Source organism: Streptomyces sp. NPDC051822 (assembly GCF_044452745.1).
In the GTDB taxonomy this organism is placed as follows: Bacteria; Actinomycetota; Actinomycetes; order Streptomycetales; family Streptomycetaceae; genus Streptomyces.
The window spans coordinates 164960-221347 of the sequence record NZ_JBITBZ010000012.1 but is presented as its reverse complement, the minus strand read 5'-3'; the positions used below and the strand labels follow the sequence as shown (position 1 = coordinate 221347).

Genomic DNA, 56388 nt, shown 5'->3' with positions numbered 1-56388 from the left:
CGTGCGGCGCCCCGGGGACACCCTGACCACCATCGTCGACGACACCGACCCCGGGAAGGGGTGACCTCGTGGCATCCAGCAGGTACGAGGCGGAACACGAGCAGTTCCGGATGACGTGCCGGGAGTTCCTCCACCGCGAGGTCGTGCCGCACCACGCCCGGTGGGAGCGGGACGGCATCGTCGACCGCGAGGTGTGGCGCAAGGCCGGGCGGGCCGGGCTCCTCGGCATCGGCGTCGACCCCGCGTACGGCGGGGGCGGCGAGCCCGACTACCGTTTCCCCGCGGTCTTCTCGCAGGAGATCATGTGGGCCCGCGCGACGGCGCCGGGGTTCGTGGCGCACAACGACGTCATCGCCACCTATCTCGCCGACCGCACCACCGAGGAGCAGCGCAAGCGCTGGCTGCCGGGGCTCTGTTCGGGTGAGCTGATCGCGGCGATCGCGATGAGCGAGCCCGACGCCGGCTCCAATGTGGCCGACATCCGCACCACGGCGGTCCGCGACGGTGACTCCTACGTCCTCGACGGGCAGAAGACGTTCATCACCAACGGCGAGAACGCGGACGTCGTGGTGGTCGCCGCCAAGACCGCCCCCGAGCGCGGCGCGCAGGGCATCAGCCTGCTCGTGGTGGAGCGCGGCGCGCCCGGGTTCACCCGTGGGCGGCGCATGGAGAAGCTGGGCTGGCACGCCAGCGACACCTGCGAGCTGTTCTTCGACGGCTGCCGGGTGCCGGCCGAGAACCTGATCGGCAGGGAGAACGCCGGGCTCGCGTACATGATGGCCGGGCTGCCCCGCGAGCGGCTGAGCATCGCCACCGTGGCGGTGGGCGCGATCGAGCGGATGCTCGCGGACACCCTGGAGTACGCCAAGACCCGCGAGGCGTTCGGTCAGGCCATCGGCACGTTCCAGCACAACCGTTTCCAGCTGGCCACGATGGACACGGAGCTGACGGTCGCCCGGGTGTTCCTCGACCACTGCGTCGCCGAACTCAACGCGGGACGGCTCTCGGTGACGGACGCGGCGAAGGTGAAGTGGTGGACGACGGAGCTCCAGGTCGACATCGCCCACCGCTGCCTCCAGATCCACGGCGGCTTCGGCTACCTGAAGGAGAGCGCGATCTCCCGGGAGTGGGCCAACAGCCGGGTGCAGACGATCTACGGCGGGACGACGGAGGTGATGAAGGAACTGATCGGGCGGTCCCTCGGACTCTAGGACCAGTCGCCGCCGGGACACGGTGTTGCCAAATCGGCACCTCTGGTTGCGACTTCGGGACGTACTCGGTCTAATGACGGCGTGGAGCAGTCCTCGACCATCACCCAGGCCCTGTCCGCGGTCGGTCCCCGGCTCAAGCGGGTGCGCACCGCGCGCGGTGTCACGCTCGCCGCCCTTTCGGAGGCCACCGGCATCTCCAAGAGCACGCTGTCCCGCCTGGAGGCGGGGCAGCGCCGTCCCAGTCTCGAACTGCTGCTGCCCATCGCCCAGGCCCACCAGGTCCCGCTCGACGAGCTGGTCGGCGCCCCGGAGGTGGGCGATCCGCGCGTCCGGCTCAAGCCGCACGCGGTGAACGGCAACACCGTCCTGCCGCTGACCCGCCAGCCCGGTCCGCTGCAGAGCTACAAGATGGTCCTGCCGGCGAGCCGCGACACCCCGGAGCTGTGCACCCACGAGGGGTACGAGTGGCTGTACGTGCTCTCCGGGAGGCTGCGTCTCGTCCTGGCCGACCACGACATCGTCCTCGACCCCGGCGAGGTCGCCGAGTTCGAGACGCGTCTGCCGCACTGGTTCGGCAGCGCCGGGGACGGCCCTGTCGAGGTCCTGAGCCTCTTCGGCCGGCAGGGCGAGCGGATGCACGTGCGCGCCCGGCCGACACGCCGGGCGCCCGCCTCCGACACGTGAGCCGGGGGCGGGCGCGCGCTGCGGCGGTGGCGCGGTCGCTCAGGACGCGGCGACGGGAGCCGCCGCCGGCCGGCCGGCGGCGGCCCGGTGGGCGGCGAGGTCGCGTTCGATCTCCTCGTCCACCAGGTCGTGGTTGAGGGCGAAGGCGGCCGCGGCTCCCATGCCGGCCGCCGTGACGGCCTGGGCGCGCGGGTCGATCACGTTGCCGACGGCCCACAGGCCGGGGCGGCTGGTGCGGCCCGCCCGGTCGGTGACGAGCCAGCCCTGTTCGTCCTTCTCGCAGCCGAGTCCGGCGAAGGCCCCGTCGTTCGGGGTCATCCGCGGGAAGAGGAACACTCCGGCGCACTCCAGCGACCGTCCGTCGGCGAGCTCCACCGTGTGGAGCCGGCCGTCCTTGGCGAGCAGGGCGGACACCGACCCCTCGGCCACCTCGACGCCCCGCGCGTCCATGCGCTCCCGCTCCTCGTCGGTGAGCGGCCGGTCGTGCGGGACGTAGGTGACACGGCTCGACCACTGGCGCAGCAGCAGGGCCTGTCCCGGCGAGGCGGGGTGGACCCCGAGGACGACGATCGGCTGGTCGCGGACCTCGTAGCCGTGGCAGTACGGGCAGAAGTGCACGTCCTGTCCCCACATCGCCCGCACGCCCGGGATGTCGGGCAGTTCGTCGTGCAGCCCCGTGGCGAGCACGACGTGCCGGGCGTCAAGGGTCGCGCCTCCGTCCAGGCGCACCACGTACCCGCCGGTCTCCGCGGGCTCCACCTGGTCCACCCGGCCGTCGATCCGGACCGCGCCGTAGCGCGCGATCTCCGCGCGGCCGACCTCGAGGACGGTGAGCGGGGGGACACCGTCACGGGAGAGGAAGCTGTGCATGTGGGCCGAGGGAGCGTTGCGGGGCTCCCCGGCGTCGACGACGGCTACGGTGCGGCGGGCCCGGGCGAGCACGAGCGCGGCGTTCAGCCCGCCCGCCCCGCCGCCTATCACGATGACGTCGTACGCACCCCGGGAGTCCGTGGTGTCCGTGGTGTCCGTGGTGTTCGTGGTGTTGTTGGCGCCGGTCATGGCGATCACCTCCGCCGTCAGGGTGCGGGGCGGGGCACACCCGGGCAATCTTTGTTGCCGTTTCCGGGACACGGCCGGTGGGAGGCCCGCCAGGGCCGTCCGGCGGGGATACCGTCGGCGCCATGGTCGGTGTCGGTGATCGTCAGGGGTGGCTCCGGTGTCTGCTCGCCGGGGCCGTGTTCGTCGTCGGGATGACCGGCACCACGCTGCCGACCCCGCTCTACCCGCTCTACCAGGAGGAGTTCGGGTTCTCCGAGCTGACGGTGACCGTCGTGTACGCCGTGTACGCCTTCGGGGTCATCGGGGTGCTGCTCCTCGCGGGCGACGCGTCGGACACGGTCGGCAGACGTCCGGCGCTGCTGTGGGGCCTCGGGTTCGCGGCGGCGAGCGCCGTCTGCTTCCTGTGCGCCGACGGCCTCGGCTGGCTGTACGCGGGCCGGCTCCTCTCGGGGTTCTCGGCCGGCCTGTTCACGGGCGCCGCCACCGCGTACGTCATGGACCTCGCCCCGCCGGGCGGGGAGTCCCGGGCGACGCTCGTGGCGACGGCCGCCAACATGGGCGGGCTCGGGTGCGGCCCGCTGCTCGCCGGTCTGCTCGCGGAGTACGCCCCCGAGCCGCTGCTGCTGCCCTTCGCCGTCCACCTCGTCCTGACGGCCCTGGCGGCCGTCGTCCTCCTGCGGCTGCCGGAGACCGTCGGGGAGCGCCGGCCGCTGACCGCCGTACGGCCGCAGCGGCCCGCGCTGCCCGCCGAGGTCCGCCCGGTGTTCGTGCCGGCGGCGATCGCGTCCTTCGTGGGCTTCGCCCTGTTCGGGGTGTTCACCTCGATCAGCCCCGCCTTCCTCGCCCGGTTCCTGCACGTGGACAACCATGCCGTGACCGGTCTGGTCGTCGCGCTCGCCTTCTTCGCGTCGACCGCGGGACAGCTCGCCGTCGGCAAGGTGGGAGTGGCGCGGTCGCTGCCGCTGGGCTGCGCCGTGCTCTTCGCCGGTCTCGCCCTCCTGGCGGGGGCGCTCGCCACCGACCTGCTCGTCCTCGTCGTGCTGTCCGCGGTGGTCGGCGGAGCGGGGCAGGGGCTCGCGTTCCGCGCGGCGCTGTCGGCCGTCGCCGGGGCGACACCGGTGGACCGGCGTGCGGCGGTGATCTCGACGCTGTTCGTGGTCGCCTACACGGGGATCTCGGTCCCGGTGATCGGCGTCGGCCTGCTGAGCGATCCGCTCGGTCTGGAACGGGCGGGCCTGGTGTTCACCGGCGTCATGCTCGTCCTGGTCGCCTCGGCCGGGATCTACCTGCTCCGACGGCCGGTGCGCGCCGGGGCCGCTCAGGGGCGGGCCCGGTCCTGAGCGGGCTCGCTACGGCTGGGGCGGCCGGGGCTCCCGCACCGGGTGCTTGCTCATGATCGAGACCCGGTTGAACGCGTTGATCGTGACCGCGACCCAGATCACCGCGGAGATCTCGTCGTCGTCGAGGACCTCGCGGGCGGCTTCGTAGGCCTTCTCCTGCGGGAGGGCGTTCGCGGGGTGGGTGGTGGCTTCGGCCAGGTCGAGGGCGGCGCGCTCGCGCGGCGTGAAGAGTTCGGTGTCGCGCCAGGCGGCGAGGACGCCCAGGCGCCGGGTGGTCTCGCCGGCGCGGAGCGCCGCCCTGGTGTGCACGTCGAGGCAGGAGGCGCAGCCGTTGAGCTGGGAGACGCGGAGGTTGACGAGTTCGACGAGGAGGCGGTCGAGGCCCGCCTCGGCGGCGGTGGCGCGGACCGCTTCGGCCGTCTGGACCAGGGCGTGATAGGGCTTGGGGCTCTGCTTGTCGACGTAGACCCGCCGGGTCCCGTGGTCCGCCGCTCGCTCGCTCACCGTGCGCTCCTTCACCGGCCGCCGTGGGGCGGCTCGTTCGCGGCCCGTCCGCGTGACAGGCGCCGTCCTCATGATGCATGATTGTTGAAGGTAAAACTACCTTGTTCGAAGGGGTCGGTCATGAACGGTGCCGGGGTCGAGGTCCTGTCCGCACGGGACGTACCACTGGGAGGGCCGCGGGCCATGACCGTGCGGCGCACCCTCCCGCAGCGCGCCCGCACCCTGATCGGGGCGTGGTGCTTCATCGACCACTACGGCCCCGACGAGGTGGCGACGACCGGCGGCATGGACGTGGCGCCCCACCCGCACATCGGCCTCCAGACCGTGAGCTGGCTGTTCGAGGGAGAGATCGAGCACCGCGACAGCCTGGGCAGCCACGCGTTCGTCCGGCCCGGCGAACTCAACCTCATGACGAGCGGTCACGGCATCAGCCACTCCGAGGTGTCCACCGGCCGGACCACGCGCCTGCACGGTGTACAGCTGTGGGTGGCGCTCCCCGAGGAACACCGGAACACCGGCCGCGACTTCCAGCACCACGCCCCGGGGACCGTCCGCGTCGACGGAGCGGACATCAGGGTGTTCCTGGGGTCACTGGCCGGCGAGACCTCGCCGGTGCGGACCTTCACGCCCCTCCTCGGCGCGGAACTCCTCATCGACGCGGGGGCGAGCGTCACCCTGTCCGTGGACCCGGCGTTCGAGCACGGTGTGCTCGTCGACGAGGGCGACGTACGCGTCGGGGAGACACCCCTCAAGCCGGCCGAGCTGGCCTACCTCGCCCCCGGCGGCGACGGCCTGACGCTCACGAACGCCTCGGAACGCCCCGCCCGCACGGTGCTGTTGGGCGGTCCCCCGTTCCTGGAGGAGATCGTCATGTGGTGGAACTTCATCGGCCGCAGCCACGAGGACATCGTCGAGGCCCGCGCGGCGTGGGAGGAGGCGTCCGACCGTTTCGGGACCGTCGACGGCTACCCCGGCGACCGTCTTCCCGCGCCCGCGCTGCCGAACGCCAGGATCACTCCCCGCGTGAACCGCGTGAACCCCGCCCACCGCTGAGTCACCGTGGCGAGCTCGACCTCTCGGGTGCGACCAGGGTCGGGTCCCGGTCGGTCCGCGGGCCGGCCAGGGGCAGGTGGTAGAGGGCGAAGGCCCTGCGGATGACGGGCTGGGCGACGTTGCGGACGCGGACGCCGGCGGCCGTCATCCCGTGCTCCGTGCCCAGATGGGCGTGGCCGTGCACGGCGAGGTCGGCGCCGGACTCGTCGATGGCCTCCGCGAGGAGGTAGCTCCCCAGGAAGGGGTAGATCTCCACCGGTTCGCCGGCCAGCGTGTCGGGCACGGGCGCGAAATGGGTGAGGGCGATCCGGGCCCCGCAGCCGTCGGCGGACAGCTCGGTCAGGGCCCGGCGCAGTCCGTCGGCGCCCCGGCGCGTGGTGCGCACGAAGTCCTTCATCTCGCGTTCGCCGAACTCCCCGGCGCTGCGGCCCGCGAACCCGCCGCAGAATCCCTTCGTCCCCGCGATGCCCACCTTCTCGCCCGCCACCGGCAGGACCACGCTCTCACCCTCCAGGACGGTGACCCCGGCGTCGGTGAGGACCCGGGCGACGTCCGTCTCCCGCTCGGAGTGGTAGTCGTGGTTGCCGAGCACGGCGACCACGGGGACGCCCAGATCGCGTACCTCGTCCGCGACGACCTCCGCCTCCTCGACCGTGCCGTGGCGGGTGAGGTCGCCGGCGAGGAGGAGGACGTCCGCGGTCTCGTGCAGGGTCTCGAAGGAGGGACGCAGCAGGCCCCGGCAGTCCGGGCCCAGATGGATGTCGCCCACCGCGGCCACCCGGGCCACGGCTCCGTTCTGCCGTCCGGGGGAGGTCACAGCAGCTCCTCGGCCCGGTCCGGCGGATCCGCGCAGACGACCTGGAGGTCGGCGCGGACCGGGAGGTCGACCAGCTCCGCCTCGGCGATCCGGAGGATCTCGTCGCGGCGGTCGGCCGTCGGGACGGTGCCGGTCAGGAGGACGACCGCGCCGCGCACCTCGATCCGCACCCCGAGTTCGGCCACCTCCTCGCGCGCGAGCCGGTCCCTCAGCCGGGCGATCCGGTACTCGCTCTCTCCGCTGTTCATCGCGTACCTCCGTCCTGTGCCGCCGTGCCGTACCGCGGCGCCGAGCCGTGCCGAGCGGCGCCCCCGACCTGTCCTACGGCGCCGCCGACCTGTCCCACCGCATCGGCGGCTACCCGCGCGGCGCGAAAAGATCCGTCCGCCCGGCGGCGTTCAGCTCTCCAGCGGGCTGGTCGCCGGGCCCTGGAGCACCGAGCCGTCGGCTGCGAAGCGCGAGCCGTGGCAGGGGCACTCCCACGTCTGCTCGGCGTCGTTGAAGCCCAGTTCGCACCCCATGTGAGTGCAGCGCCGGCCCGTCCGCAGACCGGCCACGAAGTGGCGCGCCACGCCTGCCTGGTGCCCGGCGACTCCGGGGACCTCGCGGGCGGGCAGCCTCCGGCGCGGGTCGACGAGTTCCGTCCAGGCCGGACGCGGCGCGCCCGTGAGGTGCGCGGTGAGCAGCCGGGCCGCGGCGACGCCGTTGCTGAGCCCCCAGCCGCCGAAGCCGGTGGCGACGTAGACGTGCTCGGTGTCGGGGTGCTCGTGGCCGATGCAGGGGAGTCCGTCGGCGGTGTGGACGTCCTGCGCCGCCCAGCGCTGGACGGCCGGCGCCTCGGCGAAGCCCGGAAGGCGGTCGCGTGCCCATGCCTCCAGGCGCTCGTACCGCTCGCGTACGCCCCCGCTCCCCGGCTCGAACGCCTCGCCGGCGACGATCAGCAGCCGCCTGTCCCCGTCCAGCGGGGCGCTGCGTACGGACCGGGTGCCCTGCTCGGGCGTCAGGTACATCCCGTACGGGATGTGGCGCTCCTCGACGGGGGCGGCGACGACCAGCTCGCGGCGGAGCGAGAGCCGCATCAGGAGGGTGGTGTGGCAGCGGAGCGGGAAGTGAGTGGCGAGGACGACGTCGACGGCGTGGACGGTGTGCCCGCCCTCCACCGTGAGTCGGCAGTCCGTGGCCTCGTGCACTTCGGTGACGCGGGTGCCCTCGTGGAGGCGGCCGCCGTGCGCGACGAGGTCGTCGACGACGCCGAGCAGGAACCGGCGCGGATGGAACTGCAGTTGGTCCTCCACCCGGACGGCCGCGGCGACGGGGTAGGGCAGCCCCGTCTCGGTGACGGCGGTGGCCGGCAGCCCGGCCGCCGCGGCGGCCGCCGCCTCCGCCCTGACCTTGGCCGCGCCCTCCTCGTCGAGCGCGTACGTGTAGGCGGGCCGGTGTTCGATCTCCGCGTCGACGCCCAGCTCCGCGCAGAGCCGCGTCACGTCGCCGAGGGCGCTCTGCTGGGCGTCGGCGTACAGGGTCGCCGCCCCGGGGCCCTGGCGGTGGCGGAGGCGTTCGTAACAGAGGCCGTGCAGGGACGTCAGCTTGCCGGTGGTGTGTCCGGTGACCCCGCCGGCGATCCGGCCGGCTTCGAGCACCGTCACCTCGCGGCCGGCGCGGGCCAGCTCGCGTGCGGTGCAGAGCCCGGCGATCCCGGCGCCCACCACGACGACGTCGGCGCGTAGGTCACGGTCCAGCGGCGGGTAGGCGCTGCCGGGTGGTGCGGACTCCATCCAGTACGAGCTGTCCGGGCGCATGATCGCTCCTCTCGGCGGTCGGGTGCTCCGGCGACTACCCGGAGGCGCCGCTTCGCAGTCGCCCGCGTCCGGAGGTTCCCGTACTCCCCCAGACACCCCTAGGCCTGTCCGGCGGATCAGGGCCGGGTCCGCCGGACAGGCCCTAGTCCCCGGGTCCCGCCGAGAACGGGCCGGTGTCGAGTCCGTCGAGGAGGCCGGCCACGTCGTCGTACACGGCTTCGGCGCCCGCCTCCGTCAGGTCCGCCGCGGGGACTCCTCCGCAGAGCAGGGCGACGGTGGCGAGGCCGGCGCGGCGCGCGGCCTTCATGTCCCAGACGCTGTCACCGACGAAGACGGCCCGGTCGGGGGCCACGTCCACCAGGGAGAGCGCGTGCTCGATCGGGTCCGGGGCGGGCTTGCCCTCCTCGACGTCGTCGGAGGTGGCGGTGGCCGTGATCGCGTCGTCTGCGTCCACGGCCGCGCGGAGCGCCTCCAGCTCCCGGTCCTTCGCGGAGGTCACCAGGACGACCTTCCAGCCGCGCCGCGCGAGGGCCCGCAGCAGGTCCGCCGCGCCGTCGAAGGCCCGGAGCCGTTCGAACCAGGTGCCGTACAGGGCGTCGTGGGCGCCGCTGAGGCGGTCGTCCCCCGACCGGTCGCGGTCGGGCCCGAGCAGGTGCTCCAGGAGATCCTCGCCCGGCAGACCGATCGCGTGGTGGATGGCGCGGGTGGGCACGGTGTGCCCGCCCTGCCGCAGGGCCTCCCACCAGGCGACGACGTGCAGGGGGTTGGAGTCGACCAGGGTTCCGTCGACGTCGAAGAGCGCGGCACGGTCCATGTCCGGGACTCCCCTCCGGGGTGCGTGTCGGTGGTCCGGGGGACGCCGACTGTTCGTCAGTGGGCGGCGGCGCCGAACTCGGCGTGCTGGGTGCGCAGGGCGAAGTCGGTTTCGTCCCCGGGCGGTCCGCCGAGGAAGAGCCTGCGCGCCTCGGCGCGTGCCTCCCTCACCAGGGCGTGGAACTCATCGTCGGTGAGCTCGCGCCGCTCTCTCGCGTGCCGCTGCCCCACCGTGCGGCCCTCGGCGTCGGCGCTCATCTCCGGGCCTCCTCTTCCGTGCCGTGCCGCGGTTCTCTCTCCTGCCGCGGCTCCCCGTCTCTCTCGTGACGGGCTCTCTCTCATGACGCGCCTACCCGCTTCGGCGCCGGACAAGGGCGGCGGCGGTCCCGCGTTCCCGCCCGGTCCTGGGTGGGTGCCGGGCGGGAGGGCATGCCGGGGCAGGTCACGGGTAGTCGTGTGCCCGACAGTGAGGGGTTTGAGATGAAGAGCCTGACGACGGATGCCGGGGAGCGGCCGGTGGCGGTGGACCGGAGGACGGACGGCCCGTACGTCCCCCGGGTGTACCGCCTGCCCGGGGTGTACGCGCCCCAGACGGACACCGGCCTGCTGGCGGCCACCGTGCGGCGCGAGGAGCTCCGGCCGGGTGCGCGCTCGCTCGACCTGTGCACCGGTACCGGTGTCCTGGCGGTCGTCGCCGCCCGACGCGGCGCGCGGGCCACCGCCGTCGACATCTCGCGTACGGCGACCACCGCCGCGCGGTTCAACGCCCTGGTGCACCGCTGCCGGATCCGGGTGCTGCGCGGCGACCTGGACGCGCCGGTGCCGGACGAGCGCTTCGACCTGGTCACGGTCAACCCGCCGTACGTGCCGAGCGAGGACGAGGCGGCGCCGGTCCGTGGCGCGCGCAGGAGCTGGGACGCCGGGACCGACGGCCGGCTGCTGCTCGACCGGGTCTGTGCCCGCGCTCCCCGGCTGCTGACGTCCTCCGGCGTCCTGCTGCTCGTCCAGTCGTCGCTCGCGGGTGTCGACGCCACCCTGGAGGCCCTCGGCCGGCGCGGCCTCACGGCCCGGGTGGTCGAGCGTCGTACCCACGCGTTCGGGCCCGTGATGTCCGCGCGAGCGGGCTGGTTCGCGGCCCGGGGGCTGACCGCTCCCGGCACGCGCGTGGAGGAGCTGGTGGTCATCCGCGCGTTCCGGCCGTGATTGGGAAGCGCTGCTCCGGGCAGTCGCGCGATGTCAACGCAGTCGTCTCCGATCGGTGGTGTGTCATGTCTGCTTCTCCGCGCGGGAACGCCCCGCACGCGAGGACACGGGTCGCCGCTCCTCCGGAGCCGCGGGACGCGGGCCGGGACGCCGGCGCGAGCCCGGAAGGCGCCGGGTCCCGCACGTGGCCCCCTCGGGTGCAGCCCCTCCTCGAAGGGCCGCTGCTCGTGGAGGGGCCCGCGGACATCGTGATGCCCGACGGGTCGGTGCTCCGCTGCGAGCGTCCCGTGATGGCCCTGTGCACCTGCCGGCGGACCCTGCGGGCACCCTTCTGCGACACGAGCCACCGTCCCCGTCTGCGGCGCGCGCCCGGCGCCCCCGCGCCACGGCGTCGGGGCCGCGCGCCGGACGACACGGCCGACGAGGCGGGTGCGGACGACGCGGCCGGGGAGGGGACGACGGACGACGGTACGACCGAGGAGGCCCGCGCATCATGAGCGTCCTGCACGCCCTCACGACGACCACGGCCCCTCCGCTGCCCGAGGCACGCGGCGACGTCTCGAACGCCGTACGGAGGCGTCTGCTCGGCGGCGGCGTGGGAGAGCTGCCCCGGGAGGCGGAGATCGCGCGCTGCTCCCCGTACGGCGAGGATCTGCAGCTGGCCCTCCACCTCTGTTACGCGCCGCACTACCAGGGCTTCGAAGGGGTTCCCGACAGTCTCGAATGGGACGCGGGGCTGCTCGGGGTGCGGGCCCTCCTGGAGCACCGGTTCGAGAGCGCGCTGCGGCACGACTGCCGCGACCGGTCAAACGTCGACGAGGCACTCGCCGCCCTCCTGACCGAGCCTGCCGGTGGCACCGGCGTCACCCGGTTCCTGCTCTCCGACGGGAAGATGTGGCACCTGCGCGAGCACGCGGCGCTGCGGTCGGTGTCGCAGCTGCGGGAGGCCGACCCGTACCAGTGGGTGGTGCCCCGGCTGCGCGGCCGCGCCAAGGCCGCGATGGTGGCGATCTCCTACGACGAGTACGGCTGCGGGCGGCCCGAGCGCATGCACTCCCGGCTCTACGCGGACCTGATGGCCGATCTGGATCTCGACCCGGCGTACGGGCGTTTCGTGGACGTGGCCGGGGCCGAGACCCTGGCGGTCTCGAACCTGATGTCGCTGTTCGGACTGCACCGGAGGCTGCGCGGGGCGCTCGTGGGGCACGTCGCCGTCGTGGAGATCACCTCGTCGCCCGCCTCTTCCCGGCTCGCCGCCGCGCTGCGCAGGTCCGGGGCAGGCCCGGCCGCGGAGCGGTACTACGAAGAGCACGTGGAGGCGGACGCCGTCCACGAGCAGGTGGTACGCCGCGACGTCGTGAGCGGTCTCCTGGAGGACGAGCCGGACCTCGCGCCCGAGGTCTCCTTCGGCATCGCCGCGACCTGCCTCCTCGACGACCGTTTCGGCGACCATCTGATGGACGCCTGGTCGAGGGGCGAGAGCGCGCTGCGGACGCCCTCCGACGGGGACGGCTCCCTCCTGTAACCCGGTGCCGGTCCTCCGCCGGCCCGCCCGCCCACCGGGAAGACCGGGTTCCGTACCAGAATGGGGTGGTACGGACGGGGGTCCGGGGCCCGGAGGAGGACGACGGCGCATGGCGGTGGACGAGCTCGACACCAGGATTCTGCGGCTGCTCATCGAGCAGCCGCGGACGAGCGTGCGGGAGTACGCGCGGATCCTGGGGGTGGCGCGGGGCACCGTGCAGGCCAGGATCGACCGCCTGGAGCGGGACGGGGTGATCACCGCGACCGGCCCGGTGCTCTCCCCCGCCGCCCTGGGGCACCCGGTGCTCGCGTTCGTGCACATCGAGGTGACGCAGGGGCATCTGAACGAGGTCGGCGACGCGCTCGCCGCCGTGCCGGAGATCGTGGAGGCCTTCTCCATCACCGGGGGCGGCGATCTGCTGACCCGGGTGGTGGCCCGCGACGCCGAGCACCTGGAGGACGTCATCCAGCGGCTGATCCAGCTGCCCGGGGTCGTCCGCACCCGCACCGAGATCGCGCTGCGGGAACGGGTGGCGCACCGGCTGCTGCCCCTGGTCGAGGCGATGGGACGGCGCCGGGGCCCCGCCTGAGCTCTTTGTCACTTCCTCCAACGGGGCTGGCAGATGCGATGAGATGCGCCGGGTTACATTGCAGATGAGAGCCCGGACGGCCTAGCGTGACGCACATGCAGTCCTACACCATCGGACAGGCGGCGCGCCTGCTCGGCGTCAGCTCCGACACCGTGCGCCGCTGGGCCGACGCGGGCCGGGTCGCGACCCATCGCGACGACGGCGGCCGGCGTCTCATCGACGGCCACGACCTGGCCGCCTTCTCCGTCGAGATCGCACAGAGCACCGCGGGCGACGAGGACGTGCCGTACACCTCGGCACGCAACGCCTTCGCCGGCATCGTCACGGCGGTGAAGCTCGGCGACGTCGCCGCGCAGGTGGAGATCCAGGCCGGTCCGCACCGGCTCGTGTCGCTCCTCACCCGCGAGGCCGTGGAGGAGCTGGGTCTTGAGGTCGGCATGCGGGCCACCGCCCGCGTGAAGTCGACCAGCGTGCACATCGACCGGACCTGACCCCAGCGGACCGGTTCCCCACCCGTCCGGGCGGCCCCGCCGCCCCGCGCCCGAGGAGCCCCACCCCCATGCCTCTCTTCCGCACCCGCACGGGCCGCCGGGCCCTGGCCGCCGCCGCGACGGCCGGTCTGCTGCTGCCGCTCACCGCCTGCGGCGGCGACGGCGCACCGCAGGACGGCGCCGCGCGGTCCACCGGTGCGTCCGGAGTGCCCGCCGCCCGTCTGACGGTGCTCGCGGCCGCGTCCCTGACCGATGTGTTCGAGTCCGCCGGCGCCGCGTACGAGAAGTCCCACCCCGGCACGGAGATCGTCTTCTCCTTCGCCGGCTCGCAGGAACTCGTCGCCCAGATCGCCCAGGGTTCGCCCGCCGACGTCCTCGTCACCGCCGACGCCAAGAGCATGGACAAGGTCCGCGCCGACACCGGCGCCCCCACCGTCATCGCCAGGAACCGGCTCGTCATCGCCACCGGCGAGGGCAACCCGCACAGGATCGACGGCCTGGAGGACCTCGCGGACACCGGACTCAAGGTCGTCCTCGCCGCCCCCGAGGTACCCGCCGGCAAGTACAGCAGAAAGATCCTGGACGCCCAGGAGATCACGGTGAGGCCGGTCTCCCAGGAGCCGAACGTCCGCGCCGTGCTCAGCAAGGTCGAGCTGGGCGAGGCCGACGCGGGACTCGTCTACCGGACGGACGCCGAGAGCGCGAAGGACAAGGTCGACGCCGTCGACATCCCCGACGCGCAGAACGCCGTCGCCTCCTACCCCGCCGCCACGGTCAAGGACTCCGAGAACGCCGAGGCGGCCGCCGCCTTCGTCGCCTGGCTCTCCTCGCCGGAGGCACGGAAGATCCTCCTGGACGCGGGCTTCCAGCAGCCGTAGCCCGGTCGAGGAAGGCCCCGCTTCTCTCCGCACCTTCGACCCCTGGAACGAACGATGAAACGCCCCCACGGTCGGCCCACCGGGCGAGGGACCCGCACCCCGCTCCTCCTCGCCGTGCCCGCGCTGCTCGCCGTGGCGTTCCTGCTGCTGCCGCTCGCCGGGGTCCTGGCCCGCACCGAGTGGGGGGCGTTCGGCGCGCACCTGACGAGCCCCGGCACCGTCGAGGCCCTCGAACTGTCCCTGGTCGTCTCCTTCTGGGCGCTCGGCCTCTCGCTGCTGCTCGGCGTGCCGCTGGCCTGGCTGCTCGCCCGGGTGCCGTTCCGCGGGAAGGCGATCGTCCGTTCCCTCGTCCTGCTGCCCATGGTGCTGCCGCCGACGGTCGGCGGCGTGGCACTGCTGCTCGCCTTCGGACGCCGCGGTCTGATCGGCCCCTGGCTGGAGAACACCTTCGGCGTGACGCTGCCGTTCCACACCTCCGGCGCGGTGGTCGCCGCGACCTTCGTGTCCATGCCGTTCCTGGTCATCAGCCTGGAGGGGGCGCTCGCCGGTCTGCGCCCCCGGTACGAGGAGACGGCGGCCTCCCTCGGCGCCTCGCCGGTCCGGGTGTTCTTCACCGTCACCCTGCCGATGGTGGCTCCGGGGCTGCTCGCCGGCGCGGCGCTGACCTGGGCGCGGGCCCTGGGCGAGTTCGGTGCCACCATCACGTTCGCCGGGAACCTGCCCGGCACCACCCAGACCCTGCCGCTCCAGGTGTACCTGCTGCTCCAGGAGGAACCGGAGGCCGCCACCTCCGTCTCGCTGCTGCTGCTCGCCGTCGCCATGGCCGTACTCCTCGCCCTGCGCGGCCGCTGGACCGGCACGCCGTCCCCCCGCCGTACGCCACTCGCGTCGGATGCCCTGGGCCCCGGCGGAGCCGCCGATCCGGCGATTGGGCCGGTGCCGCCGTTCGGCGGGGCGGCGGCGGACCGCGAGGAAGAACCCCGGGCGCCGGGTGACGACGACGGCCCCGACGCAGGCGGGCGCTGGGCGCTGCACGCCGACGTCGACGGCTTCACCCGGCTGACCCTGGACGCCGCGCCCGGCACCACCATCGCCGTCGTCGGCCCCAACGGCGCGGGCAAGACGACCCTGCTCCGCGCCCTCCTCGGCCTCACCCCCCGGGCCCACGCCGCCCTCCGGCTCGGCGACGCCGACGTCACCGGCCTGCCGCCACACCGCCGGCAGGTGGCGTGGGTTCCGCAGGACGGCGCCCTGTTCCCCCATCTGACCGCACTCGCCAACACCGCGTACGGGCTGCGGGCGCACGGAGTGCCGCGGGCGCGGGCGCGGCGCGAGGCCCTGCGCTGGCTCGACCGTCTCGGCGTCGGTCACCTCGCCGACCGGCGCCCCGCCCAGCTCTCCGGCGGCCAGGCCCAGCGGGTCGCCCTGGCCCGCGCGCTGGCCGCCCGGCCCCGGCTGCTGCTCCTCGACGAGCCGCTCGCCGCCCTCGACCAGACCACCCGTGCCCATGTCCGGCACACCCTGCGCAGCCACCTCTCCGGCTTCGGCGGCGTCTGTCTGATCGTCACCCACGACCCGGTCGAAGCCGTGTCCCTGGCCGACCGCGTCCTCGTCCTCCAGGACGGCCGGGCGCTCCAGGACGCGCCCCCGGCCGAGGTCACCCGGCATCCCCGCTCACCGTGGGTCGCCCGCATGCTCGGCAGCAACGCCTGGCCCGGCACGGCCACCCCTGACGGCCTCGACCTGGACGGGGGAGGCGCCCTCATCACCGCCGAGCAGCCGCCCGCCGGGACCCCGGCCCTCGCGATCATCGCGCCCGAGGCGGTGGCCGTGCACCGCGAACGGCCCGGCGGCAGCCCCCGTAACGTCTGGCCCGGGACCGTACGCGAGATCACCGCGAGCGGCAGCCGGCTCCGGATCCTCGTCACCTCGGACCTGGCCCCGCCGCTCGTCGCCGAGATCACCCCGCAGGCCGCCGCCGAACTGGGCCTCGTGGACGGGGCGGCGGTCTGGACGGGGGTCAAGGCGACCGAGGTGACCGTCGTACCCCTGTGAACCCCGTGGCCGACGGGCCTCTCTTCGTCAGCGGGTGGTACGGGCGAGCAGCATGGCCACGTCGTCCTGGGCCGCTCCCGCGAGGAGCCGTCCCAGGACCTCGTCGCACAGCGTGTCCAGCGGGCGGTCGAGGGGCCGCAGGGCCTGGGCGAGCTGCCGCATCCCCTCGTCGAGGTCGCGGTCGCGGGCCTCGATGAGGCCGTCGGTGTAGAGGACGAGCAGCCCGCCCGCGGGCAGCGCGACCTCCTCCGTGCCGAAGTCGTGGGCGCCGGTGCCCAGCGGGGTGCCGGGCGGCCCGTCGAGGAAGGTGATGGTGCCGTCGGGGGTGGCCACGGCCGGCGGGGGGTGGCCGGCGCGGGCGATGACCCAGCCGCCGGTGGCCGGGTCGTGGACGGCGTACACACAGGTCGCCATCGTGTCCTCGCCGAGGTCCGCCACGACGGCGTCGAGGGAGCTGAGCATCGCCGCCGGCGGGATGTCGTGGCGGGCCAGGGTCCGTACCGCCGTGCGCAGCTGGCCCATGACGGCCGCCGCGTGGATGCCGTGCCCCATCACGTCGCCGATGACGAGCCCGGTCCTGCCGCCGGGCAGGGCGATGACGTCGAACCAGTCGCCGCCGACGTCATGGGCGCTGGCCGGCAGGTAGCGGCCGGTGAGTTCGAGCCCGGTGACGGCGGGCAGCGCGCTGTTGGTCAGGCTGCGCTGGAGGGTGAGGGCGGCCTCCCGCTGGGTCGTGTAGAGACGGGCGTTGTCGATGTTGAGGGCGGCGCGGGCCACGACCTCGTCGATGAGGACGCAGTCCTGCGCGTCGAAGGGCTCGCGGGTCCGCAGCCGGGTCACCGCGACCGCGCCGAGCACCTGGCCGCGGGCGACCAGGGGGACGAGCCGCGCCGAACCGATGCGGGTGGAGAAGTAGGTGCGGAGCGCCTCGGTGCGCGGACCGGTGAAGAGCGCCTGGACGTCGGAGGTGTAGAGGTTGAAGGGCCTGCCCCGGGAGACGACCTGCTCGTACACGGAGTCGAGCGGGATCTGGAAGGTCTGCCCGGGGGTGAGCACCGACGTGGGCGCGGTGGGGTCGGGGAAGCGGGCCGCGAGCCGGCGCAGCACTCCGCGCGTGGAGGCCGCCGGGTCGTCCGGTTCGAGGACGGACTCCAGCATCTGCACGTCCGCCGAGTCCGCGAGCTGGGGCACGAGGAAACGTACCGCCTCCTCTGCCGTCTGCTTGAGGTCCAGGGTGGTGCCGATCTTGGCACCGGCCTCGGCGAGCAGGGCGAAGCGGTGCCGGGCCCGCTCGACCTCGCTGTGCGCCTCCTGGCTCTCGGTGATGTCGACGAGGGAGGCGATCAGTCCCAGGGACTTCCGGTCGGCGCGGTCGACGAGGGGTGCGTACGAGCAGGACCAGATGCGGTCGCGATCGGGGTCCGCGGGGGTGCGGCCGACCCGGCGGGCGTCGACGACGGCGGTCCCGCTCTCCAGGACCTGGCGCATCAGCGATTCGAGCGAGGTGGCGTTCACGCCGGGCACGACCTCGGTGAGGCGGCGGCCCACGTGCTCGGCCGCCGGTACGCCGTTCATCCGGGCCAGGGTGTCGTTGACGCGCAGGAACCGCAGGTCGGGGCCGAGCAGGGCGAGACCGATCGGCGACTGGGTGAAGAGGCTCTCCATCGCCGCCAGGTTCTCCCGCATGCGCAGGACCTCGGAGGTCTCCACGGCGATGAGCATCGCCCCCGGCCGGCCCTGCGGATCGGCGGCCGGCACGATCCACATCTCCATCGCGACCATGTGGCCGTCCCGGTGGCGGACGGGCAGCGTGCCGACCATGGTCTCGCCGTTCTGGACGCGGTGGGTGAGCCGGTCGGCGAGTTCGCGGTTGGCGTCGGGGACGAGCAGCGGGGTGGCGAGCCGTCCGAGCACGTGCTCGGGGCGGTGGCCGAGCAGGTCCTGGGCGGCGAGCGACCACTCGACGATGCGGCCCTCGGCGTCCTCACGCCACAGGGCGATCGGAAGCAGCTCGCGGAGCACGCCCGCGTCCCCGACGGCCGCCCGGGGCGGCTGCGGAACCCTGCTCGACGACTGGTGAGTCTCCAACGCATCGACCTACGCATCGGCCCGGCCCCGGGGGGCATTCCCTATCGCATCACCCTAACCGAGTACCTGGGGGCGGGCCCTTCGCGGTACGGCCGTTCGATGAGCGCGGGGCGAGGGGTCCGGGGGGCGGTTCGGTTCCGTGGAGGGGATCGGTCCGGCTCCACGGATGGGGGCGGTTCCGTAGTTCTACGGACGGGGGGCGGTTCCGTAGTTCTACGGATGTGCGGGCGGCGCGGAACTGCGACAGTCGGTCCGACCTCTGCGCTCGCCCCCGCCCCCATGTCCGCCGTGGCCGCTGTGGCCACCGCCGTCACCGCCCCGCGCCCCCACTCCCCGGAGCACCCCGCATGAGCAGCCGCTCCCCCGACGAGATCCGTACCGGTGCGCGCGCGTACGGCCCCGAGGCCGGCGGTCGCCCCGAACCGGCGGATCCGCACGAGCTGCTCCACCGGGCCCGTCGGCTCACCTCGCACCGGCACCCCCGGGCCGGCAGTGCCTGGGAGCGGGCCGCGGCGGCCCTGGTACGCGCCGGCGGGACGCTCACCCCCGGCGACCACGCCGATGCCCTGGACTCGACCGCCCTCGACTGCCGGGGCGCTGCGCGGCCGGCCGCGCAGCCGCTCTTCTTCCGCGCCGCCGACCTGCACGAGCGGGCCGGGCGGCGCGGCAAGGCGCTGGTCTCGCGGGCGCGGGCGGTCCTCGCCGGTCCGGAGCCCGGCGCGACGGCGCTCGCCCGGCTCACGGAACTGTGCGAACGGGCCGGACTCCTCCACTCTCTGGGGCAGGCCGGCGCCGCGGAGACCGCGACGGTCCGCCTGCTGCGCGGCCGGGCCCGCGCCGACCTCCTGCACACCGCGCCCGACCCGGCGGCCGAGGCCGGGGCACTGCGCGAGGAGCTCACCCGTCTGATCGCCTTCACCGGACGGCACCCGGCGGACGGCGCCATGCCCGGCGTACGCGCCGACACCCGTGCGCTGCTCGGCCGGATCACCGCACCCGACGACCCGGCCGCCGCGCTGACCCATCTGCGGGCCGCGGCGGAGGAGCACCGTGCCGGGGGACGCCCCTGGCAGGCCGCGGAGCACGAGTTGGTGCTCGCCGCTCTGTTGCGGGCCACCGGCGCCCCCGAGGAGGCCGCCGCGCTGCTCAGGGCCGCCCTCGGGTCCGAGGCTCCGGGCTCGCCGCTGCAGGCCTCCGACCGGGCCCGGCTCTGCCTCGCCCTGGCGCGTGCGGTCGCCGAGCCTGGCGGGCGGCGGCCCGCGGCCGGCGGGCCCGGGGCGGAGGACGAGGAGCTGTCCCTCCTCGCCGAGGCCGCCGGGCAGGCCGACGGGCCCGCCCAGGACGTGCACGTGGGCGCTTTGGCACGGCTCCGCCTCGGGGTCGCGCACGCGGAGCGGGGCCGCTGCCGCGAGGCGTCGGTCCTCCTCGACGAGGCCCTGACCGGATTCGCGGAGGACGGGGACGGTGCGGCGCGCGTACGGGCCAGGGCCTGGCTCGCCGAGTGCGCGCTGCGCCTGGGCGAACCGGAGCTGGCGGCACGGGAGTACGCGCGCGCCGCGGCGGAGGCCCGGTCCTGGGACGACGGGAGTCACGCCGCTGCTCTGAGCGGTCGGGCGGCGTACGCGCTCGGCGCGGCAGCCGGTACGCCCGAGGAGGCGGCCAGCGCCCACGAACGGGCGGCCGATGACACGGACCCCGCCGCGGGCCCGGGCCCGGGTGACGCGTGGCCCTGGCTGCGCGCGCTCCCGGAGCCGTGCGGACCGCAGGGGCCCTACCAGGTGAACGTGTACGGCGAGGTGGGCGGACCCGGGCCACGGCCCGGCGGCGCCCCGGTGAACCGAGTACAGGGGTGTGTGTGAGCAGAGTGATCGACGGCCGCTTCGAGCTGGTGGAGCGGCTGGGCGGGGGCGGGATGGGCACGGTCTGGCGCGCCCGCGACCTGGTCCTCCACCGGGACGTGGCGCTCAAGGAGGTGCGTCCGCCGGATCCCGCGCTCGCCGAGCACGACGTCGAGGGGGCCAGGACGCTGCGCGCCCGCGTCCTGCGCGAGGCACGCGCGCTGGCCCGGATCGACCACCCGAACGTGGTGACGATCCATCACATCGTCGACGCCGGCGAGGGGACCTATCCCTGGCTCGTGATGGAGCTGGTCACCGGCGGTTCGCTCCAGGACCGGCTCGACCGGGGCACGATGACGCCCGTCGACGCCGCCGGGCTCGGCCGCGAGCTGCTCTCGGCCCTGCGGGCCGCCCACGCGCGCGACATCGAGCACCGTGACGTGAAGCCGCCCAACGTCCTGCTGCGCCCCGACGGGCGGCCGGTGCTCACCGACTTCGGCATCGCGGCGATCCGCGAGTCCACCGTCCTGACGGCCTCGGGTTCCATCATCGGCTCGCCGGACTACATGGCGCCCGAGCGGATCCGCGGCGTCGGCAGCGGTCCGGCCGCCGACCTGTGGTCCCTCGGCATGCTGCTGTACGTGGCGGTCGAGGGCCACCATCCGCTGCGCCGGGAGAACACCCTCGCGACGCTCGCGGCCGTCCTCTCCGACGACGTGCCGCCGCCGCGGCGGGCCGGTGCGCTGACCGGCGTACTCACCCGGCTCCTCGTACGCGACCCGGCCGAGCGGCCGGACGCGGAGGAGCTCGACCGCGCGCTCGCCGCCGTCACGGCGACGGGCCCGGCCGGGCCCCCGGCCCCCCGTGAGGACGCGGGGCCGGTGGCCGGCGAGGACGAGGCAACCTCGTTCCGGCTGGCTCCCCCGTCCGCGTCAGCGTCCACCGCAACTTCGGACGCGGCTTCTTCGGAGGCTTCCTCTTCGGACGCGGCTCCTTCGGACGCCTCGTCGGACGCGGCTTCGCCGGTTCCTTCGGCCGCGGTTCCTTCGGCCGCGGTTGCGGCGACCGCTCCCTCCGTGGCCTCCCCTCCGGGTGGCCTCGCACCGCGTCGGCGGAGCCGTGCCGGGCGGTTCCTGGGCTCCGCCGCCGTGGTGGTGCTCGCCGTCGGCATCCCCGTCGCCGCCATGAACTGGGACTGGCGGCCGTCCGACCCCGGTAGCGGCCCGAGCAGCGCTCCGCCTTCCCGGCAGGGGCCGGCCGCGCAGCGGCCTTCGGCGTCCAAGGCCCCGGCTCCCACCAAGGAGGCGGATCCGGTGGCGCGCGACCTGCTGACGCCCGCCGGAGTCAGGACCGCCATCGCCGCGGTCAAGGCGGCCTCGGGCAGCACCAGGGTCACCGGATTCGTCGTGTACCCGGACTACGCGGTCGCCGAGTCGCTGGTCAAGGGCAGTTCGAAGCGGTACGACCGCTACGTCTACCGGAACGGGGACGTCGCCGTGCGCCAGGGATCCGGCACCTCCTTCCCCGGCGCGGTCCCGGCCGACCTGAACGCCTTCGACTGGGACGCCCTGCCCGGACTGGTCAGGCGCGCCGACGAGGAGCTGGGGGTCGACCAGCCGACCAGCCGCTATCTCGTTCTCGTCCCGGGCTCGACCCTGCTCGGCAGCGAGGCGGGGCTGAGCATCTACCTGACCGACGCCTACGGCACCGGCTATCTGAACGCCGACGCGAAGGGCCGGGTGACGGCCACCTACCCCCGCAAGGACTGACCGCCTCCCACACTCTGCCTGACCACGAGGGAGGCGAGTCCGGCCCGGGTCTCCACACCCGTCTTGCGGTAGACGCGGGCGACATGGCTCTCGACCGTGCGGGGGCTGAGAGAGAGCCGGTCGGCGACGGCCTGGTTGGTGAGCCCTTCGGCGACCAGGACGGAGATCTCCCGCTCACGCGGGGTGAGATCGGCGAGCCGTCCCCCGGCGGCGCCCTCCGCCGGGACGGGTCTGGTGCGGTCGGCCAGGTCCACCAGCATCCGGGCGCCGCCCTCGGCGGCCAGGCGGCGGCCCCTGCGCCACTGCGCGGCGGCCCGGGGCCCGTCGCCCGCCGCCTGGGTCCAGGGGGCGGCCAGGAGGAGGCTGTGCGCCTCGCGGAGAATCGCGCCGGAGCGGGCGCTCTGCCGGGCCGCGTCGGCGAACGCCTCGGCCGCCGCCGCCGGTTCGCCCCGCCGGGCGAGGACCTGGCCCCAGGCGCGCCGCGCGGCGGCGAGCTGGACGGGCAGCCCGAGCCGCTCGGCCTCCGTGAGGGCCCGGCCTGCCACCCGCTCGGCCTCCGCGAGGTCTCCGGTGGCGAGGGCCGCCCCCGCGAGGAGTTCGAGGTATCCGGGGCGCAGCGAGGCCTGGAGCCGGGAGAGGTCCCGGTCGCCGCCCGCCCGCACGAGCACGTCCCGCACCCGGTGCGGGTCCCGGGAGAGCGGTACCGAGTAGCCGAGGAGGCAGCGGGCCTGGGTGGCCCACCAGCCTTCGGCGGTGCCCACGGTGGCCGCGGCGTCCTCGGCGGCGGTCAGCGCCTCCGCGTCGCCGAGCGGCCGGGCGTGGAGGAGGACGGTGGCCCGCAGCGCCCCGCTGAAGCCGACGAGTTCGGGGCCGCCCAGGGCCCGGGCGACGGCGAGGGACTCGTCGGCCAGGGCCAGGGCGGTGCCGACCCTGCCGGTCAGGAGGTGGACGTACGCCAAGCAGAGGAGGAGCTGCGAGAGCGCGAAGGGCCGTCCGGCGCGGCGGGCCATCGCGATGCCCCGGGTGGCGTGCCGCTCGGCGGTCCCGTACTCCTCCAGGAAGACCTCGGTCCAGCCGAGGCGCACCAGCGATTCGGCCTGGTCCGCCAGTCGCCCGTCGGTGAGGGCGTCGGTGAGGGCCGCGGCCTCCGCCGCGTGGGCGCGGGCGGCGGCGGTCTCGCCGGTGTAGGCCTCGCCGAGCGCGGTCAGGGTCAGCACCTCGGCCGCGCCCGCGTCGTCGCGGCGCCGTCGTGCGTCGTCGAGGGTGGGGGCGAGGACGGGGCGGACGTCGGGGTACCGGGCGGCGAAGAGGGCCCGGCAGCCCCACTCGACGACGAGCCGGGTCCGAAGGTCGGGGCGTGGCCCGGGGGTTCGTGCCAGTTCGGCGCGGAGCAGGGCGTCCGCCTCGGGGTAGCGGCCGAGGTGGCGCTCCATGAAGGCGCAGAGCAGCACGGCGGAGGTCCGCAGCTCGGCCGGGTCCGTCCCGCCGACGCGGAAGCCGTCGTCACCGGACTCGCCCCGGTCGCCGGAGTCGCCCCGGTCGCCGGAGTCGCCCCGGTCGCCGGAGTCGCCCCGGTCGCCGGAGTCGCCCGCGTCGTCGGAGTCGCCCTGGTCGCCGGAGTCGCCCGCGTCGTCGGAGTCGCCCTCCTCGTCCGGGTCCTCTGGTCCGCAGGCGTCGATGAGGTGGTGCAGGAGGTCCCGGCTCTCCGCCACCCGGCCGGCCGACCCGAGGGCGTCGGCCCGCCGGAGCATCAGTTGCCGGCGGCCGGCGCGGTGGTCGGGAGTGTCGGGGAGCAGCGCGAGGACGGCCGCGAGCCAGTGGGCGGCGCGGGCGGGGTCGGCCGTCCCGATCCGCTCGGCGGCCTCGACCAGTTCGGCGGCGACGGCCGGGTCCCAGACGGTCGCGGCGCGCACGAGGTGCGGGGCGCGCTCGGTGACGGGCGCTCCGGTGCGGGCGAGGGCGTCGGCCGCCCGCCGGTGCAGTTCTGCGCGGCGCCACGGATCGAGCGTGCCCCGGACGAGTTCCGCGAGGGCGGGGTGGCGCAGGGCCAGTCGGCGCCCGTCGGCGTCGGGCCGGACGAGGTCCCGGCGGGTCAGCTCCCGCAGGGACTCGTCGACCGTCGCCCGGTCCCCGGAGCCCGGCGGGGTGACGGCGGTGAGGAGCTCGGCCGTCGCACGCCCGTCGAGCACGGCGAGCGCCTCGACGAGCGCACGCTCCGGCCCGCCGAGCGGGGTGAGTTCGTCGAGGAGCACCGCGACGGGCCCGGTGCGGGACGCCTCTCCCCCTCGCGTACGCGCGTGCGCGAGGGCCCGGTGGTAGAGCGGATTGCCGAGCGAGGCGGCGTGGATCTCCCGGGCGAGGCCGGGCGGCAGCCCGGCGACGAGCCCCTCGGCGCACTCCTCCGCCGTCAGCGGCCCGAGGACGAGCCGGGCCAGGTCCCCCGAGTCGGCGGCCCGGGAGAGGACGGAGCCGGGGCCGGGCGCGGTCTGCCGCTCGCGGCGGGCGAGGACGAGCAGGACGAGGGCCCGGGTCGGATGCCGGAGGAGATGGTCGACGAGCGCGACGGAGGCGGGGTCGGCGCGGTGGAAGTCGTCGAGGACCAGCACGAGTCCGGGGCCCGGGACCCGGCCGAGGGCCGCCGCGATCCGCCGCACCCGGTCGTCGCACGCCGCACCGGTCGCGACCCCGTCCGCACCGCCGTCCTCCGGGCCCGCCGGACCGGACGCGGGCGCGAGCACGGACGCCGGTTCGAGGAGTGCCGCGAGTGAGGCCAGGGCCGGGGAGTCCGTGCGGTCTCCGTGGTCCAGGTCGGCGAAGGCGTCGGCGAAGGCCTGGAAGGGGATGCCGTGGTCCCCGTCGCCGGGGCTCGCGCGGCCGCGCAGGACGGTCGCGCCCTGCCGGCGCGCCCGCGCCGTGAACTCGGCGAGGAGCCGGGTCTTGCCGACGCCCGGCTCACCCGTGACGTCCACGGCCACCGGACCGGCTCCCGGCCCCGCCCCGGCCCAGCGGCGCCGCACCAGCGCGTCAAGCCGGTCGAGTTCCCGGGCACGCCCGACGAGCGGCGCGCGGTCGCCGCACGCCAGGTCCATGAACGTGCCCACCGGCAACCCCCTCGTGCACCCTGCGGTCGGTCCTTCGGCTCCCGCCCTTACCCCGACTCCCAGTTGTACGGCACGCCACCGACAACCGCGCCCTCACCGTCGGGCCCGTGCCGTGCCGCACCCGGCGTCAGGGGTGCATCCGCGCCCCCTTGAGCACCTTGTCGACCGCGTTGCGCGGCCCGTACACGGCGATGCCCGCGAGATCCAGCCGGTCCTTCCCCACCGCCCGTACCGCGGCGCGGTTGTCCCGGTCGTTGCCGGTGGCGAAGAGGTCGGTCGTGAAGACCGCGCGCGGCAGCGCGCGGGAGAGCGCCCGGGCGTGCGCCGTGGTCAGCGTCTCCTTCGTGCCCTCGAAGACCAGGACGGGCTGGCGGAACATCGGCAGGTACGGGGTGCCGTCGGCGTCGGCGTACGGTTCGCCGATCACCTCGGGGGGCACGGCTGGAGCGACCGGGTGATCGCGGAGGTGGTGGGTGTGGTCACCCTCAACCTCCTGACGGGCGCCTTCAACCTCCTGGCGGGCATCCGGCCGGCGACCGAGGACTGACGCCGCCGAGGGGCACCGCCGCCCCCGCCGTGGTCAGCGGCGGGTCCCCCCTCCGCCGAGGATCCTGGCCGCCTGCCTCTCGATCACGGGGTCGGCGTCCGCCGCCGGCAGCGTCGAGACCAGCTCCCGGAGCCGCTCGAAGTCCTCGTCGGACTGGCAGCACACGTCGCTGATCGCACCGTCGAGGTAGTCGGCGGTGTTGTCGTCCGCGTCGGCGAACGCCGCCAGGACCAGGCGCAGACCGTGGACGTCCCACCGTTCGAGCAGGGCTTCCGCCGTCTCCCGGGTGACGGCGGTGTCCTGACCGTCCAGCAGCAGCTTCCGCAGCACCTCGGCCGCCGCGGGGTCCTCGGCCGAGGCGGCCAGTCGCCGTCCGGCCGCCGCCCTGAGGGCCCAGGAGTCCGAGCGGGCGTCCCGAAGACCGGCCTCGTCGTCGGCGGCGCCCGGGTCGTACCCCGTCACGGCGCGCGCGTACGACGAGAGGGCCGCGATCACCTCGGCGCGGCTCCGCCGCCCGGCCAGGACCTCCATCTGGTAGCCGTCCTCCATCGCCACGAAGTTGGCGGCGATCAGGCGCGGCGGATCCTGGAGGACGAAGTGCCCCTGCGCCCTGCCCAGGACGAGGATCTCGGCGTAGACGGAGATCTGCCGTTCCGTCAGCGCGCTGTCGAGGGCCGCCGCCTTGGCGTCGCGCAGACAGCGCGGCCAGTACTCGAAGAGCAGCCGGGTGAGCGCGTCGTCCGGTCCCGCCGCCACGCCCTTGCCGATGCAGGCCCTGAGCTTGAGGCGGGCGTCGGCGAAGCCGTCCGCCGCGGCCTCGCGGTCCTGGCTGTAGCGGGTGATGGCCTGCTGGTAGGTCTCGTGGACGAGGGCGTCGAGGTCTCCGTAGTAGAGCACCGCGGCGGGGGTGACGCCGGCCTCGTCGGCGACGTCGCGCAGCCGCAACCCCTCCAGGCCGCGCGTGAGCAGCGCGCGCTGCACCGCCTCGGCGAGCTCGGCCCTGCGGGCCTCCTTCCCGCCGCCACCGGCCTTCTTCCCCCTCGTGGACTTCGTGGGCTTCGTCGTCACCGCACTCCTCACCTCTCCCCAAGTTCCTATACGGGGATTCAGAGAATATCCCCCAGGCCTTGACTCACCTAGCCCCCCTCTCTTAAATCTGCGTTTAACAAAACTCCCCCTCTCCAGGAGTACGTCATGACGACGCCCCCCGGCGGGACGGGCAAGGGACTGCGCGGCGGCTCCCTCGGCCTGCTCGCCTCCGTCGCACTCGGCCTGTCCTCCGTCGCCCCGGCCTACAGCATCACCGTCACCCTCGGCTTCGTCGCCCTGGTCGTCGGCGAGCTCGCCCCGGCCGCGCTCCTCCTCGGCTTCGTGCCGATCCTTCTCACAGCCTTCGCCTTCCGCGAGCTCAACCGCGAGATGCCCGACTGCGGCACGACCTTCGTCTGGAACACCCGCGCCTTCGGTCCCGGGCCAGGCTGGCTCGCCGGCGGCTGGGTGCCGCAGACCGCCACCCTCATCGCCATGGCCGCCCTCGCCCAGGTGAGCGCCGGCTATCTGCTCGGCCTCCTCGGGCTCGACGGCGCGGCGGACGACACCGCCGCCGTCACCGCCGTCGCCGTCCTGCTCATCGCCGCCCTCACCGCGGTCGCCCGCCGGGGTCTGCGCGTCGCGGCCGGCGTCCAGTACGTGCTGCTCGGGCTCCAGCTGTTCGCCCTCGTCGGTTTCGGGGTCGCCGCCCTCGCCCGCCCGGGAGCCGCGGACCCGTCCCCGAGCTGGCTCGACCCCCTCGCGGTCGACGGCTTCGGCCCCTTCGCGCAGGCCGTCCTGCTCTGCCTCTTCATCTACTGGGGCTGGGACGCCCTGATCACCACCAACGAGGAGACGCGCGACAGCGACCGCGTGCCCGGCCGGGCCGCCGTCATCTCCACCCTGGTCCTGCTCGGCACGTACCTGTTCATCGCGTTCGCCGCGCTCTCCTTCGCCGGGACCGGCACCGGCGGCATCGGACTCGGCAACCCCGACAACGCCACCGACGTGCTGGCCTCCCTCGGGCCGCCGGTCCTCGGCCCCGTCCTGGCGAAGGTGATGGAGCTGGCCGTCTGCGTGTCGGCCGCCTCGGCCCTGCTCACCTGTCTCGTCAGCAGCCCTCGCGGCACCCTCTCCATGGCCACACACGGCGCGCTGCCCGCCGCCTTCGCCCGGGTGCACCCCCGGTACCGCACCCCCGCGTTCGGCACGGTGTTCTTCGGCGCCGCCGCGGCGACCTTCCTCGTGGCGCTCTCGCTGGTCTCCCGCGCGTTCCTCGGCGACGCCATCCTCTGCGTCGGGCTGCTCATCGCCTGCTACTACGGCACCACCGCCCTGGCCTGCGTCTGGTACTTCCGCAAGCGCCTGCGCGACTCGCCGCGCTCTCTGCTCCTGCGGGGCGTGCTGCCGCTCACCGGAGGGCTGCTGATGCTCGCGGCCTTCGCCCGCAGCGCGTACGACATGCTCGACCCCGCCTACGGCAGCACGTCATTCCACGGCGTCGGCGGCGTCTTCCTGCTCGGCACCGGCTCGCTCACCGCCGGAGTGCTCGCCGTCCTCACCGCCCGCTCCCGTTTCCCGCTCTTCTTCCGGACCGGACGCACGACCGTCGCCGCCCACCTCGTCACCGTCGAGGACTGAGCTCTCCCCGAGAGCCGCTCACCGCCCACCTCACCAAGGACCCCGAATCCCATGCGCACCCTCGCCGTAGCCGCCCTGCAGACCGCGCCCGTCCCGTACGACCTCGAAGCGACCTGGCAGCGGTACGCCGACCAGGTCCGGACCACCCGGTCCCTCTTCCCCCACGTCGGGCTCGTCGTCGTGCCCGAGCTGCTGCTCGCCGCCGAGGGGCCGATGCTCGGGCCCTCCCCCGAGGACTGGATGGAGCGGACCGCCGAACCGATACCGGGCCCGACGACCGACCGCGTGTGCGCGCTCGCGCGGGAGACCGGCCTGTGGCTGATCCCGGGCAGCCTCTTCGAGCGCGCCGCGGACGGCCGGATCTTCAACACCGCCGTGGCCGTCTCCCCCGAGGGCGAGATCGTCGCCCGCTACCGCAAGATCTTCCCCTGGCAGCCGTACGAACGGACCGCTCCCGGGGACGAGTTCACCGTCTTCGACATCCCCGGCACCGGCCGGATCGGCCTCGCGATCTGCTACGACGGCTCGTTCCCCGAGACCGTCCGCCAACTCGCCTGGCTGGGCGCCGAGGTCGTGGTGCAGCCGACCCTCACCACGACCCGCGACCGGGAGATGGAGCTGGTGTGCGCCCGCGCCAACGCGTGGACGAACCAGGTCTACGTACTGAACGTCAACGCGGCCGACCCCGCCGGCGTCGGTGGCAGCGCGATCGTCGACCCCGAGGGCATCGTCCGCCAGCAGGCCGGCGGCGGCGAGGAGATCCTCGTCGACGTCCTGGACCTCGACACGGTGACCCGGGTGCGGGAGCACGGCTCCGCCGGACTCAACCGCCCCTGGAGCCAACTGGCCCGGTACGGCGAGGGCATCCATCTCCCCATGTACGGCGGGGCGTTCCGCACCCCCGAGTGGGCGGACCGGCCCGCGTAGGGCGCCGGGGCGGTGCCCGGCCCGGCCGGTCGGCAGCCGGTCCGGGCACCGCCCGAAAATAGTAGCCATGTACATAGTAGCCATGTACTGTATCTGCTGTGAGTTCATCGGGTTCATCGAACGAAGGCGCCACGGCGGGATTCCTGGTCTGGCGCCTGTCCATGAAGTGGCGGGTCGCCGTCGACCGGGCGGTCGCACCGCTGGGCCTGACCCACGCCCAGTACGTGGTGGTGGCATCGTTGTACGGCATGTCGCGCTCCGGGCTGCGGCCCAGCCAGCGCCGGCTCGCCGAGCACACGGGGCTCGAACCGCTCTACGTCTCCAAGCTCGCCCGAGCCCTGGAGACCGCCGGGCTCGTCGCCCGCACCCGGGACCCGGACGACCCGCGCGCCATGCAGCTGTCGCTCACCGAGCAGGGGCACGACGTCACGCGCCGCGCGATCACCGTGGTCCAGGGACTGCTCGACCAGCTCCTCGAACCGCTCGGGGGACAGGACGACCCGCGTACCCGCCGCTTCACCCGCGAACTGGCGACCCTGCTCGACGCACCTCTTGATCCGCACGCCGAGAACGACGAGGAGCAGTCATGACCACCACCACGACCACCGCACCCCCGGCCGACGGCCGGGTCATCGCCCTGGCGCACTACGCCGCACGCGCCCTCCTGGAGGGCGTGCTGACCCGGCACGGCGCCACCTTCCACCAGAGCGTGACGCTCCGGGCCGTCGCGCGCGCCGGCGATTCCCTCGGCCGGGACCAGCTCGTCCGTGACGTCGACGGCTCGCTGAAGATCGGCGCCCCGGCCGTCCACGACGTCGTCGGCGAGCTGACGGCCGCGAAGCTGCTGGAGGAGGACCCGGCGGAGACGTCCCGGCTGCGCCTCACGGACGCCGGGCGGGAACTGCTCCGGAGCACCGGCAGCGAGACCGCCGAGATCTCCGCACGGCTGTACGCCGGCATCCCGGCCGAGGACCTCGCCGTGACGGGCCGCGTACTGACCCTGATCACGGAACGCGCGAACGCCGGGCCGACCGGCGCCTGAAAGCCCGCCCAGCCGTACGGTTCACACCGCCGTACGGTTCACACGCTCGGCGACGCCTCGCTCGGCGACGCCTCGCTCGGCCAGGCGTCGCTGCGCCACGCCCGCTGCTCCGCGCCCGCGCCCCGGTGGGCGGCGAGCGCGGCGGCCAGGTCGCGGTGGATCGGGACGGCGGGCCCTTCACCCGTGGGCACCAGCGCGCCGCCGGCGGGTATCGCGGCCAGTTCGAGACCCCGGCCCTCGGCCCGCAGCCTCGCCGCCGCGTCCGCGACCGCGAGCTGGCCGCCCGCCGACCAGCCGCGCAGCCGGGTCAGGTCGAGGACGACCGGTCCCGTGCCGCGCGCGACCGCCCACCCCACGGCCCCGGTGAACCGCCCCACGGCGTCGGCTCCGAGGAACCCGGCGAGCGACAGGACGCCCAGGTCCCGTTGGACGGTGTAGCGCCATTCGATGGTCATGTGCGTCGTCATCCTTCTCGTACGGGGAGCACCGCGGAAACACCGGGGCCGGCCCCGGGTGGTCATCGGGTGGCGGCCTCGCTCTCACGGAGTTCCGCGAGGAGCCGTCCCTGACCGGTGAGCATCTCGGTGAGGATGCGCCGGGCGGCCTGCATCAGCTGGGCCACGTCTCCGCCCGCGAGCGTGTAGACGACGGTCGCCCCCTCGCGCGTGGACGTCACGATCCCGGAGCGGCGCAGGACGGCGAGCTGCTGCGAGAGCGCCGCGGGTTCGACCTCGATCCGGGCGAGCAACTCCCGTACGGGCAGAGGCCCGTCCTGGAGCAGCTCGAGCACCCGGATCCGTACCGGATGACCCAGCATCCGGAAGAACTCGGCCTTGGCCTGGTAGAGCGGGACCGGCACGGTCTGTCCTCCGTGGGGTGGCGGGGGCAAGGGCCTGTCCGGTGGGTCTCCGGACGCGCGGCCCGACCAGCATGGAGGGAATTGCAGAGTTGTGCAATTCGTTGTCTCACCCGTCGGCCTCCGGGACACGTGTCGGAGGCCGGCCGCTGTAGTCCCTGACCGGTTCAGACCAGCAGAGAAGGAAACGGCATGAAGATCGGCATCATCGGAGCCGGCAACATCGGCGGCAACCTCACCCGCCGCCTCACGGCCCTCGGCCACGACGTGTCCGTCGCCAACTCTCGCGGCCCGGAGACCCTCACCGCGCTCACCGAGGAGACCGGCGCCACCGCCGTCACCGTCCCGGAGGCCGCCCGGGGCGCCGAGGTCGTCGTCGTCACCATCCCCCTGAAGAACGTCCCGGACCTTCCGGCCGGACTCTTCGACGGTGCCGCCGACGGCTTCGCCGTCCTCGACACCGGCAACTACTACCCCCGGGAGCGCGACGGCCGCATCGACGCCATCGAGGACGGCGGACTGACGGAGAGCCGCTGGACCGAGCTGCAGATCGGCCACCCGGTCGTCAAGGCGTTCAACGGGACCTACGCGCAGGACATCCTGGACAGGCCGCTGCCCGCGGGCGACCCCGAGCGCCTCGCCCTGCCCGTGGCGGGGGACGACGCCGCGGCGAAGGAGAAGGTACGGCTCCTCATCGACGAGCTGGGCTTCGACACCGTGGACGCGGGCGGGATCGACGACTCCTGGCGCCAGCAGCCGGGCACCCCGGTCTACGGTCTCCGGGAGGGCGTCGACTCGGTGAAGAAGGCCCTCGACGAGGCCTCCCCCGAGCGCACGGAGGCCTTCAGGGGCTGACGCCTCAGGCCGCCGTCGGTCCCGGCGCCGTGAACGTGACGTCTGCGGCGGCGGCCGTGACCTCCGCGTCGCTGCCGAGCGCGTACGCCGCGACCCGGGACACCGTCGCGGCCGGTATCGCCGCACTGATGCCGGGCGCGGCCGGGACGTCCTGGGTCGCGTGGGCGTCGTGCGGCACGACGACGCGGTAGCCGCGCGCCAGGGCCGTACGGGCCGTCGCCTGGACGCACATCTCGGACATCACACCGCAGACGGCGACGGACCGCACCCCCGCGTCGGCGAGCAGGCCGCCCAGCGGGGTCTCCTGGAAGCCGTCGTCGTGCGGCTTGCGGACGACCACCTCCATGGGCCCTGCCTCGACGGGGTGATGGAGCCGCCAGCCCGGTGTGTGGGGTTCGTCCTCCGCGCGGGGCGGTCCGTCGTTCTGGAGGTGGACGACGAGCGCCCCGTCCCTCCGGGCCCGCGCGATGAGGTCGGTCGTACGGTCGACGAGCCGGGCGGCCGCGGGCACGGCCCCGTCACCGGTGACGAAGGCCGACTGCACGTCCACGACGATCAGGGCGTCCACGGGCCGCGCCGGCGTGACGCTCCCGGGCGGTGTCTGCGGGGCGGGCCCGGCGGAGTGGTCCATCCGGCCATCATCACGGCCGAGAGCCCCCGCCGCCAGGGGATTTCGTCGACCGGAGGGCCTGACGCGCCCCCGGTCACGACGCCGGGTCGCGGCGGCCGGCCCCCACGCCCTCCGCACGGCAGGAGCACGGTGGAGACGCACGAGGCCTTCGCGGACGGCGACCGGATCGCGGCCCGCTTCACGATCCACGCCCGGCTGCGCAAGGGGGATCAGGCGGGTACGGCTGATCCGGCAGTGCCGGCTCCGGGTGCAGCAGGTCGCCGAGGGCCGTCAGGCGGATGAGCCGGAGGATCCAGGGCTGGTCGCAGACGAGCCTCCAGTGCGCACCGCGCCCGCGCGCGCTCCCGGCGCAGTGGGCGAGGAGGCCGAGCCCGGTGGCGTCGCAGAAGGTGAGGCGCCGGATGTCGACGGTGAGGGCGTCGCACTCCCGGACGAGGGCGTCGAGCTCGGGTCTCAGATGCCGGACGAGGACGAGGTCGAGTTCGCCGCGCAGGGCGGCGACGGTGAGACCGCCGGTCGAGCGGACGACGAGGTGCGGGTCATGACGGGGAATCAGCTGCATCGGACGCTCCACAGGGTGGCTCCATGTGTCGCTTCGAGCGTGGCCGCCCCGCTCCGGGGAGGGACGTTTCGCCTCGGCCGCTGTCACCTGAATCGGTGAATGCGCGGGCGGCCCGATCTCGCCCGCACGCCCGAAATCCGCACAGGGGTACGAGTGCAGCGCCCGCACCCGTACCCCTCGGACATCCTCGGGACGGCGGCCTCAGCCCGCGAAGCGCGCCATCCAGTCCTCGACCTCGGCCGAGGAGCGGGGCAGGTCCCCCGACAGGTTCTCGTGGCCCGCGTCGGTGACGAGGAGGTCGTCCTCGATGCGGACGCCGATGCCCCGCCACTCCTCGGGCACGGTCAGGTCGTCGGGCTGGAAGTACAGGCCCGGCTCGACGGTGAGCACCATGCCGGGTTCGAGGAGGCCGTCGACGTGCTCGCCGTTGCGGGCCTGCGCGCAGTCGTGGACGTCCAGGCCGAGCATGTGCCCGGTGCCGGCCATGGTGAAGCGGCGCTGGAGGCCGAGTTCGTACGCGCGGTCGACGGGTCCCTCGATGAAGCCCCATTCGACGAGCCGCGCCGCCAGGTGCCGCTGGGCGGCCTCGTGGAAGTCGCGGAACGGGGCGCCCGGCTTGACCGCGGCCATGCCGGCCTCCTGGGCCTCGTACACCGCGTCGTACACCTGGCGCTGGACCGGGGTGAAGGTGCCGCTGACGGGGAGGGTGCGGGTGACGTCGGCGGTGTAGAGGGAGTGGGTCTCCACGCCGGCGTCGAGCAGCAGCAGGTCACCGGGCCTGACGGGGCCGTCGTTGTCCGTCCAGTGCATGATCGTGGCGTGCTCGCCGGAGGCGCAGATGGTGCCGTAGCCGACGTGGTTGCCCTCCAGGCGGGCCCGGCGGAAGAAGGTGCCCTCGATCCACCGCTCGGAGGAGGCGATCGCCCGCGAGAGCTCGCCGACGCAGTCGGTGAAGCCGCGGACCGTGGAGTCGACGGCCTTGCGCATCTCGCCGATCTCCCAGGCGTCCTTGACGAGCCGGAGCCCGGACAGCGCCTCCTCCAGCTCGTCGTCGCGCTCCTCGTCGCTGATGACGGCGGCTTCGAGGGCCGGGTCGACGCCGCGGACGATCCGGGTCGGCACGCCCGCTCCCGCGGCCAGGTCCCCTGCGGCGGTGCGGACGTCGCGGCAGGGCAGCCCGAGGACGACCTCGGACTCCGCGAGGGAGCGGCGGCGGCCCATCCACAGTTCGGCGGTGTAGCCGATCCAGAACTCGTCGTCGTCGCGGCTGTCGCGGGGCAGCTGGTAGCAGTACGCGTCGTGGCCGCCGTCGGCGCGGGGTTCGAGCACGAGGGCGCCGTCGCGGGCCTGGTCGCCCGTCATGTGCACGTAGCCGCTGTACGGGCGGAAGGGGTAGGTGTCGTCGTTGGAGCGGGTCTTGAGGTTGCCGGAGGGGACCACGAGGCGCTCGCCGGGGAAGCGCGCGGAGAGGGCGGCGCGGCGGAGGGCCGCGTACGGCGCCTGTTCGGCGGGCTCGAGTCCCTGCCGCTCGGTGTCCGCCCACCCCGTCCTCATGAGCGCGGAGAGTTCCTCGGAGACGCCTCCGTAGAGGCCGTTCTTGCGACCCTTCGCCACGTCCTGCACCTTCTTCCGGGTGAGTTGCTCGTCCGCCGGTGGTCGGCGGCCTCCGGAAGGTACTCCCCAGGGCGCCTCCCGGGTGCCCGGATCGGCCACTGGCACAGATCGGCCACACCGGCGGGGGCGCGGGGTCGATAATGCGTGCATGGCGAACGACAAGCTCGGCGATGCGCTGCGGGTGCTGGGAATCGGCCCGGAGGCCGTACGGGTCTATCTGACCCTCCTGGAACGCGGCCCCGCACCGCTCGCCGCGATCCGCTCGGCGGCCGGTCTGGACGGCGCGGAGTTCACGGCGGCCTACGGCGAGCTGATCGACTCGGGTCTGGCGAGCGCCGCGGAGGAGGCCACGGACGTGGTCGCGCCGGTTCCGCCGGCCGCGGGTCTGGAGATCCTCGGCCGGCACCGGGCGGCCGAGATCGACGCCTCCCGCATCGCCGTCGGGGGCGCGTTCGACTCGTTCCGGCGGCAGCGGCTCGCCGCGTACGACGACCGGCTCGTGGAGGTGGTCACGGGGGACGCGATCGGCCTCCGGATGCGGCAGGCCTGGGCCAGTGCCCGCGAGCAGATCCGCCAGTTCGACTCGCCGCCCTACTTTCCCCTGGAGGGCGCCACCGACGACGCGCTCGCCACCCTCGCGCGAGGGGTGAACCAGCGGGTCGTGTACTCCCGGGAGTCGCTCGAACATCCGGGACAGCTGGAGAACTCCATCGAACCCTGCGTCGAGGCGGGCGAACAGGCCCGGGTGCTGCCTTCGGTGCCGGTCAAGCTCGTGATCATCGACGACTCGTACGCGCTGGTCTCCCTGTCGATCAAGGAGACGGACGTGTACAACACGATGCTGGTCGTGCAGCCGTGCGGGCTCCTCTCCGCCCTCGTGGCCCTCTTCGAGCAGGCCTGGCAGAACGCGCTGCCCTTCCACGGCCGCACCCCGCGGCCCGCCGGCCTGCTGCCGGCGGACCGGCGGCTGCTCCGGCTCCTGGCGGCCGGAGCCGCCGACGACGTCATCGCCCGGGAGATCGGCGTCAGCCGCCGCACGCTCTTCCGCCGGGTGCAGGTCCTGATGGCCAGGCTCGGTGCTACGAGCCGGTTCCAGATGGCTCTGCAGGCACAGCGCTCGGGGTGGCTGTGACCGTCGCCCCGACGCGGCCGGCCGGGACCTTGGCCGCCGTGGCCGTCGCACCGCTGCGGTTGAGCCGCTGCCACAGGTAGGTGTGGACGAGCGCGCTGTTGTGGGCGGCCTGTTCGTTGTCCCCGGCGCCCGCGTGGCCGCCTCCGGTGTTCTCGTGGAAGAGGACCCGGTGGCCGAGTTCCCGCAGCCGGGCCGCCATCTTGCGGGCGTGGCCGGGATGGACGCGGTCGTCACGCGTCGAGGTCATGAGGAGGACCGGCGGAACGTCCCGGTCGGCGGCCAGCCCGTGGTACGGGGAGATCGCGCGGAGGTGCGGGAGGTCGGCCTCGTCGTCCGGGTCGCCGTACTCGGCGATCCAGGACGCGCCCGCCAGGAGCTTGTGGAAGCGGGTCATGTCGAGGAGCGGCACCTGGGCGACGATCGCGCCGAACAGCTCCGGGTGGCGGGTGAGCATGGCGCCCATGAGGAGTCCGCCGTTGCTGCCGCCGGACGCGCCCAGCATGTCCGGGGTGGTGATGCCCCGGGCGACCAGGTCCTGGGCGACCGCCGCGAAGTCCTCGAAGGCACGGGGCCGTCGCGCGCCGAGCGCGGCCTGGTGCCAGTCGGGGCCGTACTCGCCGCCGCCGCGGATGTTCGCGATGACGTAGGTGCCGCCGCGCTCCAGCCACGCCCGGCCGGTCACCGCGCCGTAGTACGGCGTCAGGGAGACCTCGAAGCCGCCGTAGCCGTAGAGGAGGGTGGGCCCCGGGCCTGTGGCGGCGCGGTCGGGGCCGATGACGAAGTACGGCACGCTCGTACCGTCCCTGGAGGTCGCGAAGTGCTGGGCGACCGTGAGGCCCGTGGAGTCGAAGCGGTGCGGGGCCTGCTTGAGCACCTCCGAGCCGGCTCCGATGCGGCCGAACCGGAGCGTCGAGGGCTGCAGGAACCCGGACACGTCGAGGAAGTACTCGTCGGACTCGTCCGGGTCCGTGTCGACGACGCCGACGGCGGACAGCGGCGGAACGCCCACGAGCGGCTCGCGCGTCCAGCCGCCGGCGGCCGGGGTGAGGACCTCGATCCGGGTGCTGACGTCCCGCATGGTCTCCAGGATCAGGTGGTTGCGGGTCCAGCTGTGCCCGGCGAGCGCGGTCCGCCGGTCCGGGGTGAACAGCACCTCGGGCGTGCGGTCGCCCGCCATGAAGGCGTCGAAGCCGAACGCGAGGAGGGACCCCGTCGGCTGCCCGAGCCACGGGGACTTCAGCGTGACGATCAGATACTGCCGGTGGGCGTAGGCGAGGGCGTCGTCGGGCACGTCGATCCGCGCGCGCGTGCCGTCGGGCCGCAGGAGGTACGTCTCGCTCCGGAAGAAGTCGAGGGAACGCCCGACGAACTCCCGCTCGAACCCGGGCGTGGTGTCCCGCTGCCCCCAGGCCGACACGTCCCCGCTCGCGGCCTCGAAGACGGTCTCGGCCTCCTCCACCGGCGTCCCGCGGCGCCACCTGCGGACGGTGCGCGGGTAGCCGGAGTCGGTGAGCGAGCCGGGACCGAGATCCGTACCGACGAAGACGGTGTCGGCGTCGACCCATCCGATGCGCGTCTTCGCCTCCGGCAGCCGGAATCCGCCGTCGACGAACTCCCTCGTGCCGAGGTCGAACTCGCGGACCACGACGGCGTCGCCGCCGTCGCGCGAGAGCCGCACCAGGGCCCGGTCGTGGTCGGGCCGGCGGACCCGCGCTCCGTCCCACACCCACTTCTCGCCCTCGGCGGCGGCGAGCGCGTCGACGTCGAGCAGCACCTCCCACTCGGGCTCGTCCTGCCGGTACCGCTCCAGGGTCGTACGCCGCCACACGCCGCGCAGGTGCTCGGCGTCCCGCCAGAAGTTGTAGAGGTACGCACCGCGCCGCACGGTGTAGGGGATCCGGTCGGAGGCGTCGAGCACCTCCCGCAGGCGCGCCTTCAGCGCTCCGAATCCGGCGTCGCCGGCCACCTCGTCCGCCGTCTCGGCGTTCCGCTCGGCCACCCACGCGAGCGCGGCCTCACCCGAGATGTCTTCGAGCCACAGGTACGGATCGTCATCGTTCACTCCCCCATACTCTCGTAGTCGTCGCCGTCGCCCTTGATCCAGCCGTGGCTCTCGAACCAGTGGGTGTCGAAGTAGCGGGCCGTCGAGAACGGGTGCTGTCTGTCGGTGAGCAGGCGGTAGACGAATTCGGCGGTCGTCCCGTCGAAGCGTTTCCACGAGTCGGGAACGTCCTCCTTCGCGAGGACGGGCCATCGGTCGGGGTCCGGGCCCTCGGTGAGCCAGTAGAACTGGTGGGCCTGCTCGGAGTTCGCCCATTCGAGGAGGCCGCCGGGGGCCGGATACACCTCGTACGGCTCCCAGAGGCCGCTGGGGTGCGCCCTGGCCCACTCGCCCAGCCACTCGGTGTGCCGGACGAAGTCGTCGCTCACGAAGCCGCCGCCGGGTACGTGGAGCCGGAGGAAGCCGTCGAAGGCGCCGCGCCCGAAGATCTCGGCGAGCCGCTTGTAGTCGCCGGGCAGCGCGGTCCCGACGCGGGCCTCGACCTCCGCCCAGTCGACCGTACGCGCGCTAGCCACATCCCATCCCGTGACGGCCACGACCCCGTCCACCCAGGACGTCACCTCGTCGGCCGCCTGGTCCGCCGCCAGGTCCGCCGCCGGGTCCTCCCGCTCGGCGACCAGCACCACGAGCCGTACGCCCTCGCCGGAGCGGACGGTGCCGCAGCCGATCCACCGGCCCGCGTACGGCCAGGCGCGCATCTCCACGATCCGGTCGCCGAACGGGGTCAGGAGCGGGAGTCCGGTCGTGGCGGTCACGGTCGGATCGGCGTAACCGTCCATGGCGAGGTTGCGCGGCCGCCCGTACCGTCCGCCGAGCGCCCGCTGGAGCGAGGGGAGGTCGTTCACCCCGTCCGAGGGCGTCAGACAGAGGTGTCCCGCGGGGTGTCCCGCCTCTTCGCAGTCCAGATCGCCCGTGCCCGGCCAGGTCAGCCGGTGCACGGCCGCGAGGAGTTCCTGTTCGTCCATGGCAGGCATTGAAGCGGAGGCCACTGACATCGCGAGGAGGCCGGGAGGGGTCCACGCCCCGAGACGGCCGTTGACCCCGCGCGCTCCCACCGCTACGTTCACGCCATGTTGCGTTCAGCCCTGCTCACCACGCGCGGTCACATCGACCTGCTGCGGGTGGCCTCCGCCGCGTGTCGCCGCGGTCGCTGACGCCCTTTCACCGTTCGACACCGCCACGCCCGTGGTGTGTCCGGTCACCCTTCTGACGCCCCGCCCTCCGTGCCCGCGCCCTCCCCGCGCCCACGGCCGCTGACGCGTACCCCTCTCTCCTTCCCCCGTTCTCCCCCTGGAGTGCCGCCATGACGGTCAGTCATGCCCCGCCCCCCTCCGCGCCCGCCCCCACATCCGGCATATCGCCCTCACCCGATGTCGAGGCCCTCACTCCCGACCGGCGCCCCGGCCGCCGCCCCGCCGTCCCCCGCTGGCTGCGCCGCACCGTCGGACCCGTCCTGCTCCTCGCCCTGTGGCAGACACTCAGCTCGACGGGGGTGCTGTCGCCCGACGCGCTCGCCTCGCCCGGGACCGTCGCCCGCGCCGCCGGTGAGCTGATCGGCGACGGAACCCTGCCGACCGCGATGGGCGTCTCGCTGCGCCGGGTCGCCGCGGGCCTGCTGATCGGCGGGGTCGTCGGCATCGCGCTCGCCCTGCTGTCCGGGCTCTCCCGGCTCGGGGAGGACCTCGTCGACGCCCCCGTCCAGATGCTGCGGACCGTGCCCTGGGTCGGACTCATCCCGCTGCTCATCATCTGGCTGGGGATCGGGGAGGCGCCCAAGGTGGCGCTCATCGCGCTCGGCGTCGCCTTCCACCTCTATCTGAACGTGTACGCCGGCATCCGCGGCGTGGACGCCCAGTTGGTCGAGGCCGGGCAGTCCCTGGGCCTCGGGCGGTGGGGCCTCGTCCGCCATGTCGTCCTGCCGGGCGCCCTGCCCGGGGCCATGACCGGGCTGCGCTACTCCCTGGCCACGGCCTGGCTCGCCCTGGTCTTCGGCGAGTCCATCAACGCCGACGCCGGCATCGGCTTCCTCATGAACCAGGCGCGGGAGTTCTTCCGCACGGACGTGATCGTCGTCTGCCTGGTCGTCTACGCCTTCCTCGGCCTGCTCGCCGACGCCGTCGTCCGTACTCTCGAAAGGCTGCTGCTGCAATGGCGACCGACCTTCACCGGGCAGTGACCGTCCAGGGTCTGACCCGCTCCTTCGACGGGCGGCCCGTCGTCGACGGCCTCGACCTGAGACTCGCGGCCGGCCAGTTCACCGCCCTCCTCGGACACAGCGGCTGCGGCAAGTCCACGCTCCTGCGGGTCCTCGCGGGGCTCGACCGCGAGATCTCCGGCACCGTCCTCGTCCCGCGCCGCCGGGCCGTCGCCTTCCAGGCGCCGCGCCTCATGCCGTGGAAGCGGGTCTGGCGCAACGTCCTGCTCGGACTGCCGGGGAAACCGGGCCGGGCGGTCGCCGAGAAGGCCCTGGCGGAGGTGGGACTCGGCCACCGCTCGGGCGCCTGGCCGAAGACCCTCTCCGGCGGCGAGGCACAACGCGCCTCTCTCGCAAGGGCATTGGTACGCGACCCGGATCTGCTGCTGCTCGACGAACCGTTCGGCGCCCTCGACGCGCTGACCCGCATCAAGGCCCAGCGGCTCGTGGCCGAACTGTGGCAGCGGCGCGGCTGCACGGTCCTGCTCGTCACCCACGACGTGGACGAGGCGCTGCTGCTCGCCGACCGCGCCCTCGTGATGCGGGACGGCGTCATCGCGTACGACACCGCCGTCGACCTCGACCGCCCCCGCTCCCCCGGCGATCCCGCGCTCGCCGCGCTCCGCACCCGTCTGCTCGCCGAACTCGGCGTGGCGGAGCACGAGTCGGCCGCACGGACGGCCGGCCGATGACCACCCTTCCGCACCCCGAGGAGAGACACCCGTGAAGTCCTTCCGCCTGTCCGCCGCGGCCCTGCTCGTGCCGCTCGCCCTGCTCGCCTCCGCCTGCTCCGGCGCCTCCGCCGCCGGCCAGGGCTCGAACACCGACGGCGAGGGGTCCCTCGTCCTCAACGTCGGCGACCAGAAGGGCGGCGCCGAAGCCCTCCTGCGGGCCGCCGGCGAACTCGACGACCTCCCCTACCGGATCACCTGGTCGACGTTCAGCTCCGGTCCACCCCTGCTCGAAGCGGTGCACGCCAAGGCCGTCGACATCGGTTCCGTCGGCAACACCCCGCCCGTCTTCGCCGCGGGCGCCGACTCGAAGATCACCGTCGTCGCCGCGACACACGGCGACTCCGCGGGCGAGGCCATCCTCGTCCCCACGGGCTCGCCCGTCCGGTCCGTGCGCGGCCTGAAGGGGAAGAAGGTCGCCGTCGCGCAGGGCAGCTCCGCCCACTTCCAGCTGATCGCCTCCCTCGCCGACGCCGGGCTGAAGCCGGACGACGTCCGGGTGACCCCGCTGCAGCCGGCCGACGCCCTGGCCGCGTTCAGCAGCGGCAAGGTGGACGCGTGGGCGGTCTGGGACCCGTACACCTCGCAGGTGCTGCTGAGCGGCAAGGGCCGGGTCCTCGCCGACGGGCGCGGCCTCGTCAACGGCCTCGGCTTCCAGGTCGCCGCCCCCTCGGCCCTGGCCGACCCCGCGAAGGCCAAGGCGATCGGCGACTTCGTCGAACGCTTCCGGCGCGCCCAGGGCTGGGTGTTCGACCACCCCGAGGACTGGGCCCGGGTGTGGGCGAAGGAGACCGGTCTCCCGTACGAGGTGGCCCTCGCGGCCGTGAAGCGCAGCAACGGGACCCGTATCCCGGTCGCCCTCGACGACGCGGCCGTCGCCTCCGAGCAGAAGATCGCCGACACCTTCGCCGCCCTCGGGCTCATCCCCCGCAGGTTCCGCTTCGCCGACTTCGTCGACACCCGTTTCAACAAGGACCTGCCGCCGTCGACCACGCCGGCGCGCAGCTACGGAAAGGCCTCCTGATGACCGTCCATCTGCACTGGTTCCTGCCGACCGGCGGCGACGGCCGGACCCTCGTCGACCGGCACGCCTACACGGACGGCGGCATCACCCGCGACCGGACCGTGTCCGGTGTGCGGGCCCCGGACATCGACTATCTGATCCAGATCGCCAAGGCCGCCGAGCAGTTGGGCTTCGAAGCCGTGCTGACCCCGACGGGGACGTGGTGCGAGGACGCCTGGCTGACGACGGTGGCCCTCTCCCAGCACACGGAACGGCTCAAGTTCCTGGTGGCGTTCCGGCCGGGGGTGATGTCGCCGGTGCTCGCGGCCCAGATGGCGGCCACGTACCAGCGGATCACGCGGGGCCGGCTGCTCCTCAACGTGGTGACCGGGGGCGACTCGGCCGAGCAGCGCCGCTTCGGCGACCATCTCGACCACGACCGGCGGTACGCGCGCACGGCCGAGTTCCTCTCGGTGGTGCGGGGAGCGTGGAGCGGCCGGCCGTTCGACTTCGAGGGCGAGCACTTCCGGATCGACGGCGGGCTGACCGCGCTGCCGCCCGACCCGCTGCCGCAGGTCTTCTTCGGCGGCTCGTCCACCGCGGCCGGTCCCGTGGCCGCCGAGCACGCGGACGTCTATCTGACCTGGGGCGAGCCGCCGTGGCAGGTCAAGGAGAAGATCGACTGGATCCGGGGGCTCGCGGCGGAGCGCGGCCGGACGGTCCGCTTCGGCGTCCGGCTGCACACGATCTCCCGCGACTCGGCGCGCGACGCCTGGGCGACGGCGGACCGGCTGCTCTCCGATCTCGACGCCGAGACGGTCTCGGCCGCGCAGGCGGTCCTCGGCCGCAGCGAGTCGGTCGGCCAGCAGCGGATGCTGGCGCTGCACGGGAGCGGCTCGCTCGGCCGCGACCAGCTGGAGATCTCGCCGAACCTGTGGGCGGGCGTGGGTCTCGTACGGGGTGGCGCGGGCACCGCGCTGGTCGGCAGCCACGCCGAGGTCGCGGACCGGATCGAGGAGTACCACGACCTGGGCGTGGAGCACTTCGTCCTGTCCGGCTACCCGCATCTGGAGGAGGCGTACTGGTTCGGCGAGGGCGTGCGGCCGGTCCTCGCGTCGCGCGGGCTGCTGCCGTCGGTCGTCGCCGACCCGCTGCTCGGTGTGCCGGCGGCGAACGGCCGTCCGGCCTCGGCGCCCGGTGGAGCGCCGCTCCTGGTGCCCGGCGGGCGGTAGGGGGTGTCTTGTCGATCAGGCCGGATCAGGGAGCGGTGTCTGGTGCCGTGGATCGCAAGGCGGAGGAGGGAGTCATGGCGGAGCCATGGCGATCGACGACAACGCGGCGAGGCGCGGTGCCAGACACCGCGAGCCCGGCCTGATCGGCAAGACACCCCCTTAGGCCCTCCGGCACACTCCACGGGGGCGCGGGAAGTTCCGCGCCCCCGTCCCGGTTGGTAGAACCGTGAACGATTTCGTGGTGGAAGAGCGCGCGGAAGAGGACCCGGCACCGGCGGCCGGTCGGCGGGCCGCGTCGGTGGACGTCGTCGTCATCGGCGCGGGCCAGGCGGGCCTGTCCGCCGCCTTCCACCTGCGCCGCGCCGGTCTCGAACCGGACCGGGACTTCGTCGTCCTCGACCACGCCCCCCGGCCGGGCGGCGCCTGGCAGTTCCGCTGGCCCTCGCTCACGTACGGCAAGGTCCACGGGATGCACGCACTGCCCGGCATGGAGCTGACCGGCGCCGATCCCGCGCGCCCCTCGTCGGAGGTGATCAGCGCGTACTTCGACACGTACGAGCACACCTTCGACCTGCGGATCCACCGCCCCGTCGACGTCACCGCCGTCCGCGAGGGCGAGGACGGACGGCTGCTCGTCGAGACCTCGGAGGGCGACTACGCCACCCGCGCGCTGATCAACGCCACCGGCACCTGGGACCGGCCTTTCTGGCCGCGCTACCCCGGCCAGGAGACGTTCCGGGGCCACCAGCTGCACACGGCCGGATACCCCGGTCCCGAGCCGTTCGCCGGGAAGCGGGTGCTCGTCGTCGGCGGCGGCGCCTCCGGCACCCAGCACCTCATGGAGATCGCGGACGTCGCCGCCGAGACCTTCTGGGTGACCCGGCGCGAGCCGGTCTTCCGGGAGGGCCCCTTCGGGGAGGCGCAGGGACGGGCGGCCGTGGCGCTCGTCGAGGACCGGGTGAAGCGCGGGCTGCCCCCGCAGAGCGTCGTCTCGGTCACCGGGCTCCCCGTCAACGACGCGATCCGCTCGGCACGCGCGCGCGGGATCCTGGACCGGCTCCCGATGTTCGACCGGATCACGCCGACGGGGGTGGTCTGGGACGGCGGCCGGACGCTCGACGTGGACGTGATCCTCTGGGCGACGGGCTTCCGGGCGGCGATCGACCATCTGACCCCGCTGCGGCTGCGCGAGCCGGGCGGCGGCATCCGGGTCGAGGGGACGCGAGCGGTCCGGGACGAGCGGGTCCACCTCGTCGGCTACGGCCCCTCCGCCTCGACCATCGGCGCCAACCGGGCCGGCCGCGCGGCCGTCTCCGGCATCCGCCGCCTGCTGCGCGGCGCCCCCGTCGCGGCTCCCGCCGGGTGACCCGGCGGGAGGCTCAGCCCCGCGCGGCGCCGCGGTTGGCGTTGAACTCGGCCACGTTCACCTGGTGGGCCGCGTAGTCGGCCGTGAAGCGGGTGTCGCCGGGGGCCACCGTGACGAAGTAGAGCCAGTCGCCGTCCGCCGGGCGGATCACCGCGTCCAGGGCCTGGTCGCCCGGGTTCCCGATGGGCGTCGGCGGCAGGCCCTTGCGTGCGTAGGTGTTGTACGGGCTCTCGGTCCGGGTGTCCTCGAACGTGGTGTCCACGGTGCTGCGGCCGAGCGCGTAGTTGAGGGTCGAGTCCATCTGGAGGGCCATGCCCCGGGCGAGCCGGTTGTGGACGACCCGGGCGACCTTGGCCATGTCCTCCGGGTTGTCGGCCTCGGCCTGCACGATGCTGGCCGCGATCACCGCCTCGTACACGCTCAGTCCGTGGGCCTTCGCCCCCTCGGTGATCCGCCCGGTCCCGAACCGCTTGCCCGCGGTGTCCACCATGAACCGCAGCAGCCCCTCGGGGGTGGTGGCCCGGAGCACCGGATAGGTGGCGGGGAAGAGATAGCCCTCCGGGTTGCCGCCGGCCGCCTTGGGCAGCGGAAGGGCGGTGCCGGGTGCGGTGACGGCCCTGCGCGCGGTGCCCTCGGGCAGGCCGAGCACCCGGTCGACGGCCGTGTAGACCTGCCCGGCGCGCCACCCTTCGGGGACGAGCAGGCTGCGGGGCTGCTCGACGGCGGGTTCGTCACGGGTCAGGAGCAGGGGGACGGTGATCCCCGCGACGACGACCAGGACCGCTCCGAGGAGAAGCGCGATGCGGCCGCGCCGGGTCAGCCGGGACCGGCGGGGAGGCCGGGGCGACCGGGGCGACCGGGGCGACCGGGGCGACCGGGGCGACCGGGGAAGGGTCAGGCGTCGGGGGCGGCGTGGGGGTGCGTACGGTGACGGCGGCCGGTGCGTCATGGCCGCACGCTAACCCGGTGCGTACGGGAATCCGGGGAACCCGCGCACGCGGCGGCGCCGCCGGCTCCCTGGGACGGGGAACCGACGGCGCCGGGCGCTGCGATCGTCAGACGAGCCATCCCAGGAAGTGGAAGACGCCGGCGAGCAGATCGGTGATGACGTTCATGGTGGTGCTTCTCCTCGTACAGGTACATCAGTGGGACTGCTGTGGGACTGCGCGGTCACGGTCTGCAGCACGTCGATCGCGCACCGCAATCTTCTGACGCCGTACGGGAGCGGGGCAACGATTCCCGGCACGATCACACGTTCTGGGGAACAACCGCTCCCACGTTCGCTTGTTCGGCGCTGGCCTCGGGTCCGTCGTCGGGCGGCGCGTCGGCCACGGCGGTCACGGCGCCGCGGGCGTCCCTGCGGAGCAGTGCCGCATACCGGCCGTCCCGGGCGAGCAGCTCCTCGTGCGTCCCGCGCTCGGCGATCCGTCCCGCGTCCAGGACGACGATCTGGTCGGCGTCGCGGACGGTGGAGAGCCGGTGGGCGATGGTGATGGTGGTGCGGCCCGCGGAGAGGGCGTCGATGGCCTGCTGCACCGCGAGTTCCGTACGGGTGTCGAGGGCGCTCGTCGCCTCGTCGAGGATCAGGACGGGCGGGTCGCGCAGGATCGTGCGGGCGATGGCGAGGCGCTGCTTCTCGCCGCCCGAGAAGCGGTAGCCGCGCTCGCCGACGAGGGTGTCGTACCCCTCGGGGAGCGAGGCAATGTGCTCGTGGATCTGGGCGGCGCGCGCGGCGGCTTCGATCTCCTCGTCGGTGGCGTCCGGCTTGGCGAAGCGGAGGTTGTCCGCGACGGAGGCGTGGAAGAGGTACGTCTCCTGGGAGACGACGCCGACCGCGCGGGCCAGGGTGTCGAAGTCCAGGTCGCGCACGTCGACGCCGTCGAGGGTGACGCGACCGCCGGTGACGTCGTAGAGCCGCGGCACGAGGTAGCTGAGGGTCGACTTGCCGGAGCCGGTGGGTCCGACGACGGCCAGGCTGCCCCCGGCGGGGACGGTCAGGTCGATGGCGTCGAGGGTCGGGCGGCCGGTGCCCGGGGAGTCGTAACGGAACTCGACCTTCTCGAACGCGACCTCGCCGCGGACCTCGCCGAGCCGGACCGGCTCGGCGGGCTCGGTGATGTCCACCGGCAGGTCGAGGTACTCGAAGATGCGGTGGAAGAGGGCGAGCGAGGTCTGTATCTGCACGCCGGTGGAGAGCAGGCTGACGGCCGGCCGGAACAGGCCCTGCTGCAGGGAGACGAAGGCGACGAGCGTGCCCAGCGAGATCTGGGCCCCGCCCGAGCCGAGCGCGATGCCGGCGGCCCAGTAGATCAGGGCGGGCATGGCGGCCATGACGATGCCGATGGTGGACATCCGCCACCGTCCGGCCATGGAGGAACGCACTTCGAGGTCGACGAGACGCTCGGACTCCTCGGCGAAGGACTTGCTCAGCGAGTCGGCGCGGCCCATGGTGCGACCCAGCAGGATGCCGCTGACCGAGAGGGACTCGGTGACGGTCGCGGCCATGGCGGCCATCTGCTTCTGCCGCTGGGTGGTGATCCGCTTGCGCTCGCGGCCCACGCGCCGGCTGATCCAGACGAAGACCGGCAGCAGGGCCAGCGAGACCAGCGTGAGGCGCCAGTCCAGGGCCAGCATGGCGACGACGGTCGCGATGACGGCGGTGAGGTTGGAGACGAGGGAGGTGGCCGTGGAGGTCACGGTCGCCTGCATGCCGCCGATGTCGTTGGCGATGCGGGACTGGACCTCGCCGGTACGGGTGCGCGTGAAGAAGGCGAGCGGCATCCGCTGGAGCTGCTCGTAGACCCCGGTGCGCAGGTCGTGCATGACACGCTGGCCGACGGTGGTGGAGATGAGGGTCTGGAGCACCCCGAAGACGCCGGTCAGGACGGCGGTGGCGATCATGCCGAGGGCGAGCAGGCTGAGCAGACCCGTACGGCCCTGCGGGATCGCGGTGTCCAGGATCTCCCTCAGGAGGAAGGGGGAGGCGACCGAGACGAGCGAGGCGGCGCCGACCAGCAGGCCGACGATCAGCAGGCGCGCGCGGTAGGGGCGGAAGAGCCGCAGGATGCGCCGCAGCTGCGCGGGCTCCTGGGGCTGGCCGGAGGCGCGGGGCGGGGGCGTCCAGTCGGACTGGTCGTGGGGGCGCATGGGCTCCTTCGAGGGTTCGGGGTCGGAGAAGACCCTAGCTCATTGTTACCTATACTCACAATGAACATGGTCCTGATATTGTTCCCGTATGACCACCTCCGACCCGCTGACCAGGACCGACGCCGACGGGCTCCTCGCCGAGCAGCTCCTCCGGCTCACCCGGCGCCTGCACCGCATCCAGAAGCGCCACCTGGAGCCGGTCGGCATCACACCCGCCCAGTCCAGGCTGCTGCGCACGGTCGCGCACTTCGGGGAGCCGCCCCGGATGGCCGATCTCGCGGCCTGGCTCGAAGTGGTCCCGCGCGCCGTGACCAGTCTCGTCGACGGTCTCGAGGCCGTCGACCGGGTGCGCCGGGTACCCGATCCGAGCAACCGGCGGGTCGTGCGGATCGAGCTCACCGACGCGGGCCGCGCCACGCTCCGTGAGCTGCGCAGCGCGCGCCGGGCCGCCGCAGAGGACATCCTTGCTCCATTGACCGCCGCACAGCGCGAGGTGCTCGGAGGTCTGCTGACCGCCCTGGTCGACCCCGGCCCGGAGGGCGGCTGCTGACCCCTCGGGCACGGGGCCGCGCCGAAGGGGAGCCATGACATGCCGCTGTTCGAGCCGAACCCGCAGACCCTTCGTCCCGGTACGAAGCGGAGTCCGGCCCCGGACCGCGTCCCGGAGCTCCACGCCAAGGGCACGCCGCGGGGGCTGCGCGAGGAGCTGACCGAGCTGCTCGGCGCGGAGAAGGTCCTGTCGACGATCTCCGACCTGGTGCGGTACGCCTCTGACGCCAGCCCGTACCGCTTCGTCCCGCAGGTCGTCGTGGTCGCCGAGGACATCGACGACATCTCCACGATCCTGTCGTACGCCCACGGCAAGGGCCGCGAGGTGGTCTTCCGGGCCGCCGGGACCAGCCTCAACGGCCAGGCCCAGGGCGAGGACATCCTGGTCGACGTGCGCCGCCACTGGGCGGGCGTGAAGGTCCTCGACGGCGGCGCCCGCGCCAGGATCCGCCCCGGCACCACCGTCGTACGGGCCAATGCCGCGCTCGCCCCGCACGGGCGGGTCCTCGGGCCCGACCCGGCCAGCGCCATCGCCTGCACGATCGGCGGGGTCGTCGCCAACAACGCCTCGGGCATGACGGCGGGGACGACCCGGAACTCGTACCGGACCGTCTCCTCGCTCACCTTCGTGCTGCCGAGCGGGACCGTGGTCGACACGGCCGACCCGGACGCCGACGCGGAGCTTGCGCGCGCCGAGCCGCGCCTGTGCGCGGAACTGCTCGCGCTCAAGGCCGAGATCGAGGCGGATCCCGAGCTGACGGCCCGGATCAGGGCCAAGTACGCCATCAAGAACACCAACGGCTACCGGCTCGACGCCTTCCTCGACGGCGACACCCCGGTGCGGATCCTGCGCGGCCTCATGGTCGGTTCCGAGGGCACCCTCGGCTTCATCTCGGAGGTCGTCTTCGGCACGCTGCCGCTGGACCGCGAGGTGTCGACGGCGCTGCTCTTCTTCCCCTCGCTGCCGGCGGCGGCCGCCGCCGTGCCCCGGTTCACCGAGGCCGGGGCCCTGGCCGTCGAGCTGATGGACGGGAACACGCTGCGGGCCTCGGTGAGCGTGGCGGGCGTCCCCGCCGACTGGGCGGAGCTGCCCAGGGAGACGGCGGCGCTCCTCGTCGAGTTCCGGGCGCCGGACGCGGCGGCCCTCGACGCGTACGAACGGGCGGCGGCCGAGGTGCTCGCCGGGCTCGGCCTGGTGGCCCCCGTGGCCTCCGTGGAGAACGCGTTCACCCGCGATCCGGGGAGGATCTCCGGCTACTGGAAGGCCCGCAAGGCCTTCGTGACGGCCGTCGGCGGCTCGCGCCCCTCCGGTACGACCCTGATCACCGAGGACTTCGCGGTGCCGCCGTTCCGGCTCGCGGAGGCCTGCGCGGCACTGCTCGACCTCCAGGCCCGGCACGGTTTCGACGCGGCCGTCGCGGGCCACGCGGCCCACGGCAACCTCCACTTCCTGCTCGCCTTCGACGCGGCCGACCCCTCCGACGTCGAGCGGTACGCGGGCTTCATGGACGAGTTCTGCAAGCTGACCGTGGAGCGCTTCGACGGGTCCCTCAAGGCGGAGCACGCCACCGGCCGCAACATCGCGCCCTTCCTCGAACTGGAGTGGGGCACGAAGGCGACCGACCTGATGTGGCGGATCAAGGAGGCCGTCGACCCCGACGGGGTACTGGCCCCGAGGATCGTCCTGGACCGCGACCCGCACGCCCATCTGCGCGGCCTCAAGACGATCCCGTCCGTGGAGCGGATCGCCGATCCGTGCATCGAGTGCGGCTTCTGCGAACCGACCTGCCCCAGCCAGGACCTGACGACCACTCCGCGCCAGCGGATCGTGCTGCGCCGCGAGATGATGCGGCAGCCCGACGGCTCCCCGGTCGAGACCCGTCTCCTGGAGTCCTACGGCTACGACGCCGTCGACACCTGCGCGGGGGACTCCACCTGCAAGCTGGCCTGTCCCGTCGGCATCGACACCGGCGCCCTGATGAAGAGGTTCCGGCACGAGCGGCACTCGCCGCGCGAGGAGCGGATCGCCGCCCTGGCCGCGAAGGACTTCCGGGCGGTGGAGGCGTCCGCACGGCTCGCCGTCGCCGCCGCGGACCGGATCGGCGACCGGGTCCTCGCGTCGGTGACGGGCGTGGCACGCCGGGCGGTCAGCACCGACCTCCTGCCGGAGTGGCTGCCGGAGCTCCCGGGCGCGGCGGCGCGGCGGCTGCCCCGCACCCACCGCCCCGCGGCGGTCGCCGTCTACTACCCGGCCTGTGTGAACCGGATCTTCGGCGATCCGGAAGGGGACCGGGGGCCCTCGCTGCCGGAGGCGGTGGTCGCGGTGTCCGCGCGGGCGGGGAAGCCGGTGTGGATCCCGGGCGACGTGGCGGGTACGTGCTGCGCGACGATCTGGCACTCCAAGGGGTACGAGCGGGGCAACGAGGTGATGGCGAACCGGATCGTCGAGGCGGCCTGGGGGTGGACGGCGGGCGGGACGCTGCCGCTGGTGGTGGACGCCTCCTCGTGCACGCTCGGCATCGCGCGGGAGGTGGTGCCGTACCTGACGGAGGCCAACCGGGCGCTGCACGCGGAGCTGAACGTGCTCGACTCCCTGGTGTGGGCGGCGGACGAGCTGCTCCCGCGGCTCGACGTGCGCCGCCGGGTCGGCTCGGCCGTGGTGCATCCGACGTGCTCGATGCGGCACCTGGGCGACGAGGAGAAGCTGACGGAACTCGCCCGTGCCTGCGCGGAGGAGGTCGTCGTCCCCGCCGACGCGGGCTGCTGCGCCTTCGCGGGCGACCGGGGCATGCTGCATCCGGAGCTGACGGCCGCGGCGACCGCCCGTGAGGCGGCCGAGGTGACGGCGCGGCCCTTCGACGCGCACCTCTCGGCGAACCGGATGTGCGAGATCGGCATGGACCGGGCGACGGGCCGCGGTTACGGCTCGGTGCTGCTGGCCCTGGAGCGCGCGACGCGCCCCTGACCGCGCCTCGGCTCCCCGGATCCGGAGGGCCCTTCACCCCGAGCGGTGAGGGGCCCTTCGTATGTTCGGGTGACGGCGGGTGTTCCGTGCCGCTCGGCGCGAGAGCCGGAACAGTAATGTCCGATCATCCGTCGGGACGGCCGTGCACGCGGCCCGGGAGGTTCCATTGAACGAGCAGACGCCGCACGCCCCGAGCCGCCGCCAGGTCCTCGGAACCGCCGCCGCCGGGGCGGTCCTGGGGGGCGGCGCCGTCGGCGGTCCGTCCGCCCAGGCCGCCGGGCCGGCCGCCGGGCCCGGGGCCGCACCGCGCCGGCAAGGGGCGACCATGGCCGGGGTCCCCTTCGAGGGCCGCTCCACGGTCCGGGTCGGCGTCGTCGGCTTCGGCAACCGGGGCAGCGGCATGCTCCCCCACTTCCTCGCGCACCCCTGGGTGCGGGTGACCGCCGTCTGCGACCCGGTTCGCGCCAAGGCCGAGCGGGCGGCCTCGAAGGTCGTCGCCGCGGGCCGGCCCGCCCCGGCCGTGTACGCGAACGGCGAGGACGACTACGAGAACCTCAGCGCCCGTTCGGACGTCGACCTCGTGTACGTGGCCACCCCCTGGGACAGCCACTTCGCGATCGCCCGCGCGGCGCTCCTGAACGGCAAGCACGTCGGTGTGGAGTGTCCGGTCGCGATGCGGCTCGACGAGCTGTGGGAGCTCGTGGACCTGTCGGAGCGGACCCGCCGTCACTGCATGCAGCTGGAGAACTGCTGTTACGGCCGGAACGAGATGCGGGTGCTGCGGATGGCGCACGCCGGCAAGTTCGGCCGTCTCCTGCACGGCGCGGGGGCGTACAACCACGACCTGCGCGGCCTGATGTTCTCCCCCACGTACTACGAGGGCCCCTGGCGCCGGCTCTGGCACACCCGTCTGAAGGGCGACCTCTACCCGAACCACGGCATCGGCCCGGTCGCGAACTACCTGGACGTCAACCGGGGCGACCGGGTGGTGAGCATCAGCAGCTTCGGCACTCCGGCGCTCGGACTCGCCGAGTACCGCGAGGAGAACATGCCGGCCGGCGACCCGAGCTGGAAGGAGTCGTACGTCGCGAGCGACCGGACCATCAGTCTGCTCCAGACGGCTCTGGGCCGGGTGATCCGCCTGGAGCACGACGTCTCGACCCCGCACCCGTACAGCCGGATCAACAGCCTGGGCGGCACGCGGGGCGTCTTCGAGGACTATCCGGCCCGGATCTACCTGGAGCCGGACCACAAGGACGACGAGTGGGGCGACTTCTCGGCGTACGCGGCCGAGTTCGACCACTGGCTCTGGAAGGAGCACGCCAACCCGCCGGGCGGCCACGGCGGCATGGACTACCTGATGGTCTACCGCCTGATGCAGTGCATGCGCCTCAGCCTGCCGCCGGACTTCGACGTGTACGACGCCGCCACGTGGACGGCGCCGCTGCCGCTGAGCCACGCCTCGATCAAGGCCGGGGGCGCCCCGCAGGAGATCCCCGACTTCACCCGGGGCGAGTGGCGCCGGGCCCGCCCGGGCGTGGACTCGGTGAAGCCCGCGTGAGGAGCCGGTGCCCGGCGCCCCTCGTCCCGAGGGGGCCGGGCACCGTGGTGTTCAGCAGCGCCGCAGGTCCTCGGTGACGGTGCCCTGGACGGTGGTCAGACTGCGGTCGTAGCAGCCTCCGGAGCCGTACAGCCGGTAGCGCTCGTTCGTGGTGCCGACCGCGTGCCGCTGGTCGCGCGGGACGCCGGTGGTGTACGTGGCGTCCCCGGTGTACGTGTCGTCGAGCCTCGACCACGACAGGCGCCGCCCGTCGCGGACGACGCTCGTGTCGGCGCGGTCCCCGAGGGTGAGGACCGTGCGCAGCCGGTCGCCCTCGCCGACGGTCGTCTCCCCGTCCATGGTGTACGTCCGGTCGGTGCGGGTGACGGTCCTGCCGGTGGTGACGGTCTCCCGGTCGGTCCAGCGGGCGGTGAGCGCGTCCGGGTTCTCCCCCTCGCCCCAGCGGTGGGTGGAGGTGTGGGCGACGGTCCGGGTGACGGTGGTGTCGACGCGGCCGTGCGAGGTGTTCAGATGGCCGGCGACGGTGAGCCGGTGGCCGGCCTCCGTGTCCAGGCGGTGGGGTGAACCGGCTGTGTAGGCCGAGGAGTTGCGCGGTGCGGTCTCCTCGTGGCGGTCGAGGCCGCCGGTGACGACCCGGCTGCCCTCGTCCTGCCAGAGCAGCACGTTGGTGGGGGTGGACCAGCCCGCCTGCCCGGCCGGTACCCCGGCGACCGTGACGTCGACGCGGTGGGCGCGGCCGTCGTTGAGGAGGGCGGCGAAGGGCGTCAGGTCGTAGACGACCGGCTGGACGTCGAAGGCGCGCGGTGCGGGGGTGACGTACCACAGGAAGGGGTTGGACCAGCCGCCGGTCCAGACCGTGGGGAAGGGGGCGGCGATGCCCGCGAGGCGTCCGTCGACGGAGACGCGCACCTCCCGGTGCGGGCCTTCGGGCGCCCGGCAGGAGTAGGGGGCGGCGTCGGGGACGGAGAGGTACCAGTACTCCTCGCAGCCGCCGCCGGAGCCGGTGGCGTACACCTCGGCGAGGACGCGTTCGGTGTTGCGCGGGGTGGTGAGGGTGGCCCCGGTGAGCGGGACGACGCGGTCGGGTGTTCCGGCGGCGGGCTTCACCCGGCCCTCGGCGGTGTGGAAGGTGAGGGTGACGCGGACGTCGAGGACGCCGGTGTACGTCTCGTTCACGACATTGCCGATGAGCATCTCGACGGGACCCGGGCGGCTGAGGACGTCCCGGTAGCGGGTGACGTCCTTCTCGACGGACCAGGTGATGCCGTCGGGCGAGGGCTGGGGCGTGGAGGTGCGGAAGATCTCCACGCCGCCGAGGGTGAGGTGGCCGAGGCGGTCGTACTGGCGGCCCTTCACGCTGCCTTCGAGGCGCAGGACGACCTTGTTCCAGCGGGTGCCGCACTCTTTCGGCGGAACGTAACTCCCCTGGTAGGGGGTGAAGTCCCGGAACTGTGCGGCGGCGAGGGTCACCTCGCAGCTGCGGGTGCCGGGGGTGTCGACGGGCGGGGCGGCGGTGACCGGGTCGTGCCAGTCGCTGGTGAACTCGGCTGGGGGCGTCGGGCCGTTCGGGCCGTCGGCGGCGGCCGGCTGGGCGGTGAGGAGGGCTCCGGCGGCGAGCACCAGACCGCTGAGCATGCTCATGATCTTGAGTGATCTCATGAGCCGGAAGTGAAGCGTGGTCAGCGCCGTGCGTCCAGAAGACGATGATCGGACATGGCGCGATCTGTTCCGTCTTGTGGAAAATCGATTGCCGTCCGGCGGGGGAAAGGCGAACCTTTCACGGCTTCCCGCGGCCGGATCCGACCCCTCGAACACCCCGGCGCGCATCCCCCAGACAGACCCGGAGACCCTGGGACGCCATGCAGATTCGAGATCTTCCCCACGCCGACCCAGGGGTACCCGATGTCCGCTCGGGCACCCGGTTCCTCGTCTGGCTCGGCCGTCAACAGCTCGGCGGTCAGGTGAAGTCCACCCTCTGGGGACTCCTGCACCACCTGGGCATCGCCGGCCTCCCGTTCGGTGTCGGCCTCGCCGTGCAGTCGGTCGTGGACCGCGACGGCGGGCGGCTGGCACTCGCCGGCGCGCTGCTCGTGCTCTGCGGGGCCGCCATCGCGGTCGGCGACGTGATGCTGCACCGCACCGCCGTCACCAACTGGATCACGGCCAGCGCCCGGGTCCAGCAGCTCCTCTCCCGCAAGACCGCCGAACTGGGCTCCGTCCTGACCCGGCGGGTCGCCGCGGGCGAGGTCGTCGCCGTCTCCACCGGCGACGTCGAGAAGATCGGATGGTTCGTCGAGGCCCTGTCCCGTTTCCTCGCGGGCGCCGTCGTGCTGGTCGTCATCTGCGCCGGCCTCCTCTTCTACGAACCCTCCCTCGGGGTCGTGGTGGCCGTCGGCATCCCCGTCCTCGCCCTGTCCGTGCTGCCGCTCCTCCCCCGCGCGACGCGCCGGGCGGACATCCAGCGCGAGAAGGCCGGCAAGGCCACCGAGCTGGCCTCCGACACCGTCGCCGGGCTCCGCGTGCTGCGCGGCATCGGCGGCGAGGACCTGTTCCTCGGCCGCTACCGGGCCGCCTCCCAGGAGGTCCGCAAGGCCGCCGTGCGCAGCGCGCGGATGTGGGCGCTGATCTCGGCGACCCAGGTCGTGCTGCCCGGCATCCTGCTCATCGTCGTGGTGGCGTACGGGACGCGGCTCGCGTCCGAGGGGCGGATCACGGTCGGCGCGCTCGTCACCGTGTACAGCGCCGTCGCCCTCACGTACCACCCGCTGCGGAACTTCGAGGAGATCGCCATGGCCTTCTCCTTCTCCCGGCCGTCCGCGAAACGCGCCGCCCGGGTCCTCGCCCTGGCCCGTACGACCACCACGACCGCCACGCCGGACGAGGACCGCAAGGCGACCGGCGACCTGTACGACCCGCTCACGGGGCTCCGCGCTCCGGCCGGCCTCCTCACCGCCGTCGTCTGCGGCGACCCGGACGTGGCCGGACGGCTCGCGGACCGGCTCGGCGGCCACCCGTCCGAACCCGACGAGCGGCACACCTCGGTCCTGCTCGGCGGGGTCCCGCTCGACGAACTGCCGCTCGCCACCGCCCGTACGGTCGTCCTCGTCCAGGACAAGGACCCGGTGCTGCTCTCGGGCACCCTCAGGGAACTCCTCGACGTGCCCTCGTCGGGAGCGGTCCTGCCCGAGGACGCGCTCGCCGCCGCCCAGTGCGGCGACGTCCTCGACGCCCTCGCGCAGGCCTCCGTGGACACCGACGGAGACCCGATGCGCACCCGGATCACCGAGCGGGGCCGGTCGCTCTCCGGCGGCCAGCGGCAGCGGCTCGCGCTCGCCCGGTCCCTGGTGACCGACCCGGAGGTGCTCGTCCTGGACGAGCCGACCTCGGCGGTCGACTCGCACACCGAGTCACGGGTGGCCGACGGGATCGCCCGGCTGCGCGCGGGCGGGACCACCGTGGTCCTCGCCTCCTCGCCGCTGCTCCTGGACCGCGCCGACCGGGTCGTCCTGGTCGACGACGGCCAGGCGGTCGCCGTCGGCACCCACCGCGAGCTGCTCGCGCGGGAGCCCCGCTACCGCGCGGTCGTCACCCGCGAGACCGAGGAGGAGAGCGCCGAGGCGGTCCACCGCCCCGACGGCGTCGAAGCACTGGAAGGGGAGACGGCATGATCGGCCTGGCGCCACCGGAGTACGACCCGGCGGCCCCGACGACGGCGACGACACTGCCCGTCGCCGCGACCGCGACCGTCCGCACCTACGTCCGCGAGCTGCTGCGCCGTCACCGCCGGGCGTTCGCGCTGCTCATCGGGGTGAACGCGGTCGCCGTGATCGCCTCGATGGCCGGCCCGTACCTGCTCGGTTCGGTGGTGGACGCACTCGCCTCGGGAGCGCGCGAACTGCATCTGGAGCGCACGGTCGCGCTGTTC

50 protein-coding genes and 2 pseudogenes (2 of these 52 only partly in view) are annotated in these 56388 nt (G+C 74.0%); 31 read left to right on the top strand and 21 right to left on the bottom strand.

The window, feature by feature from the left end:
• From ACIA8N_RS30700 to ACIA8N_RS30690, 3 genes are all read left to right on the top strand, one after another.
• Window positions 1-64: the end of a thioesterase domain-containing protein gene (locus ACIA8N_RS30700; RefSeq protein ID WP_365780725.1), read on the top strand. It extends 686 nt beyond the left edge of the window; the window shows 64 of its 750 coding nt (coding positions 687-750); its start codon lies off the left edge, out of view; the stop codon is at window positions 62-64.
• 4 nt (window positions 65-68) lie between these two features.
• Entirely contained in the window at window positions 69-1211 is a 1143-nt protein-coding gene (locus tag ACIA8N_RS30695) for an acyl-CoA dehydrogenase family protein (RefSeq protein WP_365780726.1), read from the top strand.
• Window positions 1212-1292: 81 nt separating this feature from the next.
• Entirely contained in the window at window positions 1293-1895 is a 603-nt protein-coding gene (locus tag ACIA8N_RS30690; RefSeq protein WP_365780727.1) for an XRE family transcriptional regulator, read from the top strand.
• Between the two features lie 39 nt (window positions 1896-1934).
• Here the strand turns inward: ACIA8N_RS30690 and ACIA8N_RS30685 are convergent, their stop codons facing one another.
• Complete coding sequence (locus ACIA8N_RS30685) at window positions 1935-2954, bottom strand: NAD(P)/FAD-dependent oxidoreductase (RefSeq protein WP_365780728.1); 1020 nt, start codon at window positions 2952-2954, stop codon at window positions 1935-1937.
• A 122-nt stretch (window positions 2955-3076) separates the two neighbouring features.
• On the opposite strand from ACIA8N_RS30685, the gene ACIA8N_RS30680 reads away from it, so the two are divergent.
• Window positions 3077-4294, top strand: coding sequence for an MFS transporter (locus ACIA8N_RS30680; RefSeq protein ID WP_365780729.1), 1218 nt, complete (start codon window positions 3077-3079; stop codon window positions 4292-4294).
• Window positions 4295-4303: 9 nt separating this feature from the next.
• On the opposite strand, the gene ACIA8N_RS30675 is transcribed toward ACIA8N_RS30680, so the two are convergent.
• Entirely contained in the window at window positions 4304-4798 is a 495-nt protein-coding gene (locus tag ACIA8N_RS30675; RefSeq protein ID WP_365780730.1) for a carboxymuconolactone decarboxylase family protein, read from the bottom strand.
• Window positions 4799-4918: 120 nt separating this feature from the next.
• On the opposite strand from ACIA8N_RS30675, the gene ACIA8N_RS30670 reads away from it, so the two are divergent.
• Entirely contained in the window at window positions 4919-5851 is a 933-nt protein-coding gene (locus ACIA8N_RS30670) for a pirin family protein (RefSeq protein ID WP_365780731.1), read from the top strand.
• A 1-nt stretch (window position 5852) separates the two neighbouring features.
• Here the strand turns inward: ACIA8N_RS30670 and ACIA8N_RS30665 are convergent, their stop codons facing one another.
• The 5 genes from ACIA8N_RS30665 to ACIA8N_RS30645 all read right to left on the bottom strand — a co-directional run bounded on the left by ACIA8N_RS30665 (window position 5853) and on the right by ACIA8N_RS30645 (window position 9538).
• Window positions 5853-6638 carry a metallophosphoesterase gene (locus ACIA8N_RS30665; protein ID WP_365780911.1) on the bottom strand — a complete coding sequence of 262 codons (786 nt, stop codon included), beginning with the start codon at window positions 6636-6638 and terminating at the stop codon, window positions 5853-5855.
• A gap of 26 nt (window positions 6639-6664) precedes the next feature.
• Window positions 6665-6916 carry a BON domain-containing protein gene (locus tag ACIA8N_RS30660; protein WP_365780732.1) on the bottom strand — a complete coding sequence of 84 codons (252 nt, stop codon included), beginning with the start codon at window positions 6914-6916 and terminating at the stop codon, window positions 6665-6667.
• 150 nt (window positions 6917-7066) lie between these two features.
• The gene (locus ACIA8N_RS30655; RefSeq protein ID WP_365780733.1) at window positions 7067-8467 is read right to left on the bottom strand and encodes an FAD-dependent oxidoreductase; all 1401 of its coding nucleotides are present in this window, start codon (window positions 8465-8467) and stop codon (window positions 7067-7069) included.
• A 142-nt stretch (window positions 8468-8609) separates the two neighbouring features.
• The gene (locus ACIA8N_RS30650; protein ID WP_365780734.1) at window positions 8610-9281 is read right to left on the bottom strand and encodes an HAD family hydrolase; all 672 of its coding nucleotides are present in this window, start codon (window positions 9279-9281) and stop codon (window positions 8610-8612) included.
• A 56-nt stretch (window positions 9282-9337) separates the two neighbouring features.
• Entirely contained in the window at window positions 9338-9538 is a 201-nt protein-coding gene (locus ACIA8N_RS30645; protein WP_365780735.1) for a hypothetical protein, read from the bottom strand.
• A gap of 222 nt (window positions 9539-9760) precedes the next feature.
• Here ACIA8N_RS30645 and ACIA8N_RS30640 point away from each other — a divergent pair, with 222 nt between their 5' ends.
• The 7 genes from ACIA8N_RS30640 to ACIA8N_RS30610 all read left to right on the top strand — a co-directional run bounded on the left by ACIA8N_RS30640 (window position 9761) and on the right by ACIA8N_RS30610 (window position 16021).
• Complete coding sequence (locus ACIA8N_RS30640) at window positions 9761-10483, top strand: HemK2/MTQ2 family protein methyltransferase (RefSeq protein WP_365780736.1); 723 nt, start codon at window positions 9761-9763, stop codon at window positions 10481-10483.
• A gap of 65 nt (window positions 10484-10548) precedes the next feature.
• Window positions 10549-10980: a CDGSH iron-sulfur domain-containing protein gene (locus ACIA8N_RS30635; protein WP_365780737.1), complete on the top strand. Its 432-nt coding sequence runs from the start codon at window positions 10549-10551 to the stop codon at window positions 10978-10980.
• On the top strand, window positions 10977-12008 hold the full coding sequence (locus tag ACIA8N_RS30630) for an iron-containing redox enzyme family protein (protein WP_365780738.1): 1032 nt from the start codon (window positions 10977-10979) through the stop codon (window positions 12006-12008). Before ACIA8N_RS30635 ends, ACIA8N_RS30630 begins: the two co-directional genes overlap by 4 nt.
• 109 nt (window positions 12009-12117) lie before the next feature.
• On the top strand, window positions 12118-12597 hold the full coding sequence (locus tag ACIA8N_RS30625; protein WP_365780739.1) for an Lrp/AsnC family transcriptional regulator: 480 nt from the start codon (window positions 12118-12120) through the stop codon (window positions 12595-12597).
• A 95-nt stretch (window positions 12598-12692) separates the two neighbouring features.
• Window positions 12693-13088 carry a helix-turn-helix transcriptional regulator gene (locus tag ACIA8N_RS30620; RefSeq protein WP_365780740.1) on the top strand — a complete coding sequence of 132 codons (396 nt, stop codon included), beginning with the start codon at window positions 12693-12695 and terminating at the stop codon, window positions 13086-13088.
• 68 nt (window positions 13089-13156) lie between these two features.
• Window positions 13157-13966, top strand: coding sequence for a molybdate ABC transporter substrate-binding protein (gene modA, locus ACIA8N_RS30615; protein ID WP_365780741.1), 810 nt, complete (start codon window positions 13157-13159; stop codon window positions 13964-13966).
• Between the two features lie 54 nt (window positions 13967-14020).
• Window positions 14021-16021, top strand: coding sequence for an ABC transporter permease (locus ACIA8N_RS30610; protein WP_365780742.1), 2001 nt, complete (start codon window positions 14021-14023; stop codon window positions 16019-16021).
• Between the two features lie 27 nt (window positions 16022-16048).
• On the opposite strand, the gene ACIA8N_RS30605 is transcribed toward ACIA8N_RS30610, so the two are convergent.
• Window positions 16049-18109 (bottom strand): SpoIIE family protein phosphatase, encoded by a 2061-nt coding sequence (locus ACIA8N_RS30605; protein ID WP_365780743.1) that lies wholly within the window; start codon window positions 18107-18109, stop codon window positions 16049-16051.
• A 347-nt stretch (window positions 18110-18456) separates the two neighbouring features.
• Between ACIA8N_RS30605 and ACIA8N_RS30600 the strand changes: the two genes are divergently transcribed.
• Both ACIA8N_RS30600 and ACIA8N_RS30595 read left to right on the top strand, forming a co-directional pair.
• Window positions 18457-19968 (top strand): hypothetical protein, encoded by a 1512-nt coding sequence (locus ACIA8N_RS30600; RefSeq protein ID WP_365780744.1) that lies wholly within the window; start codon window positions 18457-18459, stop codon window positions 19966-19968.
• On the top strand, window positions 19965-21716 hold the full coding sequence (locus ACIA8N_RS30595; protein ID WP_365780745.1) for a protein kinase: 1752 nt from the start codon (window positions 19965-19967) through the stop codon (window positions 21714-21716). The genes ACIA8N_RS30600 and ACIA8N_RS30595 overlap by 4 nt, the downstream gene beginning before the upstream one ends.
• Here ACIA8N_RS30595 and ACIA8N_RS30590 read toward each other — a convergent pair.
• The 3 genes and pseudogenes from ACIA8N_RS30590 to ACIA8N_RS30580 form a co-directional block, all read right to left on the bottom strand.
• Complete coding sequence (locus ACIA8N_RS30590) at window positions 21698-24817, bottom strand: AAA family ATPase (protein WP_365780746.1); 3120 nt, start codon at window positions 24815-24817, stop codon at window positions 21698-21700. The two genes, ACIA8N_RS30595 and ACIA8N_RS30590, sit on opposite strands and share 19 nt — an antisense overlap.
• A 127-nt stretch (window positions 24818-24944) precedes the next feature.
• Window positions 24945-25250: pseudogene (locus ACIA8N_RS30585) on the bottom strand (DUF2000 family protein); the annotation flags it as partial.
• Window positions 25251-25397: 147 nt separating this feature from the next.
• A complete protein-coding gene (locus ACIA8N_RS30580) occupies window positions 25398-26432 on the bottom strand; it encodes a hypothetical protein (RefSeq protein WP_365780747.1) in 1035 nt (344 codons plus the stop codon).
• 126 nt (window positions 26433-26558) lie between these two features.
• Here ACIA8N_RS30580 and ACIA8N_RS30575 point away from each other — a divergent pair, with 126 nt between their 5' ends.
• From ACIA8N_RS30575 to ACIA8N_RS30560, 4 genes are all read left to right on the top strand, one after another.
• Window positions 26559-28034, top strand: a complete 1476-nt coding sequence (locus ACIA8N_RS30575) for an APC family permease (protein ID WP_365780748.1) — start codon at window positions 26559-26561, stop codon at window positions 28032-28034.
• A gap of 51 nt (window positions 28035-28085) precedes the next feature.
• Window positions 28086-28961: a carbon-nitrogen hydrolase family protein gene (locus ACIA8N_RS30570; RefSeq protein WP_365780749.1), complete on the top strand. Its 876-nt coding sequence runs from the start codon at window positions 28086-28088 to the stop codon at window positions 28959-28961.
• A 161-nt stretch (window positions 28962-29122) separates the two neighbouring features.
• Window positions 29123-29551: a MarR family transcriptional regulator gene (locus ACIA8N_RS30565; RefSeq protein ID WP_365780912.1), complete on the top strand. Its 429-nt coding sequence runs from the start codon at window positions 29123-29125 to the stop codon at window positions 29549-29551.
• Complete coding sequence (locus ACIA8N_RS30560; protein WP_365780750.1) at window positions 29548-30003, top strand: MarR family transcriptional regulator; 456 nt, start codon at window positions 29548-29550, stop codon at window positions 30001-30003. Before ACIA8N_RS30565 ends, ACIA8N_RS30560 begins: the two co-directional genes overlap by 4 nt.
• 38 nt (window positions 30004-30041) lie before the next feature.
• Here ACIA8N_RS30560 and ACIA8N_RS30555 read toward each other — a convergent pair whose 3' ends face one another.
• Window positions 30042-30458, bottom strand: a complete 417-nt coding sequence (locus ACIA8N_RS30555; protein ID WP_365780751.1) for an anti-sigma factor antagonist — start codon at window positions 30456-30458, stop codon at window positions 30042-30044.
• Between the two features lie 62 nt (window positions 30459-30520).
• A complete protein-coding gene (locus ACIA8N_RS30550) occupies window positions 30521-30862 on the bottom strand; it encodes a metalloregulator ArsR/SmtB family transcription factor (RefSeq protein WP_365780752.1) in 342 nt (113 codons plus the stop codon).
• Window positions 30863-31045: 183 nt separating this feature from the next.
• Here ACIA8N_RS30550 and ACIA8N_RS30545 point away from each other — a divergent pair.
• Window positions 31046-31714, top strand: a pseudogene (locus ACIA8N_RS30545) (NADPH-dependent F420 reductase); the annotation flags it as partial.
• 4 nt (window positions 31715-31718) lie between these two features.
• Here ACIA8N_RS30545 and ACIA8N_RS30540 read toward each other — a convergent pair.
• The 3 genes from ACIA8N_RS30540 to ACIA8N_RS30530 all read right to left on the bottom strand — a co-directional run bounded on the left by ACIA8N_RS30540 (window position 31719) and on the right by ACIA8N_RS30530 (window position 34521).
• Complete coding sequence (locus ACIA8N_RS30540) at window positions 31719-32345, bottom strand: isochorismatase family protein (RefSeq protein WP_365780753.1); 627 nt, start codon at window positions 32343-32345, stop codon at window positions 31719-31721.
• Between the two features lie 178 nt (window positions 32346-32523).
• Complete coding sequence (locus tag ACIA8N_RS30535; RefSeq protein ID WP_365780754.1) at window positions 32524-32907, bottom strand: STAS domain-containing protein; 384 nt, start codon at window positions 32905-32907, stop codon at window positions 32524-32526.
• Window positions 32908-33108: 201 nt separating this feature from the next.
• The gene (locus tag ACIA8N_RS30530) at window positions 33109-34521 is read right to left on the bottom strand and encodes an aminopeptidase P family protein (RefSeq protein WP_365780755.1); all 1413 of its coding nucleotides are present in this window, start codon (window positions 34519-34521) and stop codon (window positions 33109-33111) included.
• A gap of 148 nt (window positions 34522-34669) precedes the next feature.
• Here ACIA8N_RS30530 and ACIA8N_RS30525 point away from each other — a divergent pair, with 148 nt between their 5' ends.
• Entirely contained in the window at window positions 34670-35653 is a 984-nt protein-coding gene (locus ACIA8N_RS30525) for a LuxR family transcriptional regulator (RefSeq protein WP_365780756.1), read from the top strand.
• Here the strand turns inward: ACIA8N_RS30525 and ACIA8N_RS30520 are convergent.
• Both ACIA8N_RS30520 and ACIA8N_RS30515 read right to left on the bottom strand, forming a co-directional pair.
• Window positions 35601-37715, bottom strand: a complete 2115-nt coding sequence (locus ACIA8N_RS30520) for a prolyl oligopeptidase family serine peptidase (RefSeq protein ID WP_365780757.1) — start codon at window positions 37713-37715, stop codon at window positions 35601-35603. The two genes, ACIA8N_RS30525 and ACIA8N_RS30520, sit on opposite strands and share 53 nt — an antisense overlap.
• A complete protein-coding gene (locus tag ACIA8N_RS30515) occupies window positions 37712-38680 on the bottom strand; it encodes a hypothetical protein (RefSeq protein WP_365780758.1) in 969 nt (322 codons plus the stop codon). The genes ACIA8N_RS30520 and ACIA8N_RS30515 overlap by 4 nt, the downstream gene beginning before the upstream one ends.
• Window positions 38681-38785: 105 nt before the next feature.
• Here ACIA8N_RS30515 and ACIA8N_RS30510 point away from each other — a divergent pair, with 105 nt between their 5' ends.
• The 6 genes from ACIA8N_RS30510 (at window position 38786) to ACIA8N_RS30485 (ending at window position 44241) form a co-directional block, all read left to right on the top strand.
• On the top strand, window positions 38786-38869 hold the full coding sequence (locus ACIA8N_RS30510) for a putative leader peptide (RefSeq protein WP_313884353.1): 84 nt from the start codon (window positions 38786-38788) through the stop codon (window positions 38867-38869).
• A gap of 149 nt (window positions 38870-39018) precedes the next feature.
• Complete coding sequence (locus tag ACIA8N_RS30505; protein WP_365780759.1) at window positions 39019-39891, top strand: ABC transporter permease; 873 nt, start codon at window positions 39019-39021, stop codon at window positions 39889-39891.
• On the top strand, window positions 39864-40601 hold the full coding sequence (locus ACIA8N_RS30500; protein ID WP_365780760.1) for an ABC transporter ATP-binding protein: 738 nt from the start codon (window positions 39864-39866) through the stop codon (window positions 40599-40601). Before ACIA8N_RS30505 ends, ACIA8N_RS30500 begins: the two co-directional genes overlap by 28 nt.
• Before the next feature lie 31 nt (window positions 40602-40632).
• On the top strand, window positions 40633-41664 hold the full coding sequence (locus tag ACIA8N_RS30495; RefSeq protein WP_365780762.1) for an ABC transporter substrate-binding protein: 1032 nt from the start codon (window positions 40633-40635) through the stop codon (window positions 41662-41664).
• Complete coding sequence (locus ACIA8N_RS30490) at window positions 41664-42875, top strand: LLM class flavin-dependent oxidoreductase (RefSeq protein ID WP_365780763.1); 1212 nt, start codon at window positions 41664-41666, stop codon at window positions 42873-42875. Before ACIA8N_RS30495 ends, ACIA8N_RS30490 begins: the two co-directional genes overlap by 1 nt.
• Before the next feature lie 298 nt (window positions 42876-43173).
• Complete coding sequence (locus ACIA8N_RS30485) at window positions 43174-44241, top strand: NAD(P)-binding domain-containing protein (RefSeq protein WP_365780913.1); 1068 nt, start codon at window positions 43174-43176, stop codon at window positions 44239-44241.
• Window positions 44242-44254: 13 nt separating this feature from the next.
• Here ACIA8N_RS30485 and mltG read toward each other — a convergent pair whose 3' ends face one another.
• Complete coding sequence (gene mltG / locus ACIA8N_RS30480; protein ID WP_365780764.1) at window positions 44255-45190, bottom strand: endolytic transglycosylase MltG; 936 nt, start codon at window positions 45188-45190, stop codon at window positions 44255-44257.
• 299 nt (window positions 45191-45489) lie between these two features.
• On the bottom strand, window positions 45490-47388 hold the full coding sequence (locus tag ACIA8N_RS30475; protein ID WP_365780765.1) for an ABC transporter ATP-binding protein: 1899 nt from the start codon (window positions 47386-47388) through the stop codon (window positions 45490-45492).
• A gap of 88 nt (window positions 47389-47476) precedes the next feature.
• Here ACIA8N_RS30475 and ACIA8N_RS30470 point away from each other — a divergent pair, with 88 nt between their 5' ends.
• The 3 genes from ACIA8N_RS30470 (at window position 47477) to ACIA8N_RS30460 (ending at window position 52463) form a co-directional block, all read left to right on the top strand.
• Window positions 47477-47938: a MarR family transcriptional regulator gene (locus ACIA8N_RS30470; RefSeq protein ID WP_365780766.1), complete on the top strand. Its 462-nt coding sequence runs from the start codon at window positions 47477-47479 to the stop codon at window positions 47936-47938.
• Between the two features lie 39 nt (window positions 47939-47977).
• Window positions 47978-50902, top strand: a complete 2925-nt coding sequence (locus ACIA8N_RS30465) for an FAD-binding and (Fe-S)-binding domain-containing protein (protein ID WP_365780767.1) — start codon at window positions 47978-47980, stop codon at window positions 50900-50902.
• Window positions 50903-51068: 166 nt separating this feature from the next.
• On the top strand, window positions 51069-52463 hold the full coding sequence (locus ACIA8N_RS30460) for a Gfo/Idh/MocA family oxidoreductase (protein WP_365780768.1): 1395 nt from the start codon (window positions 51069-51071) through the stop codon (window positions 52461-52463).
• 51 nt (window positions 52464-52514) lie between these two features.
• Here the strand turns inward: ACIA8N_RS30460 and ACIA8N_RS30455 are convergent, their stop codons facing one another.
• The gene (locus ACIA8N_RS30455) at window positions 52515-54122 is read right to left on the bottom strand and encodes a peptide-N4-asparagine amidase (protein ID WP_365780769.1); all 1608 of its coding nucleotides are present in this window, start codon (window positions 54120-54122) and stop codon (window positions 52515-52517) included.
• Between the two features lie 200 nt (window positions 54123-54322).
• On the opposite strand from ACIA8N_RS30455, the gene ACIA8N_RS30450 reads away from it, so the two are divergent.
• Both ACIA8N_RS30450 and ACIA8N_RS30445 read left to right on the top strand, forming a co-directional pair.
• On the top strand, window positions 54323-56131 hold the full coding sequence (locus ACIA8N_RS30450) for an ABC transporter ATP-binding protein (protein ID WP_365780770.1): 1809 nt from the start codon (window positions 54323-54325) through the stop codon (window positions 56129-56131).
• On the top strand, window positions 56128-56388 hold the 5' end (the start) of the coding sequence (locus ACIA8N_RS30445; protein ID WP_365780771.1) for an ABC transporter ATP-binding protein. Its footprint extends 1521 nt past the window's final position; the window shows 261 of its 1782 coding nt (coding positions 1-261); its start codon is at window positions 56128-56130; the stop codon falls past the right edge of the window. The genes ACIA8N_RS30450 and ACIA8N_RS30445 overlap by 4 nt, the downstream gene beginning before the upstream one ends.

Coding starts and splice junctions, on each gene's coding strand:
- ACIA8N_RS30685 (WP_365780728.1), bottom strand. CDS start 2,954: ATGACCGGCGCCAACAACACCACGAACACCACGGACACCACGGACACC.
- ACIA8N_RS30680 (WP_365780729.1), top strand. CDS start 3,077: ATGGTCGGTGTCGGTGATCGTCAGGGGTGGCTCCGGTGTCTGCTCGCC.
- ACIA8N_RS30670 (WP_365780731.1), top strand. CDS start 4,919: ATGAACGGTGCCGGGGTCGAGGTCCTGTCCGCACGGGACGTACCACTG.
- ACIA8N_RS30660 (WP_365780732.1), bottom strand. CDS start 6,916: ATGAACAGCGGAGAGAGCGAGTACCGGATCGCCCGGCTGAGGGACCGG.
- ACIA8N_RS30655 (WP_365780733.1), bottom strand. CDS start 8,467: ATGCGCCCGGACAGCTCGTACTGGATGGAGTCCGCACCACCCGGCAGC.
- ACIA8N_RS30650 (WP_365780734.1), bottom strand. CDS start 9,281: ATGGACCGTGCCGCGCTCTTCGACGTCGACGGAACCCTGGTCGACTCC.
- ACIA8N_RS30645 (WP_365780735.1), bottom strand. CDS start 9,538: ATGAGCGCCGACGCCGAGGGCCGCACGGTGGGGCAGCGGCACGCGAGA.
- ACIA8N_RS30640 (WP_365780736.1), top strand. CDS start 9,761: ATGAAGAGCCTGACGACGGATGCCGGGGAGCGGCCGGTGGCGGTGGAC.
- ACIA8N_RS30635 (WP_365780737.1), top strand. CDS start 10,549: ATGTCTGCTTCTCCGCGCGGGAACGCCCCGCACGCGAGGACACGGGTC.
- ACIA8N_RS30630 (WP_365780738.1), top strand. CDS start 10,977: ATGAGCGTCCTGCACGCCCTCACGACGACCACGGCCCCTCCGCTGCCC.
- ACIA8N_RS30625 (WP_365780739.1), top strand. CDS start 12,118: ATGGCGGTGGACGAGCTCGACACCAGGATTCTGCGGCTGCTCATCGAG.
- ACIA8N_RS30620 (WP_365780740.1), top strand. CDS start 12,693: ATGCAGTCCTACACCATCGGACAGGCGGCGCGCCTGCTCGGCGTCAGC.
- modA (WP_365780741.1), top strand. CDS start 13,157: ATGCCTCTCTTCCGCACCCGCACGGGCCGCCGGGCCCTGGCCGCCGCC.
- ACIA8N_RS30610 (WP_365780742.1), top strand. CDS start 14,021: ATGAAACGCCCCCACGGTCGGCCCACCGGGCGAGGGACCCGCACCCCG.
- ACIA8N_RS30600 (WP_365780744.1), top strand. CDS start 18,457: ATGAGCAGCCGCTCCCCCGACGAGATCCGTACCGGTGCGCGCGCGTAC.
- ACIA8N_RS30575 (WP_365780748.1), top strand. CDS start 26,559: ATGACGACGCCCCCCGGCGGGACGGGCAAGGGACTGCGCGGCGGCTCC.
- ACIA8N_RS30570 (WP_365780749.1), top strand. CDS start 28,086: ATGCGCACCCTCGCCGTAGCCGCCCTGCAGACCGCGCCCGTCCCGTAC.
- ACIA8N_RS30565 (WP_365780912.1), top strand. CDS start 29,123: ATGAAGTGGCGGGTCGCCGTCGACCGGGCGGTCGCACCGCTGGGCCTG.
- ACIA8N_RS30560 (WP_365780750.1), top strand. CDS start 29,548: ATGACCACCACCACGACCACCGCACCCCCGGCCGACGGCCGGGTCATC.
- ACIA8N_RS30555 (WP_365780751.1), bottom strand. CDS start 30,458: ATGACCATCGAATGGCGCTACACCGTCCAACGGGACCTGGGCGTCCTG.
- ACIA8N_RS30540 (WP_365780753.1), bottom strand. CDS start 32,345: ATGGACCACTCCGCCGGGCCCGCCCCGCAGACACCGCCCGGGAGCGTC.
- ACIA8N_RS30535 (WP_365780754.1), bottom strand. CDS start 32,907: ATGCAGCTGATTCCCCGTCATGACCCGCACCTCGTCGTCCGCTCGACC.
- ACIA8N_RS30525 (WP_365780756.1), top strand. CDS start 34,670: ATGGCGAACGACAAGCTCGGCGATGCGCTGCGGGTGCTGGGAATCGGC.
- ACIA8N_RS30515 (WP_365780758.1), bottom strand. CDS start 38,680: ATGGACGAACAGGAACTCCTCGCGGCCGTGCACCGGCTGACCTGGCCG.
- ACIA8N_RS30510 (WP_313884353.1), top strand. CDS start 38,786: ATGTTGCGTTCAGCCCTGCTCACCACGCGCGGTCACATCGACCTGCTG.
- ACIA8N_RS30505 (WP_365780759.1), top strand. CDS start 39,019: ATGACGGTCAGTCATGCCCCGCCCCCCTCCGCGCCCGCCCCCACATCC.
- ACIA8N_RS30500 (WP_365780760.1), top strand. CDS start 39,864: ATGGCGACCGACCTTCACCGGGCAGTGACCGTCCAGGGTCTGACCCGC.
- ACIA8N_RS30490 (WP_365780763.1), top strand. CDS start 41,664: ATGACCGTCCATCTGCACTGGTTCCTGCCGACCGGCGGCGACGGCCGG.
- mltG (WP_365780764.1), bottom strand. CDS start 45,190: ATGACGCACCGGCCGCCGTCACCGTACGCACCCCCACGCCGCCCCCGA.
- ACIA8N_RS30475 (WP_365780765.1), bottom strand. CDS start 47,388: ATGCGCCCCCACGACCAGTCCGACTGGACGCCCCCGCCCCGCGCCTCC.
- ACIA8N_RS30470 (WP_365780766.1), top strand. CDS start 47,477: ATGACCACCTCCGACCCGCTGACCAGGACCGACGCCGACGGGCTCCTC.
- ACIA8N_RS30465 (WP_365780767.1), top strand. CDS start 47,978: ATGCCGCTGTTCGAGCCGAACCCGCAGACCCTTCGTCCCGGTACGAAG.
- ACIA8N_RS30455 (WP_365780769.1), bottom strand. CDS start 54,122: ATGAGATCACTCAAGATCATGAGCATGCTCAGCGGTCTGGTGCTCGCC.
- ACIA8N_RS30450 (WP_365780770.1), top strand. CDS start 54,323: ATGCAGATTCGAGATCTTCCCCACGCCGACCCAGGGGTACCCGATGTC.